This is a genomic window from Kitasatospora sp. NPDC057198, from assembly GCF_042670125.1.
In the GTDB taxonomy this organism is placed as follows: Bacteria; Actinomycetota; Actinomycetes; order Streptomycetales; family Streptomycetaceae; genus Kitasatospora.
Map to the genome: position 1 here is coordinate 1 of NZ_JBHUWH010000002.1, position 56,398 is coordinate 56,398.

Annotated in this window: 47 protein-coding genes and 1 pseudogene (1 of these 48 cut by a window edge); 14 read left to right on the forward strand and 34 right to left on the reverse strand. The window is 73.7% G+C overall.

Features of this window, described 5'->3' with window-relative positions; translation table 11 throughout:
* Window positions 1–107: 107 nt before the first annotated feature.
* The 5 genes from ACFUEL_RS00315 to ACFUEL_RS00335 form a co-directional block, all read right to left on the reverse strand.
* The gene (locus ACFUEL_RS00315; protein ID WP_380233610.1) at window positions 108–824 is read right to left on the reverse strand and encodes an ABC transporter permease; all 717 of its coding nucleotides are present in this window, start codon (window positions 822–824) and stop codon (window positions 108–110) included.
* Between the two features lie 10 nt (window positions 825–834).
* The gene (locus ACFUEL_RS00320) at window positions 835–1,752 is read right to left on the reverse strand and encodes an ABC transporter ATP-binding protein (RefSeq protein WP_380233611.1); all 918 of its coding nucleotides are present in this window, start codon (window positions 1,750–1,752) and stop codon (window positions 835–837) included.
* 9 nt (window positions 1,753–1,761) lie between these two features.
* Entirely contained in the window at window positions 1,762–2,655 is an 894-nt protein-coding gene (locus ACFUEL_RS00325) for an ABC transporter permease (protein ID WP_380233612.1), read from the reverse strand.
* Window positions 2,652–3,713, reverse strand: a complete 1,062-nt coding sequence (locus ACFUEL_RS00330) for an ABC transporter ATP-binding protein (protein ID WP_380233613.1) — start codon at window positions 3,711–3,713, stop codon at window positions 2,652–2,654. Before ACFUEL_RS00330 ends, ACFUEL_RS00325 begins: the two co-directional genes overlap by 4 nt.
* A gap of 183 nt (window positions 3,714–3,896) precedes the next feature.
* On the reverse strand, window positions 3,897–5,288 hold the full coding sequence (locus ACFUEL_RS00335; RefSeq protein WP_380233614.1) for a hypothetical protein: 1,392 nt from the start codon (window positions 5,286–5,288) through the stop codon (window positions 3,897–3,899).
* 302 nt (window positions 5,289–5,590) lie between these two features.
* Here ACFUEL_RS00335 and ACFUEL_RS00340 point away from each other — a divergent pair, with 302 nt between their 5' ends.
* The 3 genes from ACFUEL_RS00340 (at window position 5,591) to ACFUEL_RS00350 (ending at window position 8,623) form a co-directional block, all read left to right on the forward strand.
* The gene (locus ACFUEL_RS00340; RefSeq protein ID WP_380233615.1) at window positions 5,591–7,132 is read left to right on the forward strand and encodes an MFS transporter; all 1,542 of its coding nucleotides are present in this window, start codon (window positions 5,591–5,593) and stop codon (window positions 7,130–7,132) included.
* Between the two features lie 133 nt (window positions 7,133–7,265).
* Window positions 7,266–8,114 (forward strand): helix-turn-helix domain-containing protein, encoded by an 849-nt coding sequence (locus tag ACFUEL_RS00345; RefSeq protein WP_380233616.1) that lies wholly within the window; start codon window positions 7,266–7,268, stop codon window positions 8,112–8,114.
* Window positions 8,111–8,623, forward strand: a complete 513-nt coding sequence (locus tag ACFUEL_RS00350) for a hypothetical protein (RefSeq protein WP_380233617.1) — start codon at window positions 8,111–8,113, stop codon at window positions 8,621–8,623. Before ACFUEL_RS00345 ends, ACFUEL_RS00350 begins: the two co-directional genes overlap by 4 nt.
* Window positions 8,624–8,656: 33 nt before the next feature.
* On the opposite strand, the gene ACFUEL_RS00355 is transcribed toward ACFUEL_RS00350, so the two are convergent.
* From ACFUEL_RS00355 to ACFUEL_RS00390, 8 genes and pseudogenes are all read right to left on the reverse strand, one after another.
* Window positions 8,657–9,544, reverse strand: a complete 888-nt coding sequence (locus ACFUEL_RS00355; RefSeq protein WP_380233618.1) for an LLM class flavin-dependent oxidoreductase — start codon at window positions 9,542–9,544, stop codon at window positions 8,657–8,659.
* A gap of 369 nt (window positions 9,545–9,913) precedes the next feature.
* Window positions 9,914–10,267: a hypothetical protein gene (locus tag ACFUEL_RS00360; protein ID WP_380233619.1), complete on the reverse strand. Its 354-nt coding sequence runs from the start codon at window positions 10,265–10,267 to the stop codon at window positions 9,914–9,916.
* Window positions 10,267–14,064 (reverse strand): DUF6531 domain-containing protein, encoded by a 3,798-nt coding sequence (locus ACFUEL_RS00365; protein ID WP_380233620.1) that lies wholly within the window; start codon window positions 14,062–14,064, stop codon window positions 10,267–10,269. Before ACFUEL_RS00365 ends, ACFUEL_RS00360 begins: the two co-directional genes overlap by 1 nt.
* Window positions 14,061–14,789: a WXG100 family type VII secretion target gene (locus ACFUEL_RS00370; RefSeq protein WP_380233621.1), complete on the reverse strand. Its 729-nt coding sequence runs from the start codon at window positions 14,787–14,789 to the stop codon at window positions 14,061–14,063. Before ACFUEL_RS00370 ends, ACFUEL_RS00365 begins: the two co-directional genes overlap by 4 nt.
* Before the next feature lie 304 nt (window positions 14,790–15,093).
* Window positions 15,094–15,405: pseudogene (locus ACFUEL_RS00375) on the reverse strand (LLM class flavin-dependent oxidoreductase); the annotation flags it as partial.
* Window positions 15,406–15,421: 16 nt separating this feature from the next.
* Window positions 15,422–16,345, reverse strand: coding sequence for a hypothetical protein (locus ACFUEL_RS00380; RefSeq protein ID WP_380233622.1), 924 nt, complete (start codon window positions 16,343–16,345; stop codon window positions 15,422–15,424).
* Entirely contained in the window at window positions 16,345–16,731 is a 387-nt protein-coding gene (locus ACFUEL_RS00385) for a toxin C-terminal domain-containing protein (protein WP_380233623.1), read from the reverse strand. The genes ACFUEL_RS00380 and ACFUEL_RS00385 overlap by 1 nt, the downstream gene beginning before the upstream one ends.
* Window positions 16,732–16,880: 149 nt before the next feature.
* Window positions 16,881–19,058 (reverse strand): hypothetical protein, encoded by a 2,178-nt coding sequence (locus ACFUEL_RS00390; protein WP_380233624.1) that lies wholly within the window; start codon window positions 19,056–19,058, stop codon window positions 16,881–16,883.
* 38 nt (window positions 19,059–19,096) lie between these two features.
* Between ACFUEL_RS00390 and ACFUEL_RS00395 the strand changes: the two genes are divergently transcribed.
* Window positions 19,097–19,489, forward strand: coding sequence for a DNA-binding protein (locus tag ACFUEL_RS00395; RefSeq protein WP_380233625.1), 393 nt, complete (start codon window positions 19,097–19,099; stop codon window positions 19,487–19,489).
* A gap of 199 nt (window positions 19,490–19,688) precedes the next feature.
* Here the strand turns inward: ACFUEL_RS00395 and ACFUEL_RS00400 are convergent, their stop codons facing one another.
* From ACFUEL_RS00400 to ACFUEL_RS00415, 4 genes are all read right to left on the reverse strand, one after another.
* Complete coding sequence (locus ACFUEL_RS00400) at window positions 19,689–20,177, reverse strand: hypothetical protein (RefSeq protein WP_380233626.1); 489 nt, start codon at window positions 20,175–20,177, stop codon at window positions 19,689–19,691.
* A gap of 22 nt (window positions 20,178–20,199) precedes the next feature.
* On the reverse strand, window positions 20,200–20,685 hold the full coding sequence (locus tag ACFUEL_RS00405; RefSeq protein WP_380233627.1) for a hypothetical protein: 486 nt from the start codon (window positions 20,683–20,685) through the stop codon (window positions 20,200–20,202).
* A gap of 740 nt (window positions 20,686–21,425) precedes the next feature.
* The gene (locus ACFUEL_RS00410) at window positions 21,426–21,848 is read right to left on the reverse strand and encodes a hypothetical protein (RefSeq protein ID WP_380233628.1); all 423 of its coding nucleotides are present in this window, start codon (window positions 21,846–21,848) and stop codon (window positions 21,426–21,428) included.
* A 107-nt stretch (window positions 21,849–21,955) separates the two neighbouring features.
* The gene (locus tag ACFUEL_RS00415; protein ID WP_380233629.1) at window positions 21,956–22,435 is read right to left on the reverse strand and encodes a hypothetical protein; all 480 of its coding nucleotides are present in this window, start codon (window positions 22,433–22,435) and stop codon (window positions 21,956–21,958) included.
* Between the two features lie 176 nt (window positions 22,436–22,611).
* On the opposite strand from ACFUEL_RS00415, the gene ACFUEL_RS00420 reads away from it, so the two are divergent.
* Entirely contained in the window at window positions 22,612–23,679 is a 1,068-nt protein-coding gene (locus ACFUEL_RS00420) for a ParB-like protein (protein ID WP_380233630.1), read from the forward strand.
* 15 nt (window positions 23,680–23,694) lie between these two features.
* Here ACFUEL_RS00420 and ACFUEL_RS00425 read toward each other — a convergent pair whose 3' ends face one another.
* Window positions 23,695–24,588 (reverse strand): LamG domain-containing protein, encoded by an 894-nt coding sequence (locus tag ACFUEL_RS00425; protein WP_380233631.1) that lies wholly within the window; start codon window positions 24,586–24,588, stop codon window positions 23,695–23,697.
* A 175-nt stretch (window positions 24,589–24,763) separates the two neighbouring features.
* Here ACFUEL_RS00425 and ACFUEL_RS00430 point away from each other — a divergent pair, with 175 nt between their 5' ends.
* The 3 genes from ACFUEL_RS00430 to ACFUEL_RS00440 all read left to right on the forward strand — a co-directional run bounded on the left by ACFUEL_RS00430 (window position 24,764) and on the right by ACFUEL_RS00440 (window position 27,229).
* Window positions 24,764–25,231, forward strand: a complete 468-nt coding sequence (locus ACFUEL_RS00430; protein WP_380233632.1) for a DUF6153 family protein — start codon at window positions 24,764–24,766, stop codon at window positions 25,229–25,231.
* A gap of 91 nt (window positions 25,232–25,322) precedes the next feature.
* The gene (locus ACFUEL_RS00435) at window positions 25,323–26,267 is read left to right on the forward strand and encodes a hypothetical protein (protein ID WP_380233633.1); all 945 of its coding nucleotides are present in this window, start codon (window positions 25,323–25,325) and stop codon (window positions 26,265–26,267) included.
* 149 nt (window positions 26,268–26,416) lie between these two features.
* Entirely contained in the window at window positions 26,417–27,229 is an 813-nt protein-coding gene (locus tag ACFUEL_RS00440; protein ID WP_380233634.1) for an HAD family hydrolase, read from the forward strand.
* A gap of 13 nt (window positions 27,230–27,242) precedes the next feature.
* Here the strand turns inward: ACFUEL_RS00440 and ACFUEL_RS00445 are convergent, their stop codons facing one another.
* From ACFUEL_RS00445 to hisC, 13 genes are all read right to left on the reverse strand, one after another.
* Window positions 27,243–28,145, reverse strand: a complete 903-nt coding sequence (locus ACFUEL_RS00445) for a DUF72 domain-containing protein (RefSeq protein WP_380233635.1) — start codon at window positions 28,143–28,145, stop codon at window positions 27,243–27,245.
* A gap of 65 nt (window positions 28,146–28,210) precedes the next feature.
* The gene (locus tag ACFUEL_RS00450) at window positions 28,211–30,001 is read right to left on the reverse strand and encodes a GAF domain-containing sensor histidine kinase (protein WP_380233636.1); all 1,791 of its coding nucleotides are present in this window, start codon (window positions 29,999–30,001) and stop codon (window positions 28,211–28,213) included.
* A 58-nt stretch (window positions 30,002–30,059) separates the two neighbouring features.
* On the reverse strand, window positions 30,060–33,503 hold the full coding sequence (gene cydD / locus ACFUEL_RS00455; protein WP_380233662.1) for a thiol reductant ABC exporter subunit CydD: 3,444 nt from the start codon (window positions 33,501–33,503) through the stop codon (window positions 30,060–30,062).
* A 35-nt stretch (window positions 33,504–33,538) separates the two neighbouring features.
* Window positions 33,539–34,543, reverse strand: coding sequence for a cytochrome d ubiquinol oxidase subunit II (gene cydB, locus ACFUEL_RS00460; RefSeq protein ID WP_380233637.1), 1,005 nt, complete (start codon window positions 34,541–34,543; stop codon window positions 33,539–33,541).
* Between the two features lie 11 nt (window positions 34,544–34,554).
* Window positions 34,555–36,096 (reverse strand): cytochrome ubiquinol oxidase subunit I, encoded by a 1,542-nt coding sequence (locus tag ACFUEL_RS00465; protein ID WP_380233638.1) that lies wholly within the window; start codon window positions 36,094–36,096, stop codon window positions 34,555–34,557.
* Between the two features lie 268 nt (window positions 36,097–36,364).
* Entirely contained in the window at window positions 36,365–37,825 is a 1,461-nt protein-coding gene (locus ACFUEL_RS00470; RefSeq protein ID WP_380233639.1) for a sensor histidine kinase, read from the reverse strand.
* Window position 37,826: 1 nt separating this feature from the next.
* Window positions 37,827–38,588 carry a response regulator transcription factor gene (locus ACFUEL_RS00475; protein WP_380233640.1) on the reverse strand — a complete coding sequence of 254 codons (762 nt, stop codon included), beginning with the start codon at window positions 38,586–38,588 and terminating at the stop codon, window positions 37,827–37,829.
* 148 nt (window positions 38,589–38,736) lie between these two features.
* The gene (locus ACFUEL_RS00480; RefSeq protein WP_380233641.1) at window positions 38,737–39,387 is read right to left on the reverse strand and encodes a hypothetical protein; all 651 of its coding nucleotides are present in this window, start codon (window positions 39,385–39,387) and stop codon (window positions 38,737–38,739) included.
* A gap of 23 nt (window positions 39,388–39,410) precedes the next feature.
* Complete coding sequence (locus tag ACFUEL_RS00485) at window positions 39,411–40,613, reverse strand: ABC transporter permease (protein WP_380233642.1); 1,203 nt, start codon at window positions 40,611–40,613, stop codon at window positions 39,411–39,413.
* Window positions 40,610–41,389: an ABC transporter ATP-binding protein gene (locus ACFUEL_RS00490; protein ID WP_380233643.1), complete on the reverse strand. Its 780-nt coding sequence runs from the start codon at window positions 41,387–41,389 to the stop codon at window positions 40,610–40,612. Before ACFUEL_RS00490 ends, ACFUEL_RS00485 begins: the two co-directional genes overlap by 4 nt.
* Complete coding sequence (locus ACFUEL_RS00495; protein WP_380233644.1) at window positions 41,389–42,798, reverse strand: efflux RND transporter periplasmic adaptor subunit; 1,410 nt, start codon at window positions 42,796–42,798, stop codon at window positions 41,389–41,391. The genes ACFUEL_RS00490 and ACFUEL_RS00495 overlap by 1 nt, the downstream gene beginning before the upstream one ends.
* 217 nt (window positions 42,799–43,015) lie before the next feature.
* A complete protein-coding gene (locus ACFUEL_RS00500; protein WP_380233645.1) occupies window positions 43,016–44,308 on the reverse strand; it encodes a TrpB-like pyridoxal phosphate-dependent enzyme in 1,293 nt (430 codons plus the stop codon).
* A 104-nt stretch (window positions 44,309–44,412) separates the two neighbouring features.
* Window positions 44,413–45,489, reverse strand: coding sequence for a histidinol-phosphate transaminase (gene hisC / locus ACFUEL_RS00505; RefSeq protein ID WP_380233646.1), 1,077 nt, complete (start codon window positions 45,487–45,489; stop codon window positions 44,413–44,415).
* Between the two features lie 287 nt (window positions 45,490–45,776).
* On the opposite strand from hisC, the gene ACFUEL_RS00510 reads away from it, so the two are divergent.
* The 3 genes from ACFUEL_RS00510 (at window position 45,777) to ACFUEL_RS00520 (ending at window position 49,252) form a co-directional block, all read left to right on the forward strand.
* Window positions 45,777–46,934 carry a LacI family DNA-binding transcriptional regulator gene (locus ACFUEL_RS00510; RefSeq protein WP_380233647.1) on the forward strand — a complete coding sequence of 386 codons (1,158 nt, stop codon included), beginning with the start codon at window positions 45,777–45,779 and terminating at the stop codon, window positions 46,932–46,934.
* A gap of 202 nt (window positions 46,935–47,136) precedes the next feature.
* Window positions 47,137–48,285: a metallophosphoesterase gene (locus ACFUEL_RS00515; RefSeq protein WP_380233648.1), complete on the forward strand. Its 1,149-nt coding sequence runs from the start codon at window positions 47,137–47,139 to the stop codon at window positions 48,283–48,285.
* Between the two features lie 163 nt (window positions 48,286–48,448).
* Entirely contained in the window at window positions 48,449–49,252 is an 804-nt protein-coding gene (locus ACFUEL_RS00520) for a hypothetical protein (protein WP_380233649.1), read from the forward strand.
* Window positions 49,253–49,482: 230 nt separating this feature from the next.
* On the opposite strand, the gene ACFUEL_RS00525 is transcribed toward ACFUEL_RS00520, so the two are convergent.
* A complete protein-coding gene (locus tag ACFUEL_RS00525) occupies window positions 49,483–50,877 on the reverse strand; it encodes an MFS transporter (RefSeq protein WP_380233650.1) in 1,395 nt (464 codons plus the stop codon).
* Between the two features lie 119 nt (window positions 50,878–50,996).
* On the opposite strand from ACFUEL_RS00525, the gene ACFUEL_RS00530 reads away from it, so the two are divergent.
* Complete coding sequence (locus tag ACFUEL_RS00530) at window positions 50,997–51,992, forward strand: Lrp/AsnC family transcriptional regulator (RefSeq protein WP_380233651.1); 996 nt, start codon at window positions 50,997–50,999, stop codon at window positions 51,990–51,992.
* A gap of 203 nt (window positions 51,993–52,195) precedes the next feature.
* Here ACFUEL_RS00530 and ACFUEL_RS00535 read toward each other — a convergent pair whose 3' ends face one another.
* The gene (locus ACFUEL_RS00535) at window positions 52,196–53,410 is read right to left on the reverse strand and encodes a M20 family metallopeptidase (RefSeq protein WP_380233652.1); all 1,215 of its coding nucleotides are present in this window, start codon (window positions 53,408–53,410) and stop codon (window positions 52,196–52,198) included.
* 421 nt (window positions 53,411–53,831) lie between these two features.
* On the opposite strand from ACFUEL_RS00535, the gene ACFUEL_RS00540 reads away from it, so the two are divergent.
* Complete coding sequence (locus tag ACFUEL_RS00540; RefSeq protein WP_380233653.1) at window positions 53,832–54,704, forward strand: hypothetical protein; 873 nt, start codon at window positions 53,832–53,834, stop codon at window positions 54,702–54,704.
* 21 nt (window positions 54,705–54,725) lie between these two features.
* Here ACFUEL_RS00540 and ACFUEL_RS00545 read toward each other — a convergent pair whose 3' ends face one another.
* A complete protein-coding gene (locus ACFUEL_RS00545) occupies window positions 54,726–55,505 on the reverse strand; it encodes an SDR family NAD(P)-dependent oxidoreductase (RefSeq protein ID WP_380233654.1) in 780 nt (259 codons plus the stop codon).
* A gap of 79 nt (window positions 55,506–55,584) precedes the next feature.
* Here ACFUEL_RS00545 and ACFUEL_RS00550 point away from each other — a divergent pair, with 79 nt between their 5' ends.
* Window positions 55,585–56,398, forward strand: the 5' portion of a protein-coding gene (locus ACFUEL_RS00550) for a LysR family transcriptional regulator (protein WP_380233663.1). It continues 20 nt past the right edge of the window; the window shows 814 of its 834 coding nt (coding positions 1–814); the start codon lies at window positions 55,585–55,587; its stop codon lies off the right edge, out of view.

A 56,398-nucleotide genomic window follows, 5' to 3' on the forward strand; every position in this document is an offset into this window, starting at 1 on the left:
CCGGTCGTGGTGACCGTCCCCGCCCCTCGTGCGTCCGGGTGCGCGTCCGGGTTCGGGTGCGCGTCCGGGTGCGCGTCCGGGTTCGGGTGCGCGTCCGGGTCCGGGTGCTACTCCTCGCTGCCGAGCGTGAGCCCGGCGAGCTTGACCGAGGCGTACGCGGTGGCGCCGACCCCGACGATCACCAGCAGCCACAGCGCGGTGGCCAGGCCGACCGGGGCGATGACGGTGCCGTCGGCGGCGACCGCCTCGGTCAGCGACAGGCCCCACTGCTGGACGGAGAGGGTCTGGGCGCCCTCGACGTAGCTGCCGATCAGGCTCTCCCAGATCAGCGCGTAGGCGAGGCCCGCGATCACCGCGTGCCGGGTGAGCACGCCCAGCAGCAGGAACACCGCGCTGTACGCGGCGCCGGAGGCGAGCGCGCCCACGGTGTAGCCGAGCGCCACCTGGTCCGCGGTGCCGTACAGGAGCAGCCCGGAGACGAAGATCGGGACGGCGGAGAGCAGCCAGGTGGTGCCGACGGCGACCGCCAGCTTGGTGGTGACGATCTTCCAGCGGGGCAGCGGCTTGGCGAGCAGGTAGACGATCGAGCCGTCCTCGATCTCGGTGGCGATCACGCCGGTGCCGACGACCAGGCCGGTGACCGGGACGAGGGTGCCGAGGGCGAGGGTGCCGAGGATCTTGTGCACGAGGTCGAGCGAGTCCAGGTCGTTGCCGCGCGCGAGCAGGGAGACGACCAGCAGCATGACCGGGACGGCCAGCAGGATCAGGACCCGGCGGCGGCCGAACAGGCCGCGCGCGGTGAGCCTGGCGACGGTGGTGTTCATCGGGGGCCCTTCAGGACGAGACCAGGTACGAGAAGACGCTTTCCAGCGACTCGTCGGCCGGGGAGACGGTGTACAGGCGGATGCCGGCCGCCCGGGCGACCCTGGGCAGCAGGGTGGTGAAGCCCTGGAAGTCGATCGCCTGGATGCGCAGGGCCTTCTCCGGGACGTCGAACTCGATGCCGGAGGTGGAGCCGTCCGCGATCAGCGCCGCGGCCAGCTGCCGGTCGTCGCTGGAGCGCACCAGGTAGCGGTGCGGGCGGTCGGTCATCAGGCGGCGGATCTCCCGGAAGTCACCGGACGCGGCGTGCCGGCCGGCCACCACCACCTCGATGTGGCGGGCGAGCTGCTCGACCTCCTCCAGGATGTGCGAGGAGAACAGCACGGTGCGCCCGTCGGCGCCGAAGCGGCGCAGCAGCTCCATCAGGTGCAGGCGCTGGCGCGGGTCCATGCCGTTGAACGGCTCGTCCAGCAGCAGCACCGCCGGGTCGTGGACCAGCGCGGAGGCCATCTTGACCCGCTGCTTCATGCCCTTGGAGTAGGTGCCGGTGTGCCGGTCCTGGGCGTACTGCATCTCGACCAGGGCGAGGGCGCGCTCGGCGGCGGCGCCCGGGTCGGCCAGGCCGTGGAGTTCGGCGTTGGCGAGGACGAACTCCCAGCCGGTCAGGTAGTCGTACATCGACTCCTTCTCCGGGACCAGGCCGATCTGCCGGTACACCCCCTGGTTGCGCCAGATCACGGTGCCGTCCAGGGCGACGGTGCCGGAGGAGGGCGCCAGGAAGCCGCTCATCATGTGGATGAGGGTGGACTTCCCGGCGCCGTTGGGGCCGAGCAGGCCGGTGATGCCCGGTCCGATGGACATGGTGACGTCGTTGACGGCGACCACGTTGCCGAACCAGCGGGAGACCTTGTCGATGGTGATGACGGCCATGGCTGCCTCTCAGACGTTCCGGTAGCGGCGCAGCGTCAGCGCGTAGCCGCCGGCCGTGAGGGCGAGGAGCACCGCCGTGAACACCACCGCGCCCACCCCGCCGGGGGCGTGCAGGGCCGAGGGGCTGTCGGTGCTCAGCCCGAAGAGCTGGTTGACCAGGGCCTCCACCAGGGCGGCCGGGGAGATCAGGAACGCCCAGGAGGCGGAGGGCCGCGACGGGTCGAAGCCCCCGCTCAGGGCGTAGGTGATGTTGGCCAGCGCGAGGCTGATCATCAGGGTGCCCATGATCGCGGCCACGCCGAAGCCCCGGCGCGGGGTGAGCGCGGCGATCAGCAGGCCCAGCGCGCTGTACAGCAGCGCGTACAGGAGGGCGGCGACCAGGCCGTACAGCAGGTGCACCAGGTTGTCGCCGACCGGGAACTTCGCCAGCATCGCGCCGGTGAACAGCAGCAGCAGCGGCAGCGACAGCACGATCATCAGCGCGCTGGCCATCGCGGCGAACTTGGCCGCCACGTAGTCGCCGCGGGTGGCCGGGCGGGAGAAGTACAGCGGGACGACGTGGTGCCGCAGGTCACGCGACATCAGCACGGGCGCCTGCGCGGCCAGGAAGATCTGCGGCAGCACCGAGAACGTGGCCAGGTAGTCGGCGTAGTCCAGCGGCATCTTCGACTGCTGGGTGAACAGCGCGATCGCCAGCATCGCCAGCGAGGGCGCGGCCATCCCGCCCAGCAGCAGGAACGGCAGCACCTTGGACTTGCCGGAGCGGCCCAGGCCGAACGCGGCCCGCAGCCCCTGCACGTACAGCGAGCGGGTGGCGTACCGGCGGCCCAGCCGCGGCCCGGTGTACGGGCGGTAGCCGATGTCGTGGATGACGCCGCCGTGGGCGTCGGAGCGGGTGGTCATGCCTGCTCGCCTCCTGCGGCCGCGGCCCGGTGCGCGTCGTGGCCGTACGCGTCGTGGCCGTGCTCGTGCTCGTGGCCGTGCTCGTGGTTCGCGTCCTCGGTGTCCGCGCCTTCGGCGTCCTCGTCGGAGCGGGTGCTGAAGATCTCGGCGACCCGGTGGCGGCGCTGCTCCAGCCGGACCAGGCCGAGGCCGAGGTCGTCCACGGTGTCCCGGACGGTGTCGTACGTCTCCTCGCCGGCGATCTCCACCAGCAGGACCCGGCCGCCGTCGGACCGGACGGCCAGGCCCGCCGCGGTCAGCCGCTCGGCCAGCACCGCGTCGGCGTCGAAGGACCGGTCCACCGGGTGGTCGGTGACCTCGACGGCCAGCAGCTGGGTGGTGCCGGTGAACGAGGCGGTGGAGGAGGAGCGCAGCAGCTTGCCGCCGTCGATCACCACCAGGTGGTCGCAGGTCCGCTCCAGTTCGCCCAGCAGGTGCGTGGTGACCAGCACCGAGATGCCGAAGTCGGCGTGGACCCGGCGGATCAGCCCGAGCATCTCGTCCCGGCCGACCGGGTCGAGGCCGTTGGTCGGCTCGTCCAGCAGCACCAGCTTCGGGTCGTGGACGAGCGCCTGGGCCAGCTTCACCCGCTGCTTCATGCCGGTCGAGTAGCCGCCCATCGGGCGGTAGCGCTCCTCGTACAGGCCGACGTGGCGCAGCGTGTCGGCGGTGCGCTCGCGGGCCGCCGAGGCGGGCAGGCCGGACATCCGGGCCATGTGCACCACGAACTCGGTGGCGGACACGTCCGGCGGCAGGCAGTCGTGCTCCGGCATGTAGCCGACGCGTTCGCGGATCGCCGGACCCTGGGTGGCGATGTCCAGGCCGAGCACCTGACCGGTGCCCTCGGTGGCCGGGGACAGCCCGAGGAGGATCTTGATGAGAGTGGACTTGCCGGCACCGTTCGCCCCGACCAGACCGACCACGCCGGACTCCACCTCCACGGTGAGCCGGTCCAGCGCGGTGACCCGGGAGAACCTCTTGGTGAGGCCGTCCGTCTTGATGACTGTGGACACGGGCATCAAGGTAGCCGCGCACCCCGCCCGGCGGAATGCGCTGCGGAGTCCGGATCGCCTCACTCCGCAGGATGACCTCCCCGGCCCGCCCCCTAGGGGTACGGCGGCGGACCGGGACGGCGGGACGGCGGGCGCCCCGTCAACTCCCCTGCGGCGGACGGCGATCGGGGCGACGGGGCGACGGGACGGTCAGCTCCGCCCCGGCCCCTCCCCGGTGGGCGGCTCGGGCGGCCGGACGGGCTCGGGCGAGCGGACAGGCTCGGGCTGACCGGCGGGTTCGGGCTGACCGGCGGGCGCGGCGGGCGCGGACTGGGCCGGGACGGTCCGGGCGGGCCCGGAGGGGTGGGCCGGGTACCCGGGGTAGCCGGGGTGCGCCGGGTAGCTGTAGGGCTCGGCGAACCGGATGCCCGCGGCCTCGGCCAGCGCGATGTCCAGGCGCTCGTTGCGGATCCGGCGGTCGATGTAGAGCACGCCGTTGACCAGCGGGACCAGCGGGCTGGTCGCCAGCATCGCGATCAGCAGGAACAGCGCGGAGACCACCAGCGCCAGCGCGGCCACCCCGGTGGTGGACTGCTCGTCCCCGGAGGCCACCGCACCGATCGGCAGGGCCACCGACACGATGATCCGGAGCGGGTAGTTGACCACCGTGGTCCCGATCACGCCGAGGAACGCGACCGCCGTGGTGACGCCGAAGCTGTGCCACCAGTTGTTCCGGTTCAGCTGCCAGGCCCGGCGGATCGCCGTCCGCGCGTCGCTCTCCTCCAGCACCGTCACCGGGATCTGCGGGGCCAGCCGGAACGTCACGTACAGACCGCCGAACGCCGCCAGCAGGGACGGCAGCGAGAACGCGTCGCCGAACAGGGCCGTGCCCGCCGTCATGAGGGCCTCCAGCAGCAGCAGCGGTCCGTACACCAGCGCCAGCACCGCGGCGGACGTCCCGAGCCGGGGACGGACCTCGCGCCACGCCTGACCGGCCGTCAGCTTCCGCCCGAGGGTGCCGGCCCGCAGCACCACCGTGGCCAGCGGCCCGGCGACCACGTACAGCGCGGCGGCCACCAGCACGGCCAGGCCGAAGAACGGCAGCAACGGCCGGACCAGGTTCCACAGGTCCTCCTGGGTGGGATCCGTGACGCTGAGGTCCGGGAAGTTCTCCACCCCGGCGCGGACGTCGTCGGCGATCAGGAAGGACGTGACCACCAGCGGCACCGCGCCGATGCCGGCCACCACCGCGAGCGGCAGGTAGAGCGGACGGAAGTAGCGGCGCACGGTGTCGAAGACGATGCCGACCTTCTCGCCGAAGCCGAGCGGGCGCAGCGGCAGCACACCGGGCTTCGGCGCGACCGGGACGCCGCCCCACGGGCCCTGCCCCCAACCGCTGCCGGTGCTCCAGCCGGGCTGCCCGAACGCCGGACCGTACCCCGGCCAGTGCCCGGGGGTGCCGCCCGGGGTTCCACCGGGGATCCCACCGGGGGCGCCGCCGGGAGTTCCGCCCGGTCCGGGGGCCTCCGGTCCGGGGACTCCCGGCCCCTGCGGCTGCCCACCGTGCTGCTGCTGACCCGGACTGCCGCCGTCCCCGCTCATTCCGTACCCCTCCATGAGGTCTCGGGCCCGGCTCTCGGGCTCCCGCTCCGAGCCTAGGGCCCGGATCGGACCGTCACCGAGCCGCCCCTGGCCGGTCCGGGGCCGGTCCCCCGGCCCGCATGACCTGACGGGTAATCGACAGCACCGCCCGGTGCCGGTGATCGTGGCAAACACCGGGAACGCACGCTCCGCACACCCGTGGGCCGCCCGCCCACGGGCCGCACGGCCGTACCCGGAACCACCGCCCGGAACCACCGCCCGAGAGCGCAGGCCGCGCGCCGTCGGACCCCGAGGAGCCGCCGATGAGCACCGCCCGTCCCGCCGCCGTCCCCGCCGCCGGCCGACCGCCGTGGGCGGCCCTGCCAGTCCTGCTGGCGGGCGTCTTCATGCCGACCCTGGACTTCTTCATCGTCAACGTCGCCGTCCCGTCCGTCCGGCAGGGCCTGCACGCCGGTGCCGCCGCCGTCCAGGCCGTGATCGCGGGCTACGGCGTCGCGTACGCGGCCGGGCTGGTCACCGGCGGGCGGCTCGGCGACCTGTACGGGCGGCGCCGGGTGTTCATCGCCGGGCTGGCCGCGTTCACGCTGGCCTCGCTGGGCGCCGGACTGGCCCGAAACAGCGGCGAGTTGATCGCCGTCCGGATCCTGCAAGGCGCCGCCGCCGCGGTCGTCACCCCGCAGGTGCTCGCCGTCATCGGCACCGAGTTCACCGGCCGGGCCCGCACCCCCGCGTTCAACGCCTACGGCCTGGCGGTCGGCCTGGCCGGGGTGTTCGGGCAACTGCTCGGCGGAGCGCTGATCGACTGGAACCCGGACGGGCTGGGCTGGCGCGCCGTCTTCCTGGTCAACGTCCCGGTCGGCGTGCTGGCACTGCTCTGCGCGCCCCGGCTGGTGCCCGAGTCCCGGGGCGAACGGCCCGGCGGCGAACGGCCCGGCTCCGGCGGAGGGCCCAGCGGCGGACGGCCAGGCAGTGGACGGCCCGGCAGTGGTGCGCGGCTCGACCTGCCGGGGATGCTGCTGCTCGGCGCCGGACTGACCGCGGTGGTGCTGCCGCTGGTGGTCGGCCGTCAGCAGGGCCGGCCGGCGTGGACCTGGCTGCTGCTGGCCGGCTCGGTGCCGCTGCTGGCCGCGTTCGCCGCCCAGCAGCGCCGCCTCGCCCGGCGCGGGGGCGCCCCGCTGATCGACCCGGGCCTGTTCCGGGAGCGGGCGTTCTCGGCGGGGCTGGCCACCACGCTGGTGTACTTCCTGGCGATGGGCTCCTTCTTCCTGCTGCTGGCGCTGTACCTGCAGGACGGCCGCGGGCTGACACCGCTGCGCTCCGGACTGGTCTTCGTCACCGTCGGCGCGGGCTTCTTCGCCACCTCGGCACTGGCCCCCGCCGTCACCGCCCGGCTCGGCCGGCAGGTGCTGGCGGTCGGCGCGCTCACGGTGGGCGCCGGGTACGCGGTCACCGGGCTGACCGTCGCCCACCTGGGCAGCGGCGGCAGCGGCGGCACCGGCGGCTCCGTGGCGGCGCTGCTGCCCGGCCTGCTGCTGGCCGGACTCGGCATGGGCCTGGTGACCGCCCCGCTGTCGGACACCGTGCTGGCCCGGGTCGCCCCGCGGCACGCCGCGACCGCCTCGGGCGCGCTGTCCACCGCGCAGGAGGCGGGCGGCGCGGTCGGCGTGGCCCTGGTCGGCACGGTCGGGCTGGAACGCGGCACGCCCGCGCACGACTTCACCCTCGGCCTGGAGCTGCTGATCGGCTGCTGCCTGCTGGCCGCCGCCCTGGTCCAGCTCCTGCCCGGCCGGGGCCGCGCCACCCGCCCGGAAACGAGCGCCGCCGCTCCGGCCGTGCAGAAGTGACCGCGGAAGTGACCGCGGCTGCGGCTGCGAACCGGTGACCGCCGCGCGACCGGCCGGCCCGCTCCTCGCCCGTCCCCGGACCGGCGCGGAAAAGGCCGGCGTCCGGACCGGTCGGCGTTGCTAGCATCCGGACGTGGACCTGTTGTCAGCTCAGACCACCACCGCGGCAACGGAGTTGGCGCCCGACAGGGGCCGGACGTCCGAGGTCGGCGCGCTGCTGCGCGAGTGGCGGCGGCGGCGCGGACTGACCCAGCTCGACCTCGCCCTGCTGGCCGACACCTCCACCCGGCACCTCAGCTTCGTCGAGACCGGCCGGGCCCGCCCCGGCCCCGCCCTGCTGGCCCGCCTCGCCGACCGGCTGAACGTTCCGGACCGGCACCGCGACGCCCTCTACCTCGCCGCCGGGCACGCCCCCGCGTCCGCCCGCCCCGCGCCCGTCCCCCCGCACCCGCACCTGCTCGCGGGCGCCGTCGAACGGCTCCTCACCGCCCACGAGCCCTTCCCCGCCCTGGCGTTCGACGCCGAGGAGAACGTCGTCTCGCTCAACCGCCCCGCCGCACTGCTCGCCCGGCTGCTGCCCGAACACCTGCGCCGCCCGCCGGTCAACCTGATGCGCGCCTCGCTGCACCCCGACGGCCTGGCCCGGCACGTGGTCAACCTCGCCGAGTGGCGCGAGCACCTGCTCGGCCGGCTGCACCGCCAGATGGTCCGCTCCGGCCTGCCCGCGCTGCGCGCCCTGCACCGCGAGGTCTCCGACTACCCGGGCCCCGCCGGGCCCGCCGTGCCCGCGCCCGGCGGCGGCGACGTACTGGCCCTCCTGCACCTGCGCGCCCTCGGCACCGAGGTCCGCCTGCTCAGCACCGTCACCACCTTCGGCGCCGGCACCGACACCGACCTCTGCGCCCTCTCCCTGGAGACCTTCCACCCCGCCGACGCCCACACCGCCGAGGCGTTCCGCACCACCCCCGAGGCCCCGGCATGATCTACGACCTGCTGCTCACCGGCCCGCTGCTGCCCGGCGTGTTCGCCTCCACGGTGGCCGCCCTCACCGGACGCCCCGTCACCGACGTCGACGTCGCCGGCCCCGACGACCACGCCACCCGCCGGTGGGACGCCCCCGTCCTGTGCACCCACCAGCACCAGTACGGGGACGTCACCTGGTACCTGGAGATCCAGACCCCCGACCCCGACCTGCCCGAGGCGGCCTTCGCCGCCGGACTCGCCGAACTCCTCGGCCACCCGGTCCTGTTCAGCACCTTCGACGTCCGCCCGTCCGCCTACTGGCTGGCCGCCCCGAACGGCCTGACGACCCGCGCCCGCCTGGAGGACCTGGACGAATGGGAGGACGACGGCGAGGACCTCCCCGGCGGCCTCATCACCGCCGTGCGCGACTTCGTCCCCCAACTGCCCCACCTGCGGATCGACCCGATCGCCGAGGGCCGCCACGCCGACCCGTTCACCGAGGCCGCCGACCGGCCGCGTGGGCAGTGAGATCCTGGCAGGGGCACCCGGGCGCCCAGGTGCTCAGCCCAGTTGGGCGAGGCCCTCGGTGGCGATCGCCTCGAACACGTCGAGGTCGCCCGCGAAGATCGAGCCGGGCACCGGCCAGTGGACCACCAGCTCGGTGATCCCCAACTCCCGGTACCGGCCCGCCCAGTCGACGAAGGCGCCCACCGACCGCAGCGGCTCCTCCGCCGTCGATCCCTGCAACAGCGCCTTCTCCAGCGACGCCACGTCCCGCCCGGCCGCCTCGCAGGCCGCCGTCAGCTTCCCGATCTGCCGCGCGATCACCCCGGGCGCCTGCTCCACCGGCACCTCCGCCGGCCCGCGCGGGTCCCCGTACGTCACCCAGCCCTGCCCGTACTCCGCCGCCAGCTTCAGCCCGCGCGGCCCGGTCGCCGCCACGTAGAACGGCACCCGCGGCGACTGCACGCACCCCGGGATGTTCCGCGCCTCCACCGCCGAGTAGTACGCCCCCTCCCGCGTCGTCGCGTCGCTCGTCAGCAACTCGTCCAACAGCGGCACGAACTCCGCGAACCGATCCGCCCGCTCCCGCGGCGACCACGCCTCCTGCCCCATCGCCGTCGCGTCGAACCCGACCCCGCCCGCCCCGATCCCCAGCGTCAGCCGCCCACCGGACACGTCGTCCAGCGTGATCAGCTCCTTCGCCAGCGTCACCGGATGCCGGAAGTTCGGCGAGGTCACCAACGTCCCGAGCCTGATCCGCTCGGTCGCCGTCGCCGCCGCGGTGAGGGTCGGCACCGAGCCGAACCACGGCTCGTCCCGGAAGCTCCGCCAGCTCAGGTGGTCGTACGTGTAAGCCGCGTGGAAGCCGAGTTCCTCGGCCCGCCGCCACACCTTCTGCCCCTCGCTCCACCGGTGGATGGGGAGGATCACCGTGCTCAGTCGCATACCCCGACCCTACGTGCCGGCGGCAAACCCATCCCGATGGATACCGCAGCGTCGCGGCGGCCGTCGCCCGCCCGATCCGCACCCGAACCACCTGACGCGATCCGTCGGACCTCTCTCGCACCCCTCGGGCGGCACGGCGGTGGTGGCCGCCGCTCCCGCCACGGCTGTCGGCCGGCCGACCGGAGTTCGGCCAGGTGCCGGCTCGCCGAGGGCCCGGCGGCGCCGGACACCTCGGTGAGGGTGGTGACATCGGCCTCGCACTCGCCCAGCCTCCAGAGCAGTGCCGGCCGGGTGCGGTCGGCGAGCAGTCCGGGCACGCTCCCGGCAACGGCCCACCAGGTGGTCCGGGCCGCCGCCGGTCTCCACCGATCAGCCCCCTGGGCGCAGTTCCGCAAAGCGCCGGGTCAGGACCGGACCGAGGTGGTCGACGATGTCATGACCCGGGCTGCCCGGGAACGGAAGGTTGTAAAGGAACGAGGTCACGATGACCTTGTCGATTTCGGGCACGCCCTTCTCGGCCTGCTCCTCGAGGAACTGGAGGGTCTGTTGCCAGTCCGGCGATTCCGCATCGCCGAGATAGGAACTGACCGTCTCCTGGGTCACCTCCCAGAAGAACGGATGCGGCAGCAACGAGTCGTTGTTGAAGATGTGCGTCTCGTAGAGATCCTGGAACCCGGGGATCCGGGCGACCAGTTCCTCCACCAGTTGTACGTCTTCCGACATCATTCTCCTCCGAGTCCGGGGTAGTTGTGGAGGCCGGTGTACTTTCCGGCGTGGGCGTCGTCGATCGCCTTCATGAGCGAATTCGCCACCTGTATGTCCCTGGGGGTCCTGACCACCGGGACCTTCTTTCCGCCCTTCTCCTTCACGACGTCCTTCGTGAGGAAGTTGTTGAGCGCAGCCCTGTACTGGCCGGTGCTGGCGATGTGATCCCTGCCGTGGACCTTCGCTCCGCCAAGAGCCTCGTGATTGGCGGCGGCCAGGGCCGTTCCGTCACCGATGAGTGTCTCATTGCCGAGTCCGTGGTGCATGGCATCGACGATTCCCTGGAGTCGCGGATTGTCGACCTGTGGAATCTTCGGCTCGTGTGTCGAGAGCCCCAGGGGGTCACACGAGGTGTGGGGATTGTGGACGTATGCCTCGGGGTTGGGGTCAGGGGTGAGGCCGAGTGGGTCCGGAGAGGTGTAGCGGGCGGTCTCCGGATCGTAGTAGCGGTTGAGGTTGTAGTGGAGCCGGGTCTCGGGGTCGAAGTACTGCCCGGGAAAGCGGAGCGGGGTGTAGGTGGTACTCGCCGTGGGCCAGCTGGTGTTGCCCCAGAGGGTGGATGTGGCTCGCCACGCGATGGAGCCGGTGGCAGGGTCGACGAGTTCGGTCGGGGTGCCGACCAGATCGGTGACGATCGCGAAGAACCGGCGGTCGATGCCGTGCTGAGAGGTGTCGACTGTCGCAGGGCTGCTGATCGTCTCGGTCTGGGCCAGGGGGTGAAGGCCCTTGTAGTCCCAGGTGAGGGTGTGGGGGCCCGGCAGATAGGGGGCATGAGTCGTCTGCTCGGCGAGAGTGGCGCCGTCCCAGGTGAAGTCGGTCCGCTCGTCGACAGTGGCGCCGTCCGCAGCCAGCCGGAGCTTGGCGGTGCGTCGTCCGAACGGATCGTAGAGATAGTGCCACCGTGTGCCGTCAGGCGTGGTGACGTGGGTCAGGCGGTCCTCCGCGTCCCACGTGAAGCGCCAGGTGTCGGGCTTGTGGGAGAGTCTCGTGACCTGACGGAGGGTGGTGCGGCCGGCGGCGTCGTATTCGTATCGCACGCGGCCGGCCGTGGAGAGCTGTGTTCCGGTGTAAGCACGGCTGCCCAGGGCCGCTTCGGCGGCTCCGCCGGTGGGCCAGTCGGCGCTGGTGATGTTGCCGAGGGGGTCGTAGGCGTAGGACTCGGTCCAGGTCGCCGCACGGACGGCGGAGACACGGCCGGCGGCGTCCAGGTCGAGGCTGCGGTTGCCGTTGAACGCATCGTCGATGCCGGTGAGGCTTCCGTCCGCACGGTATGTGTAGCTGCGGCGCTGGAGGACGGACTGCCCACGGTGCAGCGTCCGGCCCGTGAGGCGGTGCTGGTCGTCCCAGCTGTTGGTCAGGGTGAGGTGCTCGCCGAGGACTCGTTGCTGTTCGCGGCCGACGGCGTCGTAGGTGAAATCGAGCGTTCCCCCCGGAGTGACGAGGGAGGTCGGGCGGCCAGCCGCGTCATAGGACCACGTGCTGGTGTGGCCGGCGGGGGTCGTGCGCCCGGTTCGACGGCCGAGGGCGTCCCGTGCGTGGGTGAGGGTGCGGCCGTTGACCGTCTCCACGAGCAGGCGGCCCATCGGATCGACGGTGCGGGCCAGATCGACATCCGGGCTGACGGCCCGGACCAGGTGCCCGGCCACGTCGTAGGAGTACGCGGTGGTACGTCCTTCGGTCTCCCTGGCGACGGTCTGGCCGCACACGTCGTAGGAGTAGCGGCTCTCTTGGCCGAGCGGATTGGTGAAGGAGACGACCTGACCGGCGGGGTCGTACCGATAGCTGACCGCCCGCTGGTCGAAGTCGCTCTCGGCGACAAGCCGACCGGCCGGATCGTAGCTGTAGTTCCATGTCTGTCCCAGGGCGTTGGTGACAGTCACGAGCTGCATGTTCGCGTCGTGGACGAACTCGATCCGCGCACCGTCGGGACCGGTCCGGGCAGCCAGCGTCTCGAAATGGGTGTACTCGAAGGTGCTCACCTGGCCGAGCTGGTCGGTGTGGGCGAGCATGTTTCCCTCGCCGTCGTACGTCCAGCTCTCGGTGGCCCCGTCGCCGGTCGTCCGGGAGGCCAGGTGCCCCTCGACCGTCCAGCTCAGCCGGGTGACGAAGCCCAGCGGATCGGTGATGGCCGTCGTACGACCGAACGCATCGTGCTCGTATCGGATGGTCCTGGCAGTCGCATCGGTGACCTCGGACGGAAGGCCGGCACGGTCGCACCTGATGGAAGTGGTCTCTCCCAGTGCGTTGGTGATGTTGGTGAGGTGGCCGAGGTCGTCGTAGGCGTAGCGGGTGGTAGCGCCGACCGGGTCGGTGTGGGTGAGGCGGCGACCGTGTGCGTCGTAGGTCTGCTGCCAGGTGGCGCCGCCGGGTCCGGTGACGAGGGTGGGGAGGCTGAGGCGGTCGAGGTAGGTGGCGGTGGCCTGCTGGCCGTCGGGGCGGGTGATGGCGATGAGGTCGCCGGCGCCGTCGTAGTCGTAGCGGGTGGTGCGGCCGAGGGGGTCGGTTTCGGTGAGGAGGCGGTCGTACTCGTCGCGTTCGTAGGTGGTGGTGTGGCCGAGGGGGTCGGTGGCGGCGGTGATCTGGGCGTGGTCGTTGACCAGGTAGGTGGTGGTGTGGCCCAGGGCGTTGGTCTCGGTGTGGGTGCGCAGGCCGGTGGCGGGGTCGGGGTCGGAGTAGGTGAAGCGGAAGGCGAGGGCGCCGGTGGTGCCGCCCTCGTCGGTGACGCGGTCGAGGTGGTCGTAGGTGTAGCGGTACTGGGAGTCGTTGCGGTCGGTCCAGGAGGTGAGGCGTCCGGTGGCGTCGTTGGTGAAGCGCATCGGCTTGCCGGAGGAGTTGTAGACGGCGGTGAGGTGGCCGTCGGTGTAGCCGTAGCGCATCAGCAGTGCGTCGCCGCCGGTCTCGGTGGCGTTCGCCAGGCGCAGGGCGGTGATGCGGTCGTTGTCGACGGTGACGAGGAGTTGGTAGCCGCCGGAGTGGGTGAGGGAGAGCGGGACGCCGTCGGTGTCGTAGGCGAGGGTGTAGTGGCGGCCGTGGCGGTCGCGGACCTCGGTGAGCAGGGCCTCGTCGCCGTCGGGGGTGGGGGTGAAGGTCTTGACCAGGCCGGTGGCGGGGTCGGTGACGGTGAAGTGGCCGTCGACGAGGTCGAGTTCGTGGCGTGAGCCGGCTGAGGCGTGGACGGGGTCGCCGGGTTCGGGGCGGGGGTACGCCTGGGTGATCCGGTCCGGGCGGACGTGGACGACACCATCGGCGTCGATCTCCAGGCGCTCGTCGAAGGTGCAGATCCAGCGCGGGCCCATCCAACGCCCGGTCAGCAGGCCGGAGTCGAAGGAGCGGGTGAACTCCAGTGGGAGCGAGCCGGGCAGCGAGGCGTCGACCTGGTCGATGTACATCCGGCCGGTGGCCATGTCGACGGGCTCGCCGCCGCCGCAGCGGGTGTCCTGCGGGCGGCCCTCGGTGCGCGGGCTCTTGACCTGGTCGCGGCCGCGGCCCTTGGGGTGCGAGCCGCCCCGGCCCGGCCGCCGACCGCCGCCGCCGGAGCGGGGGTGCGGGACTCCGTCCTTGCCCTCGCCGCGCATGATCTTCGCAAGGTCCTTAGCGTGCTTCTCCTCGACCTCGCGGACGTTCCTGGCGACCTGCTTCATGTTGTCGCCGGCCTTGCGGTAAAAGCCCTTCAACGCCTTCCCGGCGTCCTCCGCGAGGGTCTTGCCGAGCTTCTGCGCCGCGTGCTCCAGCGCCCTGACGATCTGGTTGCTCATTCGAAGCTCACCCCCGCGATCTTCGACTGGAACACCTGGGCGTGCCCGGCGACGGTCTCCGCGTGCTCGTGCATCATCCGCGCGTGCTCCTCCAGCGCGTCCGGATCGATCCGGAAGCCGGAGCCGCCGCCACCCGAGCCGCCCCCGCCGCCGAGCGCGCCCTCCGCGGCCCGGAACACCATCCCGGACACCGCGTTGGCGACGGTGTCCACCAGCGGGCCGATCGCCGCCTCCACCACCTGGGCGATGACGTACTGCTCCAACTGCTGTTCCAGGTAGTTGATCAGACGCTTCGCGGCCTGCTCGATCGCCAGCACCGCCGCCTCCGCGAGCCCGAAGGTGGCCACCGCCGCGGCCTGGTCCGCCACCAACGCCGCCGCCAGCGCGACCAGTTCGGCGATCGTCTCGACCTTCATCGCCACGATCACGCCCGCCGCGACGTCCAGCGCCTCCGCCACCACGTGGCACGCCTGGACGAGTTCGTTCAGGTGCTGGTCCGACACCGACGCCCAGCGCGCCAGCAGCGCCTCGTACGACGCCCCCTCGTACGCCTCGCCCAACTGCTGCACCGTCGCCGTCGACTCCTGGTGCGAGCTCTCGACGTTCTGGGCGAACTCCCGGACGTGCGCGGCGAACTCGCGCACCTTGTCCTCGTTCACCGTCGGCCAGTTGATGCCGAAGAACGACAGCAACTCCACGACCTCACCCGGCAGTTCGATCGCCACGCCAAGCCCTCCCCCGAAGACGAACGCACGTTCGTCCGACCGTAGTCAGGAGCGCCGGTCAACAGGCGGACTTTCCCCAGTCTTGACTGTGGAGGGGCAGCGCCCGCTCCCGGGCGGGCACGACCGGCAGTCGGTCCCGGCCCGGTGCCCGGGCCTGCGCGGGGCGAGGGCGACTGGAACCGAGCGCATCCGGACCCACCGCGCCGCCCACCGCGACGACCCGGCTCCGACACCACCGTGGAGATCTCGCACGCCGAGGCGGACACCGGCCGACTGAACCGGGTACTCCCACGGGTCAGGATGCGATGGGTGAACGAGGCTTGACCGAGGTCACCAACGTCCCGAGCCTGATCCGCTCGGTCGCCGTCGCCGCCGCCGCGGTCAGCGTCGGCACCGAGCCGAACCACGGCTCGTCCCGGAAGCTCCGCCAGCTCAGGTGGTCGTACGTGTAAGCCGCGTGGAAGCCGAGTTCCTCGGCCCGCCGCCACACCTTCTGCCCCTCGGCCCACCGGTGGATGGGAAGGATCACCGTGCTCAGTCGCATACCGGCGACCCTATGCGAGGCTCCACCCGTGCTCCTGGATCTCGCGCCGCTCCTGCCGCATCTCGATCCCACGGGGAGCCGCGGGCGATCACCAGGCGAGCCACGGTGCGATCGCGGTACCGGGGACGGTGCCCGGGGCGACCGCGGCGAGCAGCGGGGGGTGACCGGTGGAGGAGGGGGACACGAGCTTGATGGGCTGCTGCCAGAGCGCGGGGTCGGCGGGTGCTCCGCGCAGGGGCCGGATGCGAAGGTCGGGACCGTCGCCGTGCGCGGCGGGAAGGCATCGGAGGTCGAGGTCGTCGAGGGCGAGCGCGCTGGTTCCGTCGAAGTGCTGCGCGAGAACGATCTCTTCGAAATCGGGCAGATCCTGGACGATCACCAGGGAGTTCTCCCGTACGGCCCGGCGGACCTGGTCCAGGGTGTCCGTGGCGGCCAGGTACCAGGTCTCGCCCCAGTCCCCGTAGGCCCAACGCTCGATCACCAGGAGGCCGTCGGGGCGCTCCGGCAACAGCTCCCGGACGGAGCGCCAGAAGTCCTCGTCGAGGGTGCGCTCCTGCAAGCCCGTCGGCGGCGGGCACGGACGCTGGTCCACCACCCCCAGCTCCTCGGACAGCAGATCCGGCAGGACGAGCCCGTGCCGCTCGTCCACGTCCACCCGGAGCACGCCGTCGAAGTCGACCCCGACCAGGACCGAGCCGTCGGCCAGGAGCGAGAGTACGCAGCCGATCCGCACCCCGCGCAGCGCGGCCCGCAACAACCGCGCCGCCTGCTCGAGCGAGACCACCGTTCCGTTGCGGAAGTCCGGCAGCCACTCCGGCAGCGGCACCCCGAGCACCGGCTCGCGCACCACGATCTTCCGCGACCCGACGGCCGAGCGCAGCGCTTCCACGAAGCGCAGCACGGCGTCCTCGACCGCGAACCACTCACCGAAGGAGGGTCCGTCCTCCTCCCGCGGGCTCGCCGCATCGGCGAAGGCGAATCCGCCCGTGTTCTTGACGAGGTACCGAATCACTACTCACCGATCCATACGAGTCCGAACTCCCCGTTCCCGATCGGGCCTATCCCGTAGGTGCCCGAGCGGAGCACCTTTCCGCTGCTCAGGAGGTCCGATGCCTTCTTCCCGCCCTTGAAGATGCCGCCCAGGTGGCCGGTCATGTCCTCCGCGATGAAGTTGGGTCCCCTGCCGCCCTTAGGAGCCTTCAGGATCGGGGACCCACCTGCCGACGGCTGGCCGGTCCGGGTGCAGCCCATCCAGTTGCCGAGGTCGTCCGCCTGGCCCGGGTCCAGTTGCCTGCCGATCTTCCCACGCTTGCCGCCGTTCGCCCCCGGTTTCCCAGTCGTCCCGCGGTACCGGGCCGGCCGTACGGTCTCCGGACGTGCAGCGGTCGTGATCTTCAAACCGGGTGCGAACGACGTGCTCGGCACCCATGGGATCCGGCTCGGTGGACAGCAGGACCCCGCCGGTGGAGCCGCCCGGGCGCAGGACCTGGACGGCGGAATCCTCTTCGGCCCGGGTCCGGGCCGAGTCGTCCTGCGGCCCGGGGCGGTCAGCAGGGGCCGGGCAGGTCGTAGATCGGGAGCCGCCGGGTGTCGCCGAGGCGCCACACCGAGAACAGCCACTCTCCGTAGGAAGCCTCGCTGATGACCTCGACGGTGCTGCCGTCGTCCAGGGTCAGGCAGATGTCCCCGAACTCGTCGTGCTGCTTCAGGGAGAGGTCGACCACCTTGTGGCCGACGAGCAGGTCGATGAGGCGGCGCCGGTCCGGCTCCTGTCCGGAATCCAGGTGGAGCGCGGTCGAGCCCCGGGGGTCGAGGATCTGCCACTCCGTGTTGATGCGGAGGTGCCAGTTCGGGCCGCTGATCCGTGCGCCGAGATAGTCCGTCTCGACGTTCGAGAGCTTCAGGGGGAGGTGGGCGAGGGCGTCGGTCAGGACGGATTCCATCAGGGCTCCAGTTCTACGTGAGCGCGGGACATGACCCACTGCTTCGGCTTCATCCCCGGCGGGAGCTTCTTCGGGGGCTGCGGGGGCTTTCCGGTGAAGGGGTTGATGTATGTTCCGCGCTGTTCTGGAAGGACTCGGCCACGACGAGTTGCCCCAGAGTGTGGGGGTGGTGCGCCAGGCGATGGTGTCGGTGACCGGGTCCACAAGCTCCGTCGGTGTGCCGATCAGGTCCGTGACGATGGCGAAGAACCGGCGGTCGACGTGTTCCTGCGGCGTGCCGGGAGCGGCGGGGGTGGTGACCTGGGTGAGCCGGTCGTCGCCGTCCCAGGTGTACTGCCAGCTGTCGGGCTTGTGGGAGAGGCGGGCCTGTCGGCGCTCGGTGACCCGGCCGGCCCGGTCGTACGTGTAGCGGACGCGTCCGGCGGTCGTGAGCTCGGTACCCGTGAAGGTCCGCGGGCCGGTCGCCAGGCGTGACGAGCCGGTGGCGGGCCAGTCGGCCTCCGTGAGGTTCCCGGCCGGGTCGTACGAGTAGGTTTCGTTCCAGGTCGCTGCCCGGACGGCCGTGACCCGCCCGGGGGAGTCGAGGTCGAACGTGCGGCGGCCCGCCAGGAGGTCGTCGACGGCGATGAGGCTCCCGCCGGCCCGGTACGAGTACCGGCGCTGCTGCAGGACGCGCTGCTGTCCGGAGGGCGTGGAGTGGAGGGTCTGCCCGGTGAGACGGCCCTGCGGGTCCCATGTGTTCGCGAGCGTGAGGCGTCCGTTGACGACCCGGGCCTGCTCCTGTCCGAGCTCGTCGTGGACGAAGTCGAGGCTGCCGCCGGGAGTGACGAGCCTGGTCGGCTGTCCGGCCGGGTCGTAGGTCCAGGTGCTGGTGTGGCCGGTGGGCGTGGTGCGTTGGAGGCGGCGGCCCAGGACGTCCCGACTGTTCGTCACCCGCCGCCCGTTGACGGTCTCGGTCAGCAGGTTCCCGAGCGCGTCGACCGTTCTCACCAGCTCCGAATCGGCGTTGGTCGCTCCGACCAGGTGCCCGGCGCGGTCGTAGCGGAAGCTCGTGCCGCCTCGCTCGTGCTCCTGGCGCAGCACTCGGCCGCGGAGGTCGTAGCTGTACGTCGTCCGCCGCCCGAGCGGGTCGGTTCGCTCGGCCACCTGTCCGGCGGGATCGAGGCGGTAGCTCGTCAGGCGGTCCTGGAAGTCGCTCTCGGCGATCAGCCTTCCGGCACTGTCGTACGTGTAGTTCCAGGTGTTTCCCAGCGGATCGGTGACGGCCACCAACTGCATGTGCGCATCGTGGGTGAAGACGGTCCGGGCGCCGTCGGGGCCGATGCTCGCCGCGAGGGTCTCGAAGTGCGTGTACTCGAACGCCTGGATCCGCCCCGCCCCGTCCACGTGGGTGAGCAGGTTGCCCTCGCCGTCGTACGTCCAGTGTTCAGCCGTTCCGTCGGGGCCGGTCCGTCGGCTCATCAGGCCCTCGACGGTCCACGCGAACCGGGTCGCGTTCCCCGCGTGGTCGGTGAGGACCGCGACCCGGCCGAAGGCGTCCCGGTCGTACCGCGTCACCGCGCCGGTGGGATCGGTGACCTCGACCGGGAGCCCGGCCTCGTTGCACCTGATGCGCGTCGTCGCACCCAGTGCGTCCGTGACGGACGCGAGGTGGCGGAGGCCGTGCAGCGGCAACTCCAGCGCGAAGCCATCGACGAGCACATCGAGGCCGCCGAAGCCGATCACGGACCGGTGGATCCGGCGGAGGTGACGGCCAAGGCCGAGCGCATCCGTGCGCACCATGCCGCTCATCGCGCAGACTCCACCCCGGCGAGCGCCGCGTGAGCGGCACACCCGTTCTCGACAGCGAGGCTCTCTCCAAGCTGTCCCGGCGGCACCGCGACATGACTGTGTGGCTGGACGTCGCCCGCACACTGGATCTTCTGGTGGTGACGAGCGCGGCCGCTCTGGTGGAGGCGCGCGACCCCGAGGTGCCGCAGACGGCGTTCGACCACGCGGCCTCCCCCGCCAAGGTACGGCCCGTCACCGAGGAGATCGCACGTGGAGCGAGCAGGTTGCTGGCGGCCGAGGGACTCCACGGCCACAAGTACGCCATCGACGCCACCGCCGCCGAGATGGCGCTCCGCCAGCCGGGCCCGGTGGCCGTGTTGACCTCGGACGTCGACGACATGGCCAAGCTCTGCGGTGACCGGGTCCGGCTCATCGCCATCTGAACCGGCGCCGGGCCAGCGCATCCATGACCTGCGTCGACCCTGCACGCGAGCGGGCGGGAGAAGGGCCACCCGGAGTGCCCGGTGGACCGCCCGCGTTTCGTGCGCCTTCATTCGCGCGCGAAGGCTTGAACAGCCGCACGGGGATTGCCTGACAGGCGCTTCCCTTCGGTCGTCGCCGCGTCCGCTGCCACCGCTCCGCTCAGCCGAGTGCGACGCTGAAGACGTCTCCCCGGCCCGGCCAGTCGTCGCGCTCCTCGTCGCTGCTCACGACGAGGACGGAGACCCTGGTGGCCGCGGCACGGTATTCGGTGTAGTCGCCCTGGTCGGTCCGGACCGTCAGGTCGGGAGGGGAGGGGAGGCGGGCGAGCTCGGCTTCGACCTCGTCCCAGGTGAGGTATTCGGAGAAGTCCACGCCCTGTTCCTCCCGCCATTCCGCGGCGAGGTTCTCGACGGTGGCCAGACGGTGGAGCTCGACGGAGGCGCCCACCAGGACCCAGTCCGGGCCGCCGTTGAAGTAGAGCTCGACGAGTCCGTAGTCCCGCCGGAGGGAGAGGTTCTCTGGCTCGCCCGGATCGTCGAGGAAGGACGGGTGGAATGCCTTCTCCGCATCGGCCAGGGACGAGCCGATCCCCACCCCGTGCAGCCGTCCGGTGGCGATGACCGAGGCGATGAATTCGGCGCCGTTCACGGAATGTCCTCCAGGAAGTCGATCAGTTGTTGTATTTCGTCGGACCGGTGCCCGGTCCTTCTTCGGGGACGGGGGCGGAGCGCACCAGCCAGATGTCGTACTCCTCGGTCGTCACGCCGCAGGAGGTGCGGCCGTCGCGCGCCATGGTGACGAACTCGGGCTGCTGCGGGCCGTCGGTGAGGTGCGCCGCCAAGCACGCGTCGTCATCCCAGCGAACCAGGGCCCATCCGAGACTGCCCATGCCGCGGCCGCCGACGTGGATGAGGAAGGTCCCGTCGGGGGCGAACAGTCCGGACTCCCGCGAGAGCCGGAGCCAGTGCTCGTCGACCCGTGCGGCCCAGTCGGGGGTGCTGAGCGCGACGGTGGCGTCGGGTTCGACGAGGAAACCACAGACTGACAGCCAGACCTCGTCCGGGGACGGCAGGTCGGTGGCGTCCGGTGCGCCGAGGACGGTGAGGCCGGCGGCCTCCAGGAGCAGCCTTCTCGAATCCTCCGGAGAGGCTGACATCATTTCCTCCGGTAGAAGGAGTGGTGGTCTCCGCCAGGTTTGTTGATCTTACCGTTGCGCTCTATCCCCGTGCAGCCATCGGGTGAATTGTCCCACCCGAAATTGACCAGTTCCCGACTGTCGTCGTGCTTGGGCTTTCCGGCGTGGAAGTCCAGGCCAGCGGGGATCATCGGTGTGTTCCAGGACCATGCGGGAACCGTTTTCGGTCTCGAATTGGCAGAAATCCCCCCAATGGGTGGGATCGTTGGATTAGACGTGTCCCGGCATGCTCTTCTACCGCTTGTCCCCGACCGCCTTCCATTCCGCGATCGGTTCTTCCCCGTACGGGACGCCCGCCAGGTCGAAGGCGGCGCGGCCCGCTCGGCCTCCTCGCGGGAGTCGGAGGGGTTGCTGTGCTCTCCCCGAGGCGGGCCCTGGTGGCCGACGAGCAGGTCGACGAGTCGGCGCCGGTCCGGTTCCTGTTCCTGCTCCAGGTGGAGGGCGGTCGATCCGCCGGGGCGACGATCTTCCACTCGGTGTTGATGCGGAGATGCCGGTCGGGGCCGCTGATCCGCGTGCCGAGGAGATCCGTCTCGACGTTCGTGAGCTTCAGCGGGAGACGGGCGCGGGCGTCGTCGAGGACGGAATCCACCTCGGCTCCGGGTTCGTCGGTGTTCCGGGGGCTACGTGCGCGGAACACTGCCCACCGCCGGAATCGGGGCGGCGGGACGGCAGGGTGTCGGGCCGGCGGGACGGCGGGGTCAGATGAAGGGGCCGTCGAGCACCTCGTACCCGCACCAGGCCCCCGCGGCGTACTGGGCGGAGTACGGGCCGGGCCGGCCGACCTGGGCGGGGGTCCAGGGGTCGGGGCCGGGGTCGAGGTCCAGGACGGCGCTTTCGGGTGTGCAGTGCAGGTTCAGGCCGTCGGAGAGGACGAAGTACGAGAGGTCGCTGCTGCACGGGAACCGGTAGGCGTGGACTCCGCCGACGGTGAGCCGGACCAGTCGCCATTCGGCGTTCCGGGGTACGTCCACGGCCTGGATGTCGAGGGTCGCGGTCCGGTCGGCGAGCGGGCTCCGGGGGAGGTGCAGCCGGATTCCGGTGATCACGCCGTCCTCGAAGTGGCCGAACCGTTCCAGGAAGGCCGCCGTGTCCTCGCCGGTGAGTCGTGTCGCCGTCGTCATGGGTCCTCCGGTGCCGCGGGGTTCCGGGTCGACGTGCTCGACGGCGTCCCCGCCACGAGGGTATCCACCGGGGCCGGGGCGGCCCCGGCGGGGACGGCCGGTCGCGGTCAGTCCTCGAAGCAGCGCCGGAAGTCCCGCAGGACGCTGCGCGAGAAGCCGTCCCGGTCCGGGTCCGCCGGGGTGACGAGCGAGACCAGGAAGAACGCCGGCATCAGCAGTTCGGTGCCCTCGGCCGCGGCGGCGGCCGCCCGGTCCCTGGTGCGGACGCCGCCGAGCCGGGCCCCGACCGGGGAGCGGTGGAAGCGGTAGAGGACCGAGAACGGGCCCTGGCCGCTCCCGTCGAGGGCGTACCCGTGCTCCTCCCAGAACTCCTCCATCACGGGCCCGCCGGAGAAGGTGAGGATCTCCGGGTGCTCCTGCCCGGGGTCGGCGTCCGGCCGCCAGTCGGCGTCCAGCGATTCGGCGGCCGGGGCCCCGCAGAAGTACAGCGAGGGCCACCGCCCGCGCTGCGCCCGGACGAACCGGGCCACCCGTTCCGGGAAGGAGGAGTCGACCGTGAAGTCGGTCGAGAACCCGCTGATCTCCACCGCTCCCCCTCCCCCGCGCCGTACCGGCCTTTCCGCTGTCGGACCCTACCAAGTGGCCGTTCTCCGGGGCGGATTCGTCCCTCCGCGTTCTCCGGGAGTCCACGGGGGCGACTCCGGACGTTGGTCGTCCGCTGGCACGCTCACCGACCGGATCCAGCCACGTCGCAGGGAGTGCCATGCGTTTCCGAGTCCCGTCCGCCCTACCGCTGCTGGCGGTCGGCGCGGCCCTGGTCAGCGTCGCCACCACCGCCCCGGCCGCGTTCGCCGCGCCCGGGGCGCCGGGTGGGCGTCCGTCGTTCTGCGGCCACGACAACCGCCGGACGCCCTTCTCCCCGTACCTGTGCGCCGAGCCGGGCCAGCTGCTGGACGTGCGGATCGGCGACGTGCACCCGACCCAGCCGTCGCTCGGCTACGACGAGGTGTACTACAAGCTCGGCCGGTACACCCTGGGCAAGGACGCGGTGAACAAGAAGTTCAGCGACTGGTGCGAGGCCGACGGCCGGATCGAGGCGGTCGCGGTGCGGCCGGGCGCGCGCCTGGACGACCCGTCCTCGTTCACCTGCACGCTGCCGGTGGGCGGCGAGACCGCGGAAAGCACCGCCGCGATGAAGACCGTGGTGATCGGCCCCGGCGGCGAGCCGTTCCTGACCGACGGGCACCACACCCTGACCTCGTTCTACGAGACCCCGGACGGCGGCGCGGACCTGCACGTGCGGCTGCGGGTGCTGGCCAACCTGAGCACGCTCACCCAGCAGGACTTCTGGGCGCGGATGAAGGCCGAGAAGTGGGTCTACCTGAGCGACCCCGAGGGCAACCCGGTCAGGACCAACAAGCTGCCGACCTCGGTCGGGCTGGCGAACTTCCAGGACGACGAGTACCGCAGCCTGCTCTACTTCGGGCGCGACATCGGCTACACCCAGAACTCGGTGCCGTTCCAGGAGTTCTACTGGGGCAGCTGGATCCGGGACGCCGCGCCGGTCGACCTCTCGGGCTGGGACCGCGACGACCTGACCAGCTACCTGGCCGCGGTCGAGGGCACCACCCGGGCGATGGCCGCGCTGCCGAGGACCGCGCCGGTCGACAACGGCTTCACCGCCGGCGACCTGGACGCGCTGGACCAGTGGAACGCCGGGAAGGCCGCCGACAAGGGCGAGTTCGGCAAGCTGAGCAAGCCGTACGCGGACGCCAAGCCGGGCAAGCTGGCGTACGCGCTGGAGTACAAGCGGGTCAACGGCCTGGGCTGACCGCCCGGGAGGGGCTCAGGGGGTGACGAAGCGCGCGAACGGCGCCGGGGCGCCCTGGCCGGCGCCCTGGAGGGCGGCCACCTGCTCGGCGGTGAGCGCCTTCTTCCAGACCCGGACGTCCGCGAGCGCGCCCTTCCAGGGCTTCACCCACAGGTCGCTGGAGCGGACCCGGCCGAACTCCAGCGGGCCGGTGGAGGCGAGGACCTGCGGCGCCTCGGTGGTCTGGGCGAGGGCGCCGTCGACGTACAGCGTGATGGTGCCGTCCGACTTGTTGTAGACGCCGGTGAGCAGGGTCCAGCGGCCGGTGACGACCTCGGTGGTGGAGGCCGCCGTCGCGCTCTTGCCGATCGCGGCTTCGGTCTGCACCCGGAAGACCCAGCGGTTGCGGAGCCGGTCGGACGCGTCGTCCCGGCCGAGGTAGAACGAGAAGAACTTGTCGTTGTTCTGCGAGAGGGCCACCTTCGGGACGGTGTCGACATCGAGCCGGACCAGCGCGGAGACGGTGAAGTCGGCGCCGGTGTCGACCGTCCCGGCGTCCGACTCGGCGTAGCCCTGGGGGGTGCCGGCCAGCAGCAGGGACTGCCCGTCACGGCCGGCCGTGGCGCCCAGCGTCGCGCTCGGGCCGAGCGTCAACTTGGGCGTGACGGTGGCCGGTTCGGGCGTCGGCGCGCTGCTGCTCTGCTGCGCCCGGGGCGACTTCCCGTCGCCGGAGTTGGCCAGCACCAGCGCCGTGGCACCGCCGCCGAGCAGGACCACGCCGGTCACCACGGCGACGATCCGCAGCAGCCGCCGGCGGCGGGTCTCCCGTTCGGCGGAGTCGGCCATCGCCTGCCAGTACTCGGCGCTGCCGGGGCCGGACTGCGGTCCCCCGTCCGGCCCGAAGCCCCCGCCCATGCCCGTGTTCGCCACGTTCTCCGCCCCATTCGATCCGCGTCCGGCCGTGCCCGCCCCGTTCCGTGGTGAAACTCTAGGCGGCGGCGTTCCCCCGCAGTAGGCCAGGGGCCGGGTGCGCCCGTTCCGCCGGGCTCGGCGAGCTCCTCCCGCACACGCCTGTTCGATACCGGGAGGGGGTATCGTGGGCCGGATGACGGAGCGGACCGGGCGGACCGGGCGGACCGGGCGGGCCACGGACCCGGCACCGGCCGGGCGGTCGGCCGCCCGGTGGGCGGTGCTGTGCGCCCTGCTGCTCGGGCTGTTCCTGATGCACGGCAGCCCGGCAAGCGCCGCCGACTGCCACGCCGCGACGACGGCGACGACGGCGACGACGACGGCGGCGGCGGCGCGGGCGACGACCAAGGCCGCGCACGGCGGGCACGGGGACGACCACCCGTCGGCCACCGGCCCGGTGCGGCACGGGGGTTCGGCGTCCTCCTGCGTCTCCACCCAGGCCCGCGACCGGCTGCCGCTGCCCGCCCCGGGCCCGGCCCTGCCGCCCGCCCCGCCGCACCCGCCGCTCGCGGGGCCGCCGGGCACCGGCACCGAACGGGGCGGCCGGGCACCGCCGGACGGCGGGCGGGAACTGCTGCTCCGGGTCTGCGTCGCCCGCAGGTGAGGGCGCCACCCGGCCGGTCCGCGCGACCGGCCGGGCGCCGCGTCCTGTCCGCGACCGCGCATCCGCGCGCGCACCCTGGAGCGAACCCCCGATGACCCGTACCACCACCCGCCGCCGTGCCCTGCTCTCCGCCGCCGCGGCCGCCGCGCTCTCCCTCGCGCTGGCCGCCTGCGGCAGCGGCACGGACGGCATGGACGGCATGGACGGCATGGACCACGCCGCCACCGCCTCCCCCGGCGCCACCGCCCCCGGCCACGACATGGCCGGGATGGACCACGGCGCGAGCGGCGCGAACGGCACACCCGGCGCGAACGGCACACCCGGCACGCCCGCCGCGAACGGCACCGCCGCCGAGCAGGGCGGCTACCGGCTGGACGGCGCGCTGTCCGGCAGCGAGTACCGGTTCACCGTGACCGGCCCGGACGGCAAGGTCCTCACCTCGTACGAGCCGGAGCAGACCGCGGAGCTGCACTTCTACGCGATCCGCTCCGACCTGTCCGGCTTCCAGCACCTGCACCCGGTGCGGGCCGCGGACGGCACCTGGACCGCCCCGCTGGCCGCCCTGGCGCCCGGCGACTGGCGGATGTACGCCTCGTTCGTCCCGGGCGCGGGCAGCGGCGCGGGCGCCGGCCTGGTGCTCAGCCGCACCGTCGCGGTGCCCGGCGCGGCCACCCCGGTGCCGCTGCCCGCCGCCGCCACCAGCACCACCGCGGACGGCTACCGGGTGACCGTGGCGGGCACCCCGCGGGCCGGGGCGGCCGGGGAGCTGACCGTCACCGTCAGCAGGGACGGGCAGCCGGTCACCGACCTGGAGCCGTACCTGGAGGCGTACGCGCACCTGACCGCCTTCCACGCGGGCGACCTGGCGTTCGCGCACCTGCACCCGGAGGCGAAGGCCGCCGCGGGGACGGGCGGCGGGCCCACCCTGTCCTTCCACGCCGAGCTGCCGCAGGCCGGGGACTGGCGGCTGTTCCTGCAGTTCCGGACCGGCGGCACCCTGCACACCGCGGCGCTCACCCTGGACGTCGCTGCCTGACCCCGGCCCGACCCCGGCCCACCCGCGGCCCGTCCGCACCCGACCCCGGCCCCGTCCGCACCCGGCCGCGGGACCCGACCGCACCCGGCCTCCGGGCCCGCCCGCACCGGGCGGGTCCGGTTGTCCGGCGAGTGCGCGAAGATGGACGGATGACCCGCTCCCCGCGCCCCCGCCTGATCGCCACCGACCTCGACGGCACCCTGCTGTGCTCGGGCGGCACGGTGACCGTCCGGACGGCCGCCGCGCTGGCCGCCGCCGAGGCCGCCGGGGTGCAGGTGGTGTTCGTGACCGGGCGGCCGCCGCGCTGGATGCAGCACCTGGGGCCGCACATCGGCGGCCACGGGGTGGCGATCTGCTCCAACGGCGGCGCGGTGGTGGACGTGCGGCGCGGCGAGCTGCTGGAGAGCTACCCGCTCGACCCGGCCGGGGCGCTCTCCGTGGTGGACCGGCTGCGGGCCGAACTGCCCGGCACCGCCTTCGCGTTCGAGTTCCCGGGCGGCTTCGCCCGGGAGCCGGAGTACGACGTGGTGATGTGGGAGTCCGACCGGGAGCACCCGGTGGGCACCGCCGCCGAGCTGCTCGCCGCCGGGCAGGTCGACGGCCTGTTCAAGATCCTGGGCAAGCACCCCGACCTCTCCCCCGACGCGTTCCTGGACCGGGCGCGGGCCGCCGTCGGCCCGCTCGCCGAGGTGACCCGCTCCAGCCCGATCCCGCTGGTGGAGATCAGCGCCCCCGGCGTCACCAAGGCCAGCAGCCTCGCCCGCTGGTGCGCCCAGCAGGGCATCGACGCGGCCGAGGTGGTGGCCTTCGGCGACATGCCCAACGACCTGGAGATGCTGGCCTGGGCCGGCCAGTCCTACGCCGTCGCCAACGCCCATCCGCTGGTGCTGGCCGCCGTCGCGCAGCACACCGTCAGCAACGAGCAGGACGGCGTGGCCACGGTCATCGAGGCCCTGCTCTGACCTCCGCCCGTCCTCACAGGCCGAGGTCCAGCTCCGGCTCCCGGGGCGGCTCCGGCCCCCGGGGCGGGTCCAGGCCGAGCAGGCCGGCCATCGTCTCGGCGGCCCGGACGGCGGCGTCGCCGCAGCAGTTGTTGAACAGCACGTGCACCTCCCGGGCCCGCTCCGCCATCGCGCGCACCCGCTCCACCCAGGGGGCGAGCTCCTCCGGCGGGTAGTCGTGGCGGAAGCGGTCCTCCTTGGAGCCGGTGCCCCAGGCCGGGCTGCGGCCGTGGAAGCGGACCACCGCGAGGCGCGGGGAGGTCACCGGGGCGACCGGCGGCATCGAGGTGGGCAGGCCCTGCGCGGTGTCCACGGCGACGGCGGCCGCGTCCAGCTCGGCCAGCAGGGCGCGGGTGCCGGCGGCGAGGTCGGGCCGCCACCAGTCGGGGTGGCGGAACTCCACCGCGAGCGGCCAGCCCGCGGTGCGCTCCCGGCAGGCGCGCAGCACCGCCCGCGCCGGGGCTCCCGGGACGAGTCGCGGCGGGAACTGGAACAGCAGGGTGCCCAGCCGCCCGGCCGCCCGCAGCGGCTCCAGGGCGCCGCTGAACCGGGCCCACGCCTCGTCCAGCAGCCCGGGGTCGTCCCGGCGGGCCGTCCGCAGGTCGGCGGGGAGCGCGGCGGTCCGGGTGGGGTGGCCGGTGAGCAGCGAGAACGCCTTCACGTCGAAGCGGAAGTCCGCGGGGGTGCGCTCGATCCACAGGGTGCTGTTGCGGGTGCTGGGCAGCGCGTAGTAGGTGGCGTCGACCTCGACGACCGGGAACCTGCTCGCGTAGTGGCGCAGCCTGCCCTCGGCGTCCCGGCGGCCCGCCGGGTACCAGCCGCTGGCCAGCAGCTCCTTGTCCGTCCAGGAGCAGGCGCCGACCCTGATCTCTCCCATGCGCCGCGTCTTCCCCGTCCTGCTCGATCGATGCCCGGCCCGCCGCGGCGGCCGGGGCGCCGTGGTCAGAGCCGGGCGGTCCAGCGGACCCGGGTGCCCCTGCCGTGCGGGCCGTCCTCGTGCCAGGCGTCGCCGCCGAGCGCCTCGGCCCGGCGGGTGAGGTTGCGCAGGCCGGAGCGGCGGCCGCCCTCGGGGATGCCGACGCCGTCGTCGGTGACGGTGAGCAGCACGCCGGGCGGGCCGGTGCGAGCGGGCGAGGGGGAGAGCGGGCGGCCGTCCCCGCCGAGGTGGACGGTGGCGTCGAGCTCGACGGCGACCCGGGAGGCGCGGGCGTGCCGGGCCGTGTTGGAGAGCATCTCGCGCAGCGCGGCCAGCAGTTGGCGGGAGGTCTTCTCGCCGACCAGGCTCTCCACCGGGCCGGTGAAGGTGATGGTGGGCTTGAAGCCGAGCGCGGCCGCGGCCTGGCTGCCCTCGCGCAGCACCCGGGTGCGCAGGGTGTCCGGCTGGTCGTCGGTGTCGCCGTGCTGGAGCGCGTAGATGGTGGTGCGGACCTCCTGGATGGTGGCGTCCAGCTCGTCCACGGCCTGGCCGATCCGCTCCTGCACCTCGGGGACGACGGCCCGGCGGGCGGCCGACTCCAGCATCATGCCGGTGGCGAACAGCCGCTGGATGACCAGGTCGTGCAGGTCGCGGGCGATCCGGTCGCGGTCCTGGAAGACCGCCAGGCGCTGCTGGTTGCGCTGGTACTCGGCCAGCCGCAGGGCGAGCGCGGCCTGCGAGGCGAAGGTCTGGGAGAGCTGCCGCTCGGTGTCGGTGAACGGCGCCGTCCCGGCCGCGCGCCACACGCACAGCGCGCCCAGCACCCGGCCCGCGGAGACCATCGGCACCGCCATCGCCGGGCCGAACTCCCGGGCCAGCCGGTCGAACTGGGCGTCGGAGCCGGTCTCCGGGGAGGTCGCCAGGTCGTCCAGGTAGACCGCCTCGCCGGCCAGCAGCCGGGGCGCGAAGCCGCCCTCCGGGAGCAGTTCGCCGGTCAGGTGGTCGGCCCGTTCGCCGGAGGCGTGCGCCACCCGCATCCGGTCCCCGCCGGCCGGGAGCAGGATCATCCCCAGCGCGCCCTCGGCGAGTTCGCGGACCTGCTCGGCGGCGACGGTGAGCGCGATCTGCGCCTCGTCGGTGGACAGCAGCGAGGTAGTGACCGCGGCCGCGCCGGTGATCCAGCGTTCGCGGCGGCGGCCCTGCTCGTACAGCCGGGAGTTCTCGATCGCCACGCCCGCGGCCGCGCCGAGCGCCAGCACCACCTGCTCGTCCTCGGGCGTGAACGCGCCGCCGCCCTTCTTCCCGGTCAGGTACAGGTTGCCGAACACCTCGCCGCGGACCCGGATCGGCACCCCGAGGAAGGAGACCATCGGCGGGTGGTGGGGCGGGAAGCCGACCGAGCGGGGGTCGGTGGACAGGTCGGTCAGCCGCAGCGGCCGGGGGTCGTCGATCAGCGCGCCCAGGATGCCCCGGCCGGTGGGCAGGTGGCCGATCCGCTTCGCCGTCGCGTCGTCGATGCCGATGTGGATGAAGTCCGACAGGCCGCTGCCGTTCGGGTTCACCACGCCCATCGCCGCGTAGTCGGCGTCCACCAGTTCGGCCGCGCCCGCGGCGATCCGCTGCAGGGTGGCGTGCGGGTCCAGGCCCGCGCCGACCGAGACCACCGCCTCCAGCAGCCGCTGCATCCGGTCGGTCACCGCGGCGGCCGACTGGAGGCGCTCGGAGACCTCGGTGACCAGGGTGTCCAGCCCGAGCGAGGAGATCTCGGGGATGCGCGGCCGGCCGCCCGTGGCGGCCGGCTCCTCCGGCGTCTGCATGTCACCAGTGTGCACGTCTGTCATGGTTTGCCCCATTCCCCGCCGTGGTCGGGCCCGGTCAGACCGCCATCCGCTCGCCCGCCCGCTCCCGCTCGACCATGCCCGCCAGCCGGCCGCCCGGCCGGGCCGCCAGCTCCGACCAGCGGCCGCGCTCGACCACCCGGCCGCCGTCCAGCACCAGCACCTCGTCCACGCTGCCGTCGTCCAGCCCGGCCAGCCGGTGGGTGATCAGCAGCGTGGTGCGGCCCGCGGTGGCCGCCAGCAGGTCGGCGGTCAGCGCGTCCGCGGTGGCGGTGTCCAGGTGCTCGGCGGGCTCGTCCAGCACCAGCACCGGGAAGTCCGCGAGCAGCGCGCGGGCCAGCGCGAGGCGCTGGCGCTGGCCGCCCGACAGCCGGGCCCCGTGCTCGCCGACCATGGTGTCCAGGCCCGCCGGCAGGCCGTCCACCCACTCCAGCAGCCGGGCCCGCTCCAGCGCCGCGCGCAGCGCCGCCTCGTCGGCGTCCGGCCGGGCGAGGCGCAGGTTCTCCCGCACCGAGCTGTCGAAGACGTGCGCGTCCTGCGCGCACAGCCCCACCACCCGGCGGACGTCCTCGCCCGCCAGCTCCCGGGTGTCGGTGCGACCGGCCAGCAGCACCGACCCGGCCGAGGGCTCGACGAAGCGCAGCAGCGCCTGCGCCAGCGTGGTCTTGCCCGACCCGGACGCCCCGACCACCGCGATCCGCCGCCCGGCCGCCAGCTCCAGGCCGACGCCGCACAGCGCGTCCCGCTCGGCGCCCGGCCAGCGCACCGTCAAGTTGCTTACGATGACCGGGAGTCGGACGGAAGGCAGCGGCTTCGGGGCGTCCGGCTCGCGGACCGGCAGCGGCGCGGCCAGCACCTGCTCCAGCCGCTCCCGGGCGGCCCGGGCCCGCTCCCGGTGCCGGACGGCGAGCGGCATCCCCGCCACCGCCTCGAACGCGGCCAGCGGCGTCAGCACCACCACCGCCAGGCACACCCCCGGCAGCGAGCCCGCCGCCACCGCGCGCACCCCGACCGCCGACGCCGCCGCCACCGTCAGGCCCGACACCAGCGCCACCAGCCCCGCCGAGAGGCCGGCCGCCGCGGCCGACCGGGCCGCCAACCGGGTCAGCACCCCGTCCGCGTCGGCCGCCGCGCCCAGCCGCCGCGGCAGCGCGCCCGCCACGGTCAGCTCGGCGGTGCCGGTCAGGGTGTCGACCACCGCGGTCGCCAGCTCGCCGCGGGCGGGCGCGTTCCGGCGCTCCGTCCGGCCGGAGACCCACCGCTCCAGCAGCGGGACGGCCGCCCCCGCCAGCAGCAGCCCGCACGCCAGCACCAGGCCGGCGAGCGGCAGGAACGCGGCCAGCGCCGCCGAGGCGCCCAGCGAGACCAGCACCGCGACGGCGGCCGGCAGCCGCCAGCGCAGGTGGAAGTCCTGCACCGCGTCGACGTCCGCGACCAGCCGGGACAGCAGGTCGCCGCGCCGGAACTGCGGCAGCCCGGCCGGGGCCAGCCGCTCCAGCCTGCGGTAGACCGCCGTCCGCACCCCGCCCAGCGCCTTCAGCACCGCGTCGTGCGCGACCAGCCGCTCCGCGTACCGGAAGACGCTGCGCCCGATGCCGAACGCCCGCACCGAGGTCACCGCGACCATCAGGTACAGCACCGGCGGCATCTGCGAGGCCCGCGAGATCAGCCAGCCGGAGGTGCCCATCAGCGCGACGGCGCAGCCCGGGGCGAGGGCGCCGAGGACGACGGCGAGCCAGAACCGGGGGACCCGCTGCCGGGCGGCCCCTTCGGGGAGCGGCTCCTCTTCGTGCCGGGTCTGCGGGACGGCGCCTTCCGCTTCGCGCGGTTCCCCGCGCCCCTGGTTGCGCGTCCGGTCGCGCGCCTGCGGCGGTGCCGGCGGGCCCGGGAGGTGGATGTGGTGGTCGGCGAGGGCCGCGAGGGCGGGGCGGTGGGTGATGAGCAGGACGGTGCGGTCGAGGGTGCGCAGGGTGTCGAGGAGGGCGGCCTCGGTGACGGGGTCGAGGTGGGCGGTGGGTTCGTCGAGGATCAGGACGGGGCGGTCGGCGAGCAGGGCGCGGGCCAGGGCGAGGCGCTGGCGCTGGCCGGCGGAGAGGCCGTGGCCGTTCTCGGCGAGGCGGGCGTCGGGGGTGGTGAAGTCGACGTGCGCGGCGGCGAGGGCGGCGGCGAGGGCGGCGTCGCTCGCGTCGGGGCGGGCGAGGCGGACGTTCTCGGCGACGGTGCCGGCGAACAGGTGCGGGTGCTGCGGGACCCAGGCGACCTGGGCGTGCCAGCTGGCGGGGTCGGTGTCGGCGAGGTCCTGCCCGCCGAGCAGGACGCGGCCGCCGTCGGGGCGGACGAAGCCGAGCAGGACGGCGGCGAGGGTGGTCTTGCCGGCGCCGCTCGGGCCGGTGAGGACGGTGGTGCGTCCGGCCGGGAGGGTGGCCGAGAAGCCGGAGAGCGTCGCGCCGCCGCGGCCGGGGTGGCGCACCGTCAGGTCCTCGATCCGCAGGTCGGTGCCGGTCGGGGCGGGCCGGGTGCCGTCGGCGGGCAGCGGGGTCTCCAGCACCTCGAAGATCCGTCCGGCCGCGGCGAGGCCCTCCGCGCTGGAGTGGAAGAGCGCGCCGACCTGGCGGATCGGCAGGTAGACCTCGGGGGCGAGGACGAGCACCAGCAGGCCGGTCTCCAGGTCGAGGGTGCCGTTCACCAGCCGGAAGCCGATCGAGACGGCGACCAGGGCGACCGAGAGGGTGGAGAGCAGTTCCAGCGCGAAGGAGGAGACGAAGGCGAGGCGCAGGGTGCGCAGGGTGGCGCGCCGGTAGTCCTCGGTGATCCGGCCGATCGCGGCGGCCTGGGCGCGGGCCCGGCCGAAGACCTTGAGGGTGGGCAGTCCGGCGACCACGTCGAGGAAGTGGTGGGAGAGCCGGGAGAGTCCGGCGAACTGGCGGTCGGTGCGGGCCTGGGTGGCGTACCCGATCAGGATCATGAACAGCGGGATCAGCGGGAGCGTCACGCAGACGATCGCGGCGGACTCCCAGTCGGCGCCGAGGATCCGGGCCAGCACGACGAGCGGGACGACCACGGCGAGGGCGAGTTGCGGCAGGTAGCGGGCGAAGTAGTCGTCGAGGGCGTCGACGCCGCGGGTGGCGAGGGTGGCGAGGTCGCCGGTGCGCCGGCCGGCGAGGTAGCCGGGGCCGAGCGCGGTGGCGTGGTCGAGCAGGCGGCGGCGCAGCGCGGACTTGACGGTGGCGACCGAGCGGTGGGCGGTGAGTTCGGTGAGCCAGGCGACCAGCGCCCGGCCGAGCGAGACGCCCGCCAGGCCGAGCAGCTGCCCCCACGTCCGGTGCTCGCCGTCCTGGAAGGCGCCGACCACCAGTGAGGCGATCAGCGCGGCCTGGGCGATCAGCAGGAGCGCGCCCGCCCCGCCGAGCACGACGGTGCCGGCGAGGAAGGCGCGGGTGGTGCGGGCGTGCGCCAGCAGCCGGGGGTCGATCGGACGCATCCGCTGCCGGCGTTCCATCGGGCTCTGCTCCTGGGTCAGTGGTGGGCGGCGGGGATGTGCTGGACGCCGATCCGGCGGCGGAACACCCAGTACGTCCAGCCCTGGTAGAGCAGCACGAGCGGGGTGAAGACCGCCGCGACGACCGTCATCACCTTGAGCGTGTAGGGCGAGGACGCGGCGTTGGTGACGGTCAGCGACCAGTCGGGGTTCAGCGTGGAGGGCATCACGTCGGGGAACAGCGCCAGGAAGAGCATCCCGACGGCGGCCACCACGGTCAGGCCGCTGAGCGCGAACGCCCAGCCCTCGCGGGCCAGCCGGTTGGCGCCGAGCGCGCCGAGCAGGGCCAGGACGGCGACGACCAGCGCGGCCAGGCTCCAGCCGTTGCCGGAGTGCGCCTGCGTCCAGACCAGGAAGACCAGGGCGAGCACGGCGGTGGCCAGGCCGAGCGCGGTGGCCTGGGCGCGGGCCCGGGTCCGGATCTCGCCGGCGGTCTTGAGCGAGGCGAACACCGCGCCGTGGAAGGTGAACAGCGCCAGGGTGGTGAGGCCGCCGAGCAGCGCGTACGGGTTCAGCAGGTCCCAGAGGGTGCCGACGTAGTTCTTGTCGGCGTCGATGTCGACGCCGTGCACGATGTTGGCGAAGGCGACGCCCCACAGGAAGGCGGGCAGCAGCGAGGTCCAGAAGATCGCCAGCTCCCAGTTGCGCTGCCAGCGTTCGCCGCTGCGCTGGTGCCGGTACTCGAAGGAGACGCCGCGGACGATCAGGCAGACCAGGATCAGCAGCAGTGGGACGAAGAAGCCGCTGAACAGGGTGGCGTACCAGTCGGGGAAGGCGGCGAAGGTGGCGCCGCCCGCGGTGAGCAGCCACACCTCGTTGCCGTCCCAGACCGGGCCGATGGTGTTGATCAGGACGCGGCGTTCGGCGGTGTCGCGGGCCAGCAGCCGGGTGAGGATGCCGATGCCGAAGTCGAAGCCCTCCAGGAAGAAGTAGCCGATCCACAGGACCGCGATCAGGACGAACCAGAGGTCGTGCAGGTGCATGTGATCCGTCCTCAGTACGCGAAGGCGAGGGGCTGGTCGGCGTCCTCGTCGTCGGAGGGGCCGCGCAGGGTCGGGTCCTTGGCGGGCGGCTGCTCGGTGGTGTCGGGGCCGGCGGCGGCGTACTTGGCGAGCAGCTTGACCTCGATGACGGCGAGGACCGCGTAGAGGACGGTCAGCGTGGTCAGGCCGACCACCTGGGTGCCGACGGTGACGTTGGGGGAGACCGCGTCGCGGGTGCGCATCAGGCCGAACACCACCCAGGGCTGGCGGCCCATCTCGGTGAAGATCCAGCCGAAGCTGTTGGCGACCAGCGGGAAGCCCATGGTGAGGATGCCGATCCGCCAGCTCCACCGGGTGAAGAAGACGTTCATCCCGCGGTTCCTGGTGAGCATCAGCTTGGGCGGCTCGTCCTCGCCGGTGCGGTGCTCGGGGGCGAGCCAGAACTTCCGGCGGGTGGTCCACAGGCCGATCAGCGCGGCGGCGAAGGACGTCATGCCGAAGCCGATCATCAGCCGGAAGCCCCAGTAGGTGACGAAGATGTTGGGGATGTAGTCCTCGGGCTGCCCGCCGTACTGCGCGGCCTCGGCGGCGGCGGTGTCGTTGATGCCGGGCACCGCGGAGGAGAAGTCGTTGTGGGCGAGGAAGGACAGTATCCCGGGGATCTCCAACTCGACCGAGTTGTGGCCCTTCGAGACGTCGCCGATCGCGAACACCGAGAACGGGGCGGGCGCCTGGGTGTCCCACAGCGCCTCGGCGGCGGCCATCTTCATCGGCTGCTGCTCGAACATCACCTTGCCGAGGGTGTCGCCGCTGATCGCGGTGCCGAGGCCGGCCACCACGGCGATGGCCAGGCCGACCCGCAGCGAGGTGCGCATCGCGGCGGTCTTCTTCCGGTCGCTTTCCTTGCCGCGCTCGGCCCGCCACAGGTGGTAGCTGGCGATGCCGACCACGAAGGCGGCGCCGGTGAGGAAGGCGGCGGTGAGGGTGTGGAAGACCTGGACGACGGTGGTGTTCTGGGTCAGCACCCGGACGATGTCGGTGAGCTGGGCCTTTCCGGTCTCCGGGTCGATCCGGTAGCCGACCGGGTGCTGCATCCAGGAGTTGGCGGCCAGGATGAAGTACGCGGAGAGCGCGGTGCCGATCGCGACCAGCCAGATGCAGGCCAGGTGGACCTTCTTCGGGAGCCGGTCCCAGCCGAAGATCCACAGGCCGATGAAGGTGGACTCGAAGAAGAAGGCGATCAGCGCCTCCATCGCCAGCGGGGCGCCGAACACGTCGCCGACGAAGCGGGAGTAGTCGGACCAGTTCATGCCGAACTGGAACTCCTGGACGATGCCGGTGACCACGCCCATGGCGATGTTGATCAGGAAGAGCCTGCCCCAGAACTTGGTGGCGTGGAAGTACTTCTCCTTGCCCGTGCGGACCCAGGCGGTCTGCAGACCGGCCACGATCGAGGCCAGGCTGATCGTGAGCGGCACGAAGAGGAAGTGGTAGACGGTGGTGATGCCGAACTGCCATCGCGAGATGGTCTCGTGAGCGACTGCTAGGTCCACTGCGCCCTCTCTCACAGGGGTTGTGCCACATACCGGACAAAGAGGCAGATCTAGCACGCAAGCGCGCCGAACCGTCCCAAGCTTGTCCGCTTGTGAACGTGAACACGTTCACAAGGGAAGTATCCATGATGCTTATCAGTGCGGTGGCGTGGGGGTGGGTGTTTCGTGACACACCGATGATCGGGCGCCCGACCGGCCGCTCACAAGCAGCGGCCGGGCACCGCGGGTGTACCGAACGGCGCTTGACGCCGACCGCCCTGACAGGGCGTCAGCGCTGGCGGGGCAGCGAGAGCCGGAAGGACGCGCCGTCGCCCGGCGCGGTGCGCAGGGTCAGCTCGCCGCCGTGCGCCGAGACCAGGGCGCTGGCGATCGCCAGGCCCAGGCCCGACCCGCCGCTCTCCCCCGCCCGGCGGCTGCGCGAGGCGTCCGCCCGGTAGAAGCGCTCGAACACCTGGGCGGCCTGGTCCTCGCTCAGGCCCGGCCCCCGGTCGACGACCTCCAGCAGGCAGCCGCCGTCGGAGCGGCCCACCCCGATCCGCACCGCGGTGCCGGACGGGGTGTGCTTGACCGCGTTGCCCACCAGGTTGGTCACCACCTGGCGCAGCCGGGCCTCGTCGCCCAGCACCGGGGCGGGCTGCGGGGCGCCCTCGCCGTTCGGGCCGGTCAGCGCGACCGGGCGGCCCGGGTCCAGCGCGGTCAGGTCGTGCAGGGCGTCGGCGGCCAGCGTGCGCAGGTCCATCGGGGCCAGGTCGAGCGGGCGCTCCTCGTCGAGCCGGGCCAGCAGCAGCAGGTCCTCGACCAGCGCGCCCAGGCGCACCGCCTCCGACTCGATCCGGTCCATCGCCCGGTCCACGTCCTGCAGCGCGCCCATCCGGTGCAGCTCGGCGAAGCCGCGGATCCCGGCCAGCGGGGTGCGCAGCTCGTGCGAGGCGTCCGCGACGAAGCGGCGCATCCGCTGCTCGGAGGCGGCCCGGGCGGCGAACGCCGTCCCGATGTGGGTGAGCATCCCGTTCAGCGCGGCGGACAGCCGGCCCGCCTCGGTGCGGGCGGGCAGCTCCGGCATCCGGTACGACAGGTCGCCGTCGGCGATCCGCTGGGCGCCCGCCTCCAGCTGGCGCAGCGGCCGCAGCCCGGCCCGGACCGCGAGCGCGCCCAGGCCGGCGATGCCGACCAGCACCGCGCCGCCGATGGTCAGGAAGGTGGTGCGCAGGTGCGAGATCGTCGACTCGACGTCCGCCAGCGGCACCGCGACCTGCACGTACTTGGGCCCGCCCGGGTCGCCCGTGCCGCGCTGCAGCGGCAGCACCAGCGAGCGCCACTCGCTGGAGCGCGGCCCCGAGGCGGTGAACGGCTCGTCCAGCCGCTCGGTCAGCCCCTTGCGGTCCAACCCGGGCAGCTGCGGGTCCGGGTCGGATTCGCTCAGCGGCTGCCGGATCACCGACAGCACCGAGCCGTCCTCGGCCAGGTAGCGCACCACGTACTCGCTGGGCAGGCCCTGGCCGGAGCGGCGGCCGACGCTCTGGGTGCTGCTGAACACCGAGGTGGTGGACTGCCTGGACGGCGCGCGGTGCGACAGCGGCTCGGCGAACCGGTCGAGCTGCTCGTCGGCCCGGTCCACCAGCTGCCCGCGGACGGTGCCCAGCACCAGGGTGTCGCTCACCACCAGGCCGGTGGTGACCAGCAGCAGCGCGAGCACCAGCAGGCGCACCCGCAGCGAGAAGCGGGCCATCTCAGCTGTTCGGCGGGCGGCGCAGCGCGTAGCCGATGCCGCGCACCGTGTGGATCAGCTTGGGGCCGTGCGCCGGGCCGGAGTCGAGCTTGCGGCGCAGGTAGGAGATGTACGACTCGACGATGGAGAGGTCGCCGCCGAAGTCGTACGCCCACACGTGGTCGAGGATCTGCGCCTTGGAGACCACCCGGCCGACGTTGGCCATCAGGTAGTGCAGCAGCTTGAACTCGGTGGGGGAGAGCGAGACCGGGACGCCGCCGCGGGTGACCTCGTGCGCGGTCGGGTCCAGGGTGAGGTCGGCCACCACCAGGCGGCCGTCGTCGGCGGGGCCGCCGGCCCGGCGCAGGATCGCCCGGATCCGGGCGATCAGCTCCTCCAGGCTGAACGGCTTGGTGACGTAGTCGTCGGCGCCGACCGCCAGGCCCTGCACCTTGTCGCCGGTGCCGTCCTTGGCGGTCAGGAACAGCACCGGGACGTGCTCGGGGCTCTGCGGCCACTGGGTCTGGTCGCGCAGCCGCTGCACCACGGTGAAGCCGTCCAGGTCGGGCAGCATCACGTCGAGGACGACCAGGTCGGGGCGCTCGGCGGCGACCGCGTCCAGCGCCTCCTGGCCGGTGGCGGCGGAGGCCACCCGGAAACCGGAGAAGCGCAGGCTGGCCGAGAGCAGCTCGCGGATGTTCGGTTCGTCGTCCACGACCAGCAGGAAGGGCTCGTTCCCGGCCTGCCCGGCCGCGGTCGGATTCGACTGCACTGCGCCTGACACGATTGCTCCGCCTCCCGGCCGGACGAATGGGCCACCCCGAACACCACGGGGTCTGTCCGACGGCGCCCGCCGGGGAGCGCCCGACGGAATACTGTCAGACAGACCCTAGCCCGGCCAGGCTACGCAAAGTGAATGAAGATTGGATTAGTCATCCGCTCGTACCCGAACCGGTACCTGCACCGGCGCCCGCGGCTCCCCCGGCGCCGCCACCGCGGCCGCCGAAACCGCCCGCGGCGTTGCCCTCGGTGAGCTGGGTGGCCTGGTAGGAGCCGTCCTCGGCCTTGCTGCCCAGCACGGTGACGCTCTGGCCCGGCTGCAGGTCGCCGACCTTGCCCTCCTTGGTGGTGGTGACCTTGGTGGAGTCACCGGTGGTCACCTTGACGGTGGTGCCGTTGGCCTCGGTCAGGTAGACGGTGCTGCCGTCCACCGACTTCACGGTGCCGCGGGTGAAGCCGCCCGCCGCGCCGCCGTTCTGGCCGCCGCCGTTCTGGCCGCCGCCGTTCTGGCCGCCGCCGTTCTGGCCGCCGAAGCCGCCGTAGCCCCCGGCGCCGCCGTAGCCGCCGCGGGTGCCGCCGCCGGGGAACCGGTCGTTCGCCGCCCCGGCCCGGTTGGCGGTGCCGCCGCCGGTGCCGTCGTCCTTCTGGTACCAGACGCCCCCGGCGAAGGAGAGCACGGCGATGACGCAGCCGGCCAGCGCCAGGGTCGGCCAGGGGAGCTTGCGGCGCGGTGGCGCGGCCAGCTCGGCGGTGATGTCGCGGGCGTCCGGCGCGGTGGCCAGCAGCTCCTGGTCGTCAGACACGGGGGTCTCCTTCTACTCGTGTTCTACTCGTGCCGCAGGGCGTCGATCGGGCGCAGCGAGGCGGCCCGGTTGGCGGGGTAGCTGCCGAAGAACAGGCCGATGGCGACGGCGATGCCGAACGCGCCGAGCACCGACTCGGGGATCACCACCGGTTTGATGCCGACCACCGAGAAGTGCGAGCCGGCGATGCCGACCAGCACGCCCAGGCCGGCGCCGATCACCGACAGCAGGGTGGACTCGGCGAGGAACTGGCCGAGGATGACCGCGCGGGGCGCGCCGAGCGCCTTGCGGATGCCGATCTCCCTGGTCCGCTCGGCGACCGTCACCAGCATGATGTTGGTGATGCCGATGCCGCCGACCAGCAGCGAGATCGCGGCGACCGCGCCGAGCAGGACGGTGAAGGTCTTGTCGGTGGACTCGCGGGCGCTCAGCAGCGAGGTCTGGTTGCTGATCCGGAAGTCGGCCTTGGTGGCGTCCTTGACGGCGTGGGTGCCCATCAGGATCCGGGTGATGTCGGACTGCGCCTCGGTGGTGGCCCCGGCGGAGGACGCCTGCACCAGGATCTGGTTGACCGAGCCGAAGCCGGTGAACGCGTTCTGCACGGTCGGCAGCGGGGCGATCACCACGTCGTCCGGGTCGTTGAAGCCGGTGGAGCCCTTGGTCTTGAGCACGCCGACCACGGTGAACGGGGTGCCGCCGATGGTGATCTTCTTGCCGACCGGGTCCTCGGCGGCGAACAGCTCGGTGGCGGTGGTCGAGCCGAGCACCGCGACCTTGCGGGAGTTCAGCACGTCGTCGGCGGAGAAGTAGTCGCCCTTGCCGACCTTCAGGTTGGAGGTCTCGAAGTAGGCGGGGTAGGTGCCGACGATCTGACCGGGCTGGTACGAGATGTTCCCGTACAGCGCGGTGCCGCTGGTGGTGACCACCGGGGCGACCGACTTGATGGCCGGGGTGTCGGTGGCGGTGGCGAGCGCCTTGGCGTCGTCCACGGTGAGCTTCTTCGCGGCCGTCGCCGAGCCGCGCGAGGCGGCGGAGGAGACGGTCAGCGCGTTGGTGCCGAGCGAGGTGATCGAGTCCTTGACCGCCACCGAGGAGCCGTTGCCGACCGCGAGCAGCAGGATCACCGAGGCCACGCCGATCAGCACGCCGAGCATGGTCAGCGCGGAGCGGACCTTGTTGGCGGCCAGGCCGGCCACCGCGAAGCGGAGCATCTGCCAGGCGATCACGCGACCACCCCCGCGGCGGCGGCCAGCGCGGGCGGCGGGCCGTCGACCGGCGCCTGCCGGACGTCCGAGACGATCGCGCCGTCGACCAGCCGGAGCACCCGCTTGGCGTGCAGCGCGACCTCGTCCTCGTGGGTGATCACCACCACGGTGCGGCCGCGCGCGTTGAGTCCGTCGATGATGCCCAGCACCTCCTCGGTGGAGCGGCTGTCGAGGTTGCCGGTGGGCTCGTCGGCGAGCAGCATCGCGGGCGCGGTGACCAGCGCCCGGGCCACCGCGACGCGCTGCTGCTGGCCGCCGGAGAGCTGGTTGGGCCGGTGCCCGGCCCGGTCGGCCAGGCCGACCAGGCCCAGCGCGGCCATCGCCCGGCGGCGCCGCTCGGCGGCCCGCACGCCCGCGTAGGCCAGCGGCAGTTCGACCTGGGCCAGCGCGGTGGTGCGCGGCACCAGGTTGAACGACTGGAACACGAAGCCGATCTTGCGGTTGCGGACCAGCGAGAGCTGGCCCTCGTCCAGGTGGCCGACGTCGGTGCCGTCCAGCAGGTAGCGGCCGGAGGTGGGCACGTCCAGGCAGCCCAGGATGTTCATCAGGGTCGACTTGCCGGAGCCGGAGGAGCCCATCACCGCGACGTAGTCGCCCTCCGCGATGTCCAGGTCGACGCCGAGCGGCTCGCCGCCGCCGGTCATCGGCCCGCGCAGGGCGTGCACGACGGCGTCGCCGTGGCCGTACGACTTGGTGACCCTGCGGATCTGGATCACCGGGGGCTTGGCGGTGCGCATCAGCGGGTGCCTCCGCCGCCGCCGCCGTTGCGGGTTCCGCCGCCGAAGCCGCCCGTGCCGCCGCCGAAGCCGCCGGCGCCCGCGCCCGCGCCCGCGCCCGCGCCGGGGAACTGGCCGGACGGGAAGCCGTTGCCGGTGCCCGCGGTGGTGGAGGTCAGCTCGACCTTCTCGCCCTCGGTCAGGCCCTCGGTGACCTGCACGGTGCTGTCGCCCTCGATGCCGACGGCGACCTGCACCCGCTCGGTGGAGCCGTCGTCGTGCACCACGGTCGCGGTGCGGGTGGAGCCGGTGCCCTGGAGGGCCGCGGTGGGCACCGACAGGGCCGCCTCGGCGGAGCCGGTGGTCACCGAGATGGTGGCGCTCAGGCCGGTGCGCAGGGTGGAGGTGTCGCCGCTGATCTGCAGCGTCGCGCCGTACTGCACGGCCCCGTTGGTGGAGCTGGAGGGCAGCGAGGAGACCGACAGCACGGTGGCGTCCAGCTTGGTGTCGGACTGCGCGTTCAGCGTGACGGTGGCCGACTGGCCCTTCTTCAGCTTGAGCGAGTCCAGTTCGGAGAAGTTCGCGGTGACCTCCATCCCGGACGGGTTGGTCAGCACGATGAAGCCGGACGGGGTGCTGCTCGAACTTCCGCCGCTGGTACCGGACTTGGCGCCGGTGGAGGAGGAGCCGCCGGAGGAGGCGCTGCCGGAGGAGCCGGTGGAGCCGGTGCCGGAGACGGTGTCGCCGACCTTGTTGGCGATCGAGGCGACGGTGCCGTCGGTGGTCGCGGTGAGCGTCGTCCCGGCCAGCGCGTCCTTGGCGTTGGCGAGCGTCGCCTCGGCGTTGTCGACCTGCTGCTGGGCGGAGGCCACCTGCGCCTGGTCGACCTTGACGGTGGTCGTGGTGGTCGGCTGCGGGGTGCTCTGGGCGCTCGCGCCGCCGGTGCCGGTGCCGGTGCCGCCGCTGCCGCTGCCGCTGCCGGTGCGGCCGGAGTTCGACGAGCCGGTGGACGTGCCGGGCAGCGTGGTGGTGACCGTCTCGCCCGCCTCGGCCTTGGTCAGGTTGGCCTCGGCCGTGTTCAGCGCGGCCTGCGCCTGGTCGACCTGCTGCTGGGCGGCGGCGGTGTCGACGGTGGCCAGCACCTGGCCCTTCTTCACCGCGTCGCCGACCGCGACCTTCACCGAGGTGAGCCTGCCGCCGGTGGTGAAGTCCTGCCCGGCGTCGGACGGTGAGAACAGCGTGCCCGATCCGGACACCGTGGCCTGGACCGTGCCCTTGGCGACGGTGGCGGTCCTGACCTTGGAGCTGGTCGCGGCCCTGCTGGTGCCGCTGTCCAGGGTGGTGTACGCCAGCGCGGCCCCGCCGAGCAGGGCCACGCCGAGCGCGGAGTTGACGAGGACGGCCCCACGCCGTCGCGGAAGCACCTTCATGGCGCAGAAGCATCGTCCCGCGCTCTTGCGCCGCTCTGTGCGGATCCTGGACACCGGCTGGGGGCAGCGATCCGGACAGATCAGGACGGAACGACCACCGGAGGGCCGGCGGCCCACCGGCCCGCCACCAGCCCTTGACCCGCCTCCCAGCCACCTCCCAGCAAAGTCCCGTCACCGCTTCACGCGGGGCCCGCGACCGGCACCGCGCGCCGCGGCGTCAGTCGGTGAGCCGGCCCGCGAAGTGGTCCAGGTACGCCTGCATGTCGAAGTGCCCGTGCCCGGACAGCGCGAACACGATCGCCCGCGACTCGCCGGACTCCCGGCAGGCCAGCGCCTCGTCGATCGCCACCCGCACCGCGTGGGTGGACTCCGGCGCGGGCACGATCCCCTCGGCCCGGGCGAACGCCACGCCCGCCTCGAAGCAGGCGGTCTGCGGCACCGCGACGGCCTCGATCAGCCCGAGCTCCCTGAGGTGGCTGACGATCGGCGACATGCCGTGGTAGCGCAGCCCGCCGGCGTGGATCGCGGGCGGGGTGAAGCCGTGCCCCAGGGTGTGCATCTTCATCAGCGGGGTGGTGCCCGCGCTGTCGCCGAAGTCGTAGTCGTAGCGGCCCGCCGTCAGCGAGGGGCAGGACGCGGGCTCCACCGCGACCGCCCGCACCGCCCGGCCGCCCGCCAACTGCTCACCCAGGAACGGGAAGGCCAGCCCGCCGAAGTTGGAGCCGCCGCCGGCCGCGCCGATCACCACGTCCGGGTAGTCGTCGATCCGGGCGAACTGGGCCTGCGCCTCCCGCCCGATCACCGTCTGGTGCAGCAGCACGTGGTTCAGCACCGAGCCGAGCGCGTACTTGGCCCGGCCGCCGGCCGCCGCCACCGTCTCGACCGCCTCGGAGATCGCCAGCCCCAGGCTGCCGGTGGCCGCCGGGTCGGCCGCCAGCGCGGCCCGGCCGGCGGCGGTCAGCTCGGAGGGCGAGGCGTGCACCGAGGCGCCGTAGGTCTCCATCAGGGCCCGCCGGTAGGGCTTCTGATCGTAGGAGACCCGGACCATGAAGACCTCGCAGTCCAACTCCAGGAAGGAGCAGGCCAGGCCGAGCGCGCTGCCCCACTGCCCGGCGCCGGTCTCGGTGACCAGGCTGGTCACCCCGGCCGCCTTGTTGTAGTGCGCCTGCGCCAGCGCGGTGTTGAGCTTGTGCGAGCCGGTCGGGTTGCCGCCCTCGTACTTGTAGTAGATGCGGGCGGGGGTGCGCAGCGCGCGCTCCAGGCGCTCGGCGCGCACCAGGGGCGCGGGGCGGAAGCGGCGGTACAGGTCGAGGACCGGGCCGGGGACGTCCACCTCGCGGGGGCCGCCGAGCTCCTGGGCGACGAGTTCGGCGGGGAACAGCGGGGCGAGGTCGTCGGCGGTGACCGGCTCCTTGGTGCCGGGGTGCAGCATCGGCGGGAGGGGCTCCGGCAGGTCCGGCAGGATGTTGTACCAGGCGGTGGGGATCAGGTCGGCGTCGTGCTGGTTCATCCGGGCTCTCCCTGCGGTGCGTCGTGCGCTTGCCGCAGGGAGTCCTTCCACCCGGCCGGGGCGGGCAATCCGGCCCGCCCGCCCCGGCCCTTCCCGGTGCCGGGTCAGAGCTCCTTGCGGAACGCCTCGGCCGCCGCCAGGAACAGGTCGTTGCCCTTGACCTCGCCGATCGAGACCCGGACGCCGTCGCCGGCGAACGGGCGGACCACCACGCCGGCCTCGGCGCAGGCGGCGGCGAAGTCGAGGGTGCGCCCGCCGAGCCGCAGCCAGACGAAGTTGGCCTCGGAGTCGACGACCGTCCAGCCCTGGGCGCGCAGGGCGGCGGTGACCCGGGTGCGCTCGGCGACCAGCGCCTCGACCCGCTCCAGCAGGGCCTGCTCGGCGCGCAGCGAGGCGACCGCGGCGTCCTGGGCGAGCTGGCTGACGCCGAACGGGACGGCGGTCTTGCGCAGCGCGTCGGCGACCGGCTCGTGGGCGACCGCGAAGCCGACCCGCAGGCCGGCCAGGCCGTACGCCTTGGAGAAGGTGCGCAGCACGCAGACGTTGGGGCGGTCGCGGTAGAGCTCGATGCCGTCGGGGACGTCGGCGTCGCGGATGAACTCGCGGTACGCCTCGTCCAGGACGACCAGGACGTCGGCCGGGACGGCGTCCAGGAAGCGGACCAGCTCCTCGCGGTGGATGGCCGCGCCGGTCGGGTTGTTGGGGTTGCAGACGAAGACCAGCCGGGTGCGGTCGGTGATCGCGGCGAGCATGGCGTCGAGGTCGTGGGCCTCGTCGGCGGTCAGCGGGACGGGCACCGGGGTGGCGCCGGCGACCTGGGTGATGATCGGGTACGCCTCGAAGGAGCGCCAGGCGAAGACCACCTCGTCGCCGGGGCCGGCCGCGGAGAGCACCAGGGACTGGGCGACGCCGACCGAGCCGGTGCCGGTGGCGACGTGCTCGGCGGGGACGCCGAAGTGCTCGGCGAGCTCGGTGACCAGGGCGCTGACCGCCATGTCGGGGTAGCGGTTGAAGTCGCCCGCGGCGGCGATCGCGGCTTCCAGCACGCCGGGCAGCGGCGGGTAGGGGTTCTCGTTGGAGGACAGCTTGAAGGCGTCGGCCCCGGCCGGCTTGCCGGGCTTGTAGCTGGGGATGCCGTCCAGGCTGGGCCGCAGGCGGGGGCCGTGTTCGCGCTGAACCACGGGGTTCTCCGTTTCTCGTTCCTCGACGGTGGCGTCGTTCCGCCCCCGGTCGGGTGCGGTGAACGATACCGACCGCCCTCACCCGTGCGGGTGAGATGCTCGTCCGGGTTACGGGTGCAGTTCGGCCATTCTGCCGGGTTCCTTTGGCACATGTCAGAGGTATCCGGGCCGGAAAACCGCCGCAGTCGAAGGGCACCCGGCCAAGGTGTTCATGGAGAAACGTATCTTCGACCTTCTGTAGCGAACCGGTCACGGACCGCCGCCACGCACCATACGATCGGTCCGCCATGACAGCAGCAGCCAACCAGAACGGTCGACGGGCCACCGCGTCCCGGCGCCTGGAGCGGGCCGGCATCCGGGACGTCGCGGCGGCCGCCGGCGTGTCCATCACCACCGTCTCGGACGCCCTGAACGGCAAGGGCCGCCTCCCGGACGAGACCCGCAGCCGGGTCCGCGAGGTCGCCGAGCGCCTCGGGTACCGGCCGTCCGCGGCCGCCCGCACCCTGCGCACCGGGCGGTCCGGGCTGATCGGCCTGACCGTCACCACGTACGGCGAAGAGCCGTTCACCTTCACCGAGTTCGCCTACTTCGCCGAAATGGCCCGAGCCGCCACCAGCGCCGCGCTCGGCCGCGGCTACGCCCTGGTGGTGCTGCCCGCCTCCTCCCGGCACGACGTGTGGAGCAACATCGCGCTGGACGGCACGGTGGTGATCGACCCGCCCGACCAGGACCCGCTGGTCACCGAGCTGTACCGGTCCGGGGTGCCGGTGGTCTCCGACGGCAAGCCGGGCAACTGCCCGGTCACCGCCTGGGTCGACAACGACCACGAGGCCGCCGTGCTGAACATCCTGGAGCACCTGAGCGAGGCCGGCGCCCGCCGGATCGGCCTGCTCACCGGCACCTCCACCGACACCTACACCCGGCTCTCCACCGAGGCGTACCTCGCCTGGTGCGACCGGGTCGGCCAGGAGCCGGTGTACGAGGCGTACCCGGCGCACGACCCGGCCGCCGGGGCGGTCGCCGCCGACCGGCTGCTGGCCCGCCCGGACCGCCCGGACGCGGTGTACGGCCTGTTCGACCCGAACGGCACCGACCTGCTGGCCGCCGCCCGCCGCTACGGGCTGCGCGTCCCGGACGACCTGCTGCTGGTGTGCTGCAGCGAGTCCGACGTGTACGCCAACACCGAACCCCCCATCACCACCCTCTCCCTGAAACCCCGTCGGATCGGCACCACCGTGGTCAACCTGCTGATCGACGCGATCGAAGGAGTCGACGCCGGCACCGGCACCGCCCCCGGCCGGCTCTTCCCGCCGCGCTACCGCACCGCCGGCACCGGCCCGCCGCCCGGCACCCTGATGCCCACCGAACTGATCGTCCGGGCCTCCTCGCAGCCCCGCGCCCCGCGCACCACCGTCAGCCCGCCCCGGCCGCCGGGCGAGAGCTAGCCGCCCGGCGGGAGCCGGCCGCCGGGAGTCGACCTCCGGGAGCCTGCCTCCGAGAGCCGGCCGCCGACCGCTCCGAACCGTCACACAACGGGACACACCGGACAGCCGGGCGGTCGGGCTCGGGCCGGTCCGGGCGGGTCGACAGAAACCGGATACCGACCAGGTGAGGACGACGGGAGAGTGCGCTTCCTATGATGGGCGAATGACACCCGAGGACCTCTTCCGCGAACCCGAGCACCCGCACTCGGGCCCCCGCCCCCGCCAGGACCTCGACGTGCTCCCGCAAGGCTCCTACTTCGAACCGGCCGAACCCGCCGGCTACCCGTACGAGGAGACGCACAGCACCTTCGGCGGCGCCCGCTACCTGGAGCAGCACTGGGCCCCCGCAAGCCAGTTCGGCGCCGACGCGCCCCCCGTGCCCGGCCACTACGCGCCCACCGGGCGGGCCCCGCACGAGGACCCGCCGACCATCGAGCTCGGCCCGCCGATCGACACCCCGCCCGTCGAGGTGCACTTCCCCTACCCGCAGCCCGAACCCGGCGAGGGCCCCGGACCGCTGTTCGTCATCGGCGACGTCCACGGCTACCTCGACGAACTGCTCGCCGCCCTCCACCAGCAGGGCCTGATCGACACCGAGGGCCACTGGTCGGCCGGCCGCTCCCGGGTCTGGTTCCTCGGCGACTTCACCGACCGCGGCCCCGACGGCATCGGCGTCATCGACCTGGTCATGCAGCTGGCCGCCGAGGCCGCCGCGGCCGGCGGCTACTGCCGGGCCCTGATGGGCAACCACGAACTGCTCTTCCTGGGCGCCTCCCGCTACGGCGACGAGGCCGTCCAGTCCACCGCCGGCACCGCCTCCTTCCTCGCCGCCTGGCGCCTCAACGGCGGCCAGCAGCACGACCTGGAACGCCTGCAGCCGCACCACATCAGCTGGCTGTCCCGGCTGCCCGCGATGGCCCTGGAGGACGGCCACCTGCTGCTGCACTCCGACACCACCGCGTACCTGGAGTACGGCGAGACCATCGCCGACGTCAACGACGCCGTGCACGCCCTGCTCGCCGACGAGGGCATCGACGAGTGGTGGGACGCCTTCCGCAAGTTCACCAAGCGCTTCGCCTTCCGCGGCCAGGCCGGCACCATGGCCGCCCAGGAACTGCTCGCCGTCTTCGGCGGCTACCGGGTCGTCCACGGCCACAGCCCGATCCCCTACCTCACCGGCGACCAGCCCGAGGACGGCACCCCGCCGAACGTCCCCGGCCCCTACATCTACGCCGACGAGCTCGCCATCGCGATGGACGGCGGCGTCACCATGGACGGACGCCTGCTGGTCGCCCGGCTGCCACTGAACTGACACCCGCCGACCCGCCCCGCGACTGAACACCTGACCGGCAACTGCACGGACACGCAAGGGAACTGAGCGACCGGAAGTTCCGGAAAGAGGCTGTCGGCCCGCTCCCGCGCGCCCCTACCATCGAGGCCACTGACCTCCGTCGACCTCGCGGAACGGGGTACCCATGAGCAACCCCCCGCGCCTGCTCGCCGAGGACCGCGCCGACTTCGCGCGGCTGCTCGACGAAACGCTGCGCGACACCGGCGTCCGACAGGCCCTCGCCGAACCGGGCGACCACCTCACCGCCGAACAACTGCACACCAAGGCACTCGCCGACGCCGACACCGTCGCCGCACCCGCCGCCCCCGAGTACGCCCACTACCTGGCCCTGCGCACCGCGCTCGCCGAACACCCCGGCACCGCACCGCCCGCCGGCGCCGGACTGTTCCCCGTCCTCACCGTGCTCACCCCCGTCCTGGCCGGGGCCGCCGGACTCGTCCTGCTCCTGATCGGCTGGCTGCTGCGCGCCACCGCGCCCTCGCTCACCCTCGGCCGCTCCACCGTCACCGCCGGGATCGTCGCCCTCGCCATCGCCGCCGCGGCCCTCCTGGTCGGCGGCGCCGGACTCGTCCTCACCGCCCTGCGCGACGCCTCCACCGGCCCCGGCCACGCCGACCCCCAGCAGCACGCCGACCTCGCCGAGGCCCGCGACGCCTGGCGCGAGGCGCTGCGCGAACGCGCCCTGCTGCCCTGGCTGCACGCCAACCTGGCCGCCACCCCCGTCATCGCCCCGCTCCCGCACACCCGGCCGGCCCCGCCCGACCTGCACAGCCCCGGCTACAGCCGCGCCGCCTACTCCTCCCCCGGCTTCAGCAGCCCCGGCGTCGAGGGCCTCACCGACGACCAGGGCCGCCCCCGCGAACGCTCCACGGAATTCACCGGCCCCGGCTACTCCTCCCCCGACTTCACCGGGCCCGACGAGGTCTGAGAGCGTGCACAGGGGCTCGGGAGAGCCCCGCCAGGGGCTCGGGGAACGGCGAGCCCGGGTCTGCGCGAGGTTCACTGCCGGAGCGCGCATCGGCTTCGGGTTCCGTTTACGGCGCGCAGCAGCACGGACACTCCGATGGACTCCGGCCGTCAGCAGCACGGCCCCGCCGTTCCCGACGACCGGCTCTCTCCCCCACGCTGAGGGCCGGGGGGCCGGAGGGTCGGGACCCGTCAGGCCGCCGGGCCGCGCCGCAGGGCCAGTGCCACCGGCACGCCCAGGGCGCACAGCAGGGCGCAGGCCGTCCAGACCAGGGTGTAGGCGTGCTCCGAGGGGGTGTCCGGGCGCAGCAGCAGGTGGTCGAGGACCGCTGCCGCGGCCACGCCCGCCACCGCGCCCGCCAGGGACTTCAGGGTGTTGTACACGCCCGTGCCGATGCCGGTCTGGTCGGCCGGGAGGCGTCGCATCAGCAGCGCGGGCAGCAGGCTCAGCCCCAGGCCCGCGCCGTAGCCCGCGAGCGCGCCGCCGACCACGAACTGCCAGGCCGCGGCGTGCCCGAGGGCGATCAGGCCGTAGCCCGCGGCGCACAGCGCGAAGCCGCCGGCCAGGACGGCGGCGACCTCGTGACGGGACGTCAGCCGGTGCGCCGTCACCGCGCCCAGGGTGGCCGCCGCGGTCTGCGGCAGCACCAGCAAGCCCAGCACCAGCGGCACCGCGCCCAGCCCGTAGCCGGTCTCCGCGGGCTTCGCCGCCTCGAAGGCCAGCGTCGGCCCCTGCGCGCCGTACAGCGCGCAGCCCAGCAGGAAGCTCAGGCCGAACACCGGCGCGGTCGCCCGCCGGGCCAGCAGCCGGACGTCCACCATCGGGGTGCCGGTGCGCAGTTCCTGGCGGACGAACAGCGCCAGCAGCAGCGCCCCGGCCGCCAGCAGCGGCAGCGTCACCGCGCCCGGCAGCACCCCGCTCGCGCCCAGGCCGGACAGCAGCAGGGTCAGGCCCAGCGAGAGCAGCCCCGCCCCCGCCCAGTCGATCCGGCCCGCCGCCCGGGTCGCCGACTCCGGGACGAGCCGCCACACCACCGGCAGCGCCAGCACCGGCAGCACCGCCAGCGCCCACAGCAGCGGACGGGTCGCCGCCGGGTCCGCGCCCAGGCCGCCGACCGCGATCGCGCCCAGCGTCGAGCCGACCGTCAGCGAGCCCACCAGCGGGCCGACCGCCCGTCCGCCGCGCTCCTCGCCGAGCCGGTCGCGCAGGATCGCGAACTCCAGCGGCAGCCAGCAGGCCAGGAACCCGGCCAGCGCCCGCCCGGCCAGCAGCACCGGCAGGTCGGGCGCCAGCGCGGTGACCACGAAGCCCAGCAGGGTCAGCAGCACGGTGATCCGCAGCAGCCGCCGGTGCCCGTACAGGTCGCCCAGCCGCGAGGTCAGCGGCACCGCGACGCCCGACACCAGGAACTCCGCGCCCAGCGCCAGGCTCAGGTCGGAGGCCCGCAGGTCCAGGTGCTCGCCGAGCCGGGGCAGCAGGATCGGGAAGCCTCCCTGCAGTACCCCGCTGGCGAACTCCACCAGTGCCAGCAGCACGACGGCGGAGGCGGCGGCCGTACGGGGACGGGAGGCGGCGGTGACGGTCATCGGCGGTTCCGTGGGGGTGCGGGAGGGTGGGGGTGGCGGCCAGGATGGCTAACCTGGAGAGCACCGCACCGCCCACGCACGAATCCGTTCCTGCGGCCGACCCCGCGCAAGGATCAGCCATGATCGACGAACTCGACCTGGCGCTCGTCGACGCCCTCCGGGTCGACCCGCGAGCCCCCTGGTCCCGGCTGGCCGCCCCGCTCGGCGTCGACCCCGCCACCCTCTCCCGCCGCTGGGCCCGGCTCACCGCGAACGGCGACGCCTGGGTCACCTGCTACCCCTCCGCCGACCGGATCGGCCGCGGCCTCACCGCGCTCGTCCAGGTCGACTGCCCCGCCGACCGGATCACCGCCGTCGCCGCGGGCATCGCCCGGCACCCGCAGACCGCCAGCATCGAACTCGTCACCGGTGACGCCGACCTGCTGCTCACCGTCGCCGCGTACGACCACGCCTCGCTCACCGCGTACCTGGTCGACCGGCTCGGCACCGTCCCCGGCGTCCTGCGCACCCGCACCACCCTGGTCGAACGCACCCTGGTCGAGGGCAGCCGCTTCTCCAACGGCGCCCTCGACGCCGAGCAGCGCCGCGCCATCGCCGCGCCCCCGCCCGGCGCGGCCAGGCCGGTCGCCGACCGCCGGGTCGAGGAGGACCTCGCCCTCATCCAGGCCCTCGGCGCGGACGGCCGGATGCCCTACGCCGAACTCTCCGCCCGCACCGGCCTGCCCGCCACCACCGTCCGCCGCCGGCTGGCCGAACTGCGCGACTCCGGACGGGCCGTGCTGCGCTGCGACGCCTCCCCCCGGGTCACCGGCCACCCCGTCGGCGCGATGCTCTGGCTCGACGTCCCGCCCGCGGCCCTGCCCGACGCCGCCCGCCGCCTCACCGCCCTCCCGCAGACCCGGATGTGCGCCGTCACCGTCGGCCCGGCGAACCTCGCCCTCTACCTGATCGCCCCGCAACTCCCCGACCTGCGCCGGATCGAACAGGACCTCGCCCACCACCACCCGGCGATCCGCGTCCACGACCGCCACGTCACCCTGCGCACCCTCAAACTGGTCGGCCACCTCCTCACCCCGGACGGCCGCCGGACCGGCTACGTCCCAATCGAGCCCTGACAGCAAAAGCCCCAACAGGGGCTCGGGGAACGGCGAGTCCGTGCTGCTGACGGTCGGAGCCCATCGATGTGTCCGTGCTGCTGCGTGCAGTAAACGGAACCAGAAGCCGATGCGCGCTCCGGCAGTGCACCGTCAGCAGCCTGGGCCTCGCCGTTCCCCGAGCCCCTGTCGGTGCTCTTCGCCGTTCCCCGAACCCCTGGTTCCTACCGCAGCCTGCCAAGCGCGAGCGCCGCCAGCAGCGCCGCCGCGTCGCCCAGTACGCCGTCGTCGAAGCGGGCCTCGGCGGAGTGGTTGTACGGGGCGGTGAACGGGTCGGCGTCCGCGGGGCACGCGCCGAACATGACGTACGCGGCGGGGACGTGTTCGGCCAGGACGCCGAAGTCCTCCGAGCCCGCCACCGGGCGGGGCATCTCGAAGTAGTGGTCGGCGCCCAGGAGTTCGCGGGCGGTGCGTTCGGCGTACGCGGCCTCGGCGGGGTCGTTGACGGTGACCGGGTAGCCGTGCTCGACGACCGCGTCGACCTGGCAGCCGTGTGCCTCGCCGATGCCGCGGACCACCCGGACGGCCTCGGTGAGGACCAGTTCGCGGGCGGCCGGGGAGAAGGAGCGGATGGTCGCGCCGAAGGCGGCCTCGTCGGGGATGACGTTCTCCGCGGTGCCGGCGTGGAAGGTGCCGACGGTGAGCACGACCGGGTCGAAGGCGTCGAAGCGGCGGGTGACCATGGTCTGCAGGGCGAGCACGGCCTCGCAGGCGGCCGGGACGGGGTCGACGGCCAGGTGCGGGCTGGAGCCGTGGCCGCCGCGGCCGCGGACCACCACGCGCAGGGTGTCGGAGGCCGCCATGATCGGCCCGGGTCGTCCGGCCACGTAGCCGGCGGGCAGCAGGGCCGCGCCGACGTGCAGGGCGTACGCGGCGGCGACCCGTTCGCCGGCCGCGTCCAGGACGCCGTCCTCGACCATCAGGGCGGCGCCGCCGTCGCCCTCCTCGCCGGGCTGGAACATGAACACCACGCTGCCGGACAGCTGTTCGCGGCGGGCGGCGAGCAGCCGGGCGGCGCCGACCAGCGCGGCGGTGTGCAGGTCGTGGCCGCAGGCGTGCATCGCGCCGGGGTTCTCGGAGGCGTACGGGAGGCCGGTGTCCTCCCGCACGGGCAGGCCGTCGAGGTCGGCGCGCAGCAGGACGGCGGGGCCGGGGCGGGCGCCGCGCAGGACGGCGGTGACGGAGCTGAGCCGCTCGCCGAGGGTGATCTCCAGCGGGAGGCCGTCGAGGGCGTCGAGGATCCGGGCCCGGGTGCGGGGGAGGTGGAGCCCGATCTCAGGGTCGCGGTGCAGGGCGCGCCGCAGTTCGACGAGTCCGGGGTGGAGCGCGGCGGCGTCGCTGCGGAGTCCGTCGAGCGGGGGGTGAACGTCGGCCGACATGGGTGCGCCTCCTGGGTGGACGGGGAGCGGACGGTTCCCCGGCATCCTGGCCCCGGCGCGGCCCGACCAGGTCCGGGCGCACGGATCGCCCGGGATCGGCGGGTGCCGCGCACGGATCTACCAGCGCCGGGCCGGGCGGCGCGGCGATCGCCCCGGCCCCTCGGCGGGCGCCCGACCGACGGGGGCGGTGCGTCGTGCCCGGGGCGGCCCGGGGCGGCCCGGGGCAGCCCTTGGCCACGTCCTGACCGGCCCTTTTCCCGGAGAATTCCGCGCCGCCCGGCAAATCTTCGGATCGTCCACGAATGATCCTTTTCCGCCCCGCCCCGTCCGGACCGGCACCGGCACCGGCGGAAGTACGCCAAAGTCCGTGAATTCCGGTGTAGCCCACCGAGTTCGACGGCCGACTGCCAGAATGACCGTCATGACGAACCCCCGCCGCACCGCGGGCACCGCCGCCCTCCTGCTCGCCTGCGTCCTCGGCGCAGCCGCCTGCGGGTCCACCGCCCCGCCCGACCCGGCCCCCGTTCCGGCCCCCGTTCCGGCGTCCACCGGGCCGACCGCCGCCGGCCCCGAGACGAGCACCGTCTTCACCACCGACCGGCCGCTGGACGCCGACGCGCTCACCCGGGCCGCCGAACAGCTGCGCCACCGCGCCGAGTTGCTCGGCCTGCCGAACCCCCGGGTGAAGACCGGCGAGGGCACCCTGACGCTCACCACCGCCGGGCCGGTCGCCGAACGGCTCGCCGCGCTCACCCACCGGCCGGTGCTGGAGATCCGTCCGGTGCTGGCCGCGACGGCCGACGGCGCCCCCGCCCCGGCGGGCGTCCCGTCCGAGTGGCAGGGCCGCCTGACCGCCCTGGACTGCACCGCCCCGGCCTCCCCGGCCGGGCCCGCCGCCGAGCTCCTGACCTGCGACCGCCCCGACTCGACCGGCCTCCGCTGGAAGTTCGCCCTCGGCCCGGTCGCCGTCCAGGGCTCCGACATCGCCGACAGCACCGCCGAACTCGGCAGCAACGGCGCCGGCTGGCAGGTGCAGTTGCACTTCACCCCGGCCGGCGGCACGGCCTTCGCCGACGTCACCGGCCGGGTCGCCGCCCTCCAGGACCCGGCCAACCAGCTGGCGATCCTGGTGGACGGCACCGTCCTCTCGCACCCCTTCGTCGTGGAGGCCATCACCGGCGGACAGGCCGTCATCACCGGCTCCTTCACCAAGGACCAGGCCGGCGAACTCGCCGCCCAGCTCGCCACCCAGGCCCTCCCCGCCGGCCTCCACCCGGTCGGCGCGACCTCCTGAGACGGATCACCGGCCGACCGGTCACCAGTCGACCGGGCCGTCCTCGTCGAAGAACCCGCCGCTGGGCCCGTCCGGGCCCAGCAGGGCCAGTCGCTCGACGACCGCCGCGCCCCGGTCGGCGGTGCGGGTGATCCGGCGCCCGAGGGCGAGCTCCCGGGTGAAGCCGGTGTCGCAGGCGCCCGGGGCCGCCGCGTTGACCAGGATCCCCGCCGAGCGCAGCTCGCGGGCGTACTGCACGGTCAGCATGGTCAGCGCGGCCTTGGCGGCCGGGTAGGCGGCCAGCGGCGGCTGGCCCGACAGGTAGTGGCCGGGGTCGCTCTGCCGGGCGAACGAGCCGACCGCGCTGGAGACGTTGACGATCCGGGCCGCCGTCGAACGGCGCAGCAGTGGCAGCAGCGCGTTGGTGACGGCCAGCACCCCGAACAGGTTGGTGGCGAACACTTCGCGCATCGTCTCCACCGTGGTGGCGCTTGGCAGTTGGGCCGCCATGCCGCCGGAGATCCCGGCGTTGTTGACCAGCACGTCCAGTCGGCCGAACCGGTCGTCGACCTGCCGGGCCGCCGCCGACACCCCCGCTCGGTCGGTGACGTCCAGGGTGAGCGGCCACAGCCGTGCCCCGCCGGCCCGGCCCGCCGGAACACCGGGGTCGGCGCGCAGCCGGTCGACCGCGGCGGCGGCCCGCTCCGGGTCTCGCGCGGAGACCAGTACGGTCAGGCCGCGGGCGGCGAATCGGCGGGCGACCGCGTAGCCGATGCCCCGGTTGGCCCCGGTGACCAGGGCGATCCTGTGCTCGTTCGTCATGCGCCCAGCCCATCACCGCCGACCGGCGGGCAGCCAGGCCGAGTTGTGCATCGGCCGATACCGTGGCGGCATGGACCGGCTGGAGACCCGCGAACTCGCCCACTTCCTGGCCCTCGCCGAGGAACTCCACTTCGGCCGGGCCGCCCGCCGGCTCGGCGTCTCCCAGCCCGCGCTGTCCCGCGCCGTCGCCCGGCTCGAACGCCGGATCGGCGCACCCCTGTTGGTGCGCGGCGGGCGCGACCAGTCCCTGACCGACGCCGGCCGGGTGCTCGCCCGCGAGGCCGCCGCCGTCCTGGCCGCCGCGGACGCCGCCTTGCACCGGACCCGCCGGGCCGGGCGGAGCGAACCCCGGCTGGTCCTCGCCGTGAAGCCCGGCGGGGACGGCGGCCTGCTGCCCGCCCTGCTGGCCGCGCACCGCGCCGGGCCGGGCGCGGTCCGGGTGGACGTCCTGCTGTGCGACCCGGCCGAACGCGTCCGCCTGCTGCACGACGGCACCGCCGACCTCGCCCTGCTGCACTCCCCGCCGCACGACCTCACCGGCCTCGACACCGAACCACTGCGCACCGAAGGCCGGTTGGCCGTGCTGCCCCGCTCCCACCCGCTGGCCGGACGCCCGCACCTGCGGCCCGCCGAGCTGGCCGGCGAGCCGACCGTCCGCTGGCAGGGCGCCCCCGTGACGGGCCCGGACGGCCCCGAGGTCCGCGACCTCGCCCAGCTGCAACAGCTCGTCGCCCTCGGCCAGGCCGTCGCCGTGCTACCCGAATCCGTCCTCGGGCAGCTCCGCGCCGACCTGTGCGGCGTCCCGCTGCCCGACGTCGCCCCGACCACCCTGCTCCTCGCCTGGCCCGAGCACGCCACCTCCCCCGCCACCGCCGCCTTCGTCCGCGCCGCCG

What these genes read in the sequence shown, in the direction of transcription:
- ACFUEL_RS00410 (WP_380233628.1), bottom strand. Translation starts at nt 21,848, where the DNA reads ATGACGACGGCGACACGACTCACCGGCGAGGACACGGCGGCCTTCCTG.
- ACFUEL_RS00405 (WP_380233627.1), bottom strand. Translation starts at nt 20,685, where the DNA reads ATGTCAGCCTCTCCGGAGGATTCGAGAAGGCTGCTCCTGGAGGCCGCC.
- ACFUEL_RS00530 (WP_380233651.1), top strand. Translation starts at nt 50,997, where the DNA reads ATGATCGACGAACTCGACCTGGCGCTCGTCGACGCCCTCCGGGTCGAC.
- ACFUEL_RS00340 (WP_380233615.1), top strand. Translation starts at nt 5,591, where the DNA reads ATGAGCACCGCCCGTCCCGCCGCCGTCCCCGCCGCCGGCCGACCGCCG.
- ACFUEL_RS00510 (WP_380233647.1), top strand. Translation starts at nt 45,777, where the DNA reads ATGACAGCAGCAGCCAACCAGAACGGTCGACGGGCCACCGCGTCCCGG.
- ACFUEL_RS00315 (WP_380233610.1), bottom strand. Translation starts at nt 824, where the DNA reads ATGAACACCACCGTCGCCAGGCTCACCGCGCGCGGCCTGTTCGGCCGC.
- ACFUEL_RS00430 (WP_380233632.1), top strand. Translation starts at nt 24,764, where the DNA reads ATGACGGAGCGGACCGGGCGGACCGGGCGGACCGGGCGGGCCACGGAC.
- ACFUEL_RS00490 (WP_380233643.1), bottom strand. Translation starts at nt 41,389, where the DNA reads ATGCGCACCGCCAAGCCCCCGGTGATCCAGATCCGCAGGGTCACCAAG.
- ACFUEL_RS00365 (WP_380233620.1), bottom strand. Translation starts at nt 14,064, where the DNA reads ATGAGCAACCAGATCGTCAGGGCGCTGGAGCACGCGGCGCAGAAGCTC.
- ACFUEL_RS00495 (WP_380233644.1), bottom strand. Translation starts at nt 42,798, where the DNA reads ATGAAGGTGCTTCCGCGACGGCGTGGGGCCGTCCTCGTCAACTCCGCG.
- ACFUEL_RS00535 (WP_380233652.1), bottom strand. Translation starts at nt 53,410, where the DNA reads ATGTCGGCCGACGTTCACCCCCCGCTCGACGGACTCCGCAGCGACGCC.
- ACFUEL_RS00355 (WP_380233618.1), bottom strand. Translation starts at nt 9,544, where the DNA reads ATGCGACTGAGCACGGTGATCCTCCCCATCCACCGGTGGAGCGAGGGG.
- ACFUEL_RS00515 (WP_380233648.1), top strand. Translation starts at nt 47,137, where the DNA reads ATGACACCCGAGGACCTCTTCCGCGAACCCGAGCACCCGCACTCGGGC.
- ACFUEL_RS00350 (WP_380233617.1), top strand. Translation starts at nt 8,111, where the DNA reads ATGATCTACGACCTGCTGCTCACCGGCCCGCTGCTGCCCGGCGTGTTC.
- ACFUEL_RS00325 (WP_380233612.1), bottom strand. Translation starts at nt 2,655, where the DNA reads ATGACCACCCGCTCCGACGCCCACGGCGGCGTCATCCACGACATCGGC.
- ACFUEL_RS00540 (WP_380233653.1), top strand. Translation starts at nt 53,832, where the DNA reads ATGACGAACCCCCGCCGCACCGCGGGCACCGCCGCCCTCCTGCTCGCC.
- ACFUEL_RS00450 (WP_380233636.1), bottom strand. Translation starts at nt 30,001, where the DNA reads ATGCAGACGCCGGAGGAGCCGGCCGCCACGGGCGGCCGGCCGCGCATC.
- ACFUEL_RS00525 (WP_380233650.1), bottom strand. Translation starts at nt 50,877, where the DNA reads ATGACCGTCACCGCCGCCTCCCGTCCCCGTACGGCCGCCGCCTCCGCC.
- ACFUEL_RS00420 (WP_380233630.1), top strand. Translation starts at nt 22,612, where the DNA reads ATGCGTTTCCGAGTCCCGTCCGCCCTACCGCTGCTGGCGGTCGGCGCG.
- ACFUEL_RS00320 (WP_380233611.1), bottom strand. Translation starts at nt 1,752, where the DNA reads ATGGCCGTCATCACCATCGACAAGGTCTCCCGCTGGTTCGGCAACGTG.
- ACFUEL_RS00390 (WP_380233624.1), bottom strand. Translation starts at nt 19,058, where the DNA reads ATGGTGCGCACGGATGCGCTCGGCCTTGGCCGTCACCTCCGCCGGATC.
- ACFUEL_RS00330 (WP_380233613.1), bottom strand. Translation starts at nt 3,713, where the DNA reads ATGCCCGTGTCCACAGTCATCAAGACGGACGGCCTCACCAAGAGGTTC.
- ACFUEL_RS00470 (WP_380233639.1), bottom strand. Translation starts at nt 37,825, where the DNA reads ATGGCCCGCTTCTCGCTGCGGGTGCGCCTGCTGGTGCTCGCGCTGCTG.
- ACFUEL_RS00520 (WP_380233649.1), top strand. Translation starts at nt 48,449, where the DNA reads ATGAGCAACCCCCCGCGCCTGCTCGCCGAGGACCGCGCCGACTTCGCG.
- ACFUEL_RS00440 (WP_380233634.1), top strand. Translation starts at nt 26,417, where the DNA reads ATGACCCGCTCCCCGCGCCCCCGCCTGATCGCCACCGACCTCGACGGC.
- cydD (WP_380233662.1), bottom strand. Translation starts at nt 33,503, where the DNA reads ATGCGTCCGATCGACCCCCGGCTGCTGGCGCACGCCCGCACCACCCGC.
- cydB (WP_380233637.1), bottom strand. Translation starts at nt 34,543, where the DNA reads ATGCACCTGCACGACCTCTGGTTCGTCCTGATCGCGGTCCTGTGGATC.
- ACFUEL_RS00545 (WP_380233654.1), bottom strand. Translation starts at nt 55,505, where the DNA reads ATGACGAACGAGCACAGGATCGCCCTGGTCACCGGGGCCAACCGGGGC.
- ACFUEL_RS00435 (WP_380233633.1), top strand. Translation starts at nt 25,323, where the DNA reads ATGACCCGTACCACCACCCGCCGCCGTGCCCTGCTCTCCGCCGCCGCG.
- ACFUEL_RS00360 (WP_380233619.1), bottom strand. Translation starts at nt 10,267, where the DNA reads ATGTCGGAAGACGTACAACTGGTGGAGGAACTGGTCGCCCGGATCCCC.
- ACFUEL_RS00335 (WP_380233614.1), bottom strand. Translation starts at nt 5,288, where the DNA reads ATGAGCGGGGACGGCGGCAGTCCGGGTCAGCAGCAGCACGGTGGGCAG.
- ACFUEL_RS00445 (WP_380233635.1), bottom strand. Translation starts at nt 28,145, where the DNA reads ATGGGAGAGATCAGGGTCGGCGCCTGCTCCTGGACGGACAAGGAGCTG.
- ACFUEL_RS00500 (WP_380233645.1), bottom strand. Translation starts at nt 44,308, where the DNA reads ATGAACCAGCACGACGCCGACCTGATCCCCACCGCCTGGTACAACATC.